59 protein-coding genes (2 of these 59 only partly in view) are annotated in these 54161 nt (G+C 69.7%); 21 read left to right on the top strand and 38 right to left on the bottom strand.

The window, feature by feature from the left end:
- From ACYQ1K_RS09510 to ACYQ1K_RS09370, 29 genes are all read right to left on the bottom strand, one after another.
- A protein-coding gene (locus tag ACYQ1K_RS09510; protein WP_459982603.1) for a hypothetical protein crosses the window boundary here: on the bottom strand, positions 1 to 523 show its 5' portion. It extends 518 nt beyond the left edge of the window; the window shows 523 of its 1041 coding nt (coding positions 1-523); the start codon lies at positions 521 to 523; the stop codon falls past the left edge of the window.
- Positions 520 to 2403, bottom strand: coding sequence for a hypothetical protein (locus tag ACYQ1K_RS09505; protein WP_459982602.1), 1884 nt, complete (start codon positions 2401 to 2403; stop codon positions 520 to 522). The genes ACYQ1K_RS09510 and ACYQ1K_RS09505 overlap by 4 nt, the downstream gene beginning before the upstream one ends.
- A 3-nt stretch (positions 2404 to 2406) precedes the next feature.
- Positions 2407 to 5532, bottom strand: coding sequence for a hypothetical protein (locus ACYQ1K_RS09500; RefSeq protein ID WP_459982601.1), 3126 nt, complete (start codon positions 5530 to 5532; stop codon positions 2407 to 2409).
- On the bottom strand, positions 5516 to 6304 hold the full coding sequence (locus ACYQ1K_RS09495) for an HNH endonuclease (protein WP_459982600.1): 789 nt from the start codon (positions 6302 to 6304) through the stop codon (positions 5516 to 5518). Before ACYQ1K_RS09495 ends, ACYQ1K_RS09500 begins: the two co-directional genes overlap by 17 nt.
- A 37-nt stretch (positions 6305 to 6341) precedes the next feature.
- Positions 6342 to 6809 (bottom strand): hypothetical protein, encoded by a 468-nt coding sequence (locus tag ACYQ1K_RS09490; protein WP_459982599.1) that lies wholly within the window; start codon positions 6807 to 6809, stop codon positions 6342 to 6344.
- Complete coding sequence (locus ACYQ1K_RS09485) at positions 6746 to 7399, bottom strand: hypothetical protein (RefSeq protein ID WP_459982598.1); 654 nt, start codon at positions 7397 to 7399, stop codon at positions 6746 to 6748. The genes ACYQ1K_RS09490 and ACYQ1K_RS09485 overlap by 64 nt, the downstream gene beginning before the upstream one ends.
- A gap of 88 nt (positions 7400 to 7487) precedes the next feature.
- Positions 7488 to 8030, bottom strand: coding sequence for a phage tail tube protein (locus ACYQ1K_RS09480; protein WP_459982597.1), 543 nt, complete (start codon positions 8028 to 8030; stop codon positions 7488 to 7490).
- A gap of 3 nt (positions 8031 to 8033) precedes the next feature.
- Positions 8034 to 8189, bottom strand: a complete 156-nt coding sequence (locus ACYQ1K_RS09475) for a hypothetical protein (RefSeq protein WP_459982596.1) — start codon at positions 8187 to 8189, stop codon at positions 8034 to 8036.
- An 8-nt stretch (positions 8190 to 8197) separates the two neighbouring features.
- Positions 8198 to 8608: a hypothetical protein gene (locus tag ACYQ1K_RS09470; protein WP_459982595.1), complete on the bottom strand. Its 411-nt coding sequence runs from the start codon at positions 8606 to 8608 to the stop codon at positions 8198 to 8200.
- Positions 8605 to 9021, bottom strand: coding sequence for a hypothetical protein (locus tag ACYQ1K_RS09465; RefSeq protein ID WP_459982594.1), 417 nt, complete (start codon positions 9019 to 9021; stop codon positions 8605 to 8607). Before ACYQ1K_RS09465 ends, ACYQ1K_RS09470 begins: the two co-directional genes overlap by 4 nt.
- The gene (locus ACYQ1K_RS09460) at positions 9021 to 9434 is read right to left on the bottom strand and encodes a DUF6093 family protein (protein WP_459982593.1); all 414 of its coding nucleotides are present in this window, start codon (positions 9432 to 9434) and stop codon (positions 9021 to 9023) included. Before ACYQ1K_RS09460 ends, ACYQ1K_RS09465 begins: the two co-directional genes overlap by 1 nt.
- Positions 9431 to 9973, bottom strand: a complete 543-nt coding sequence (locus ACYQ1K_RS09455) for a hypothetical protein (RefSeq protein ID WP_459982592.1) — start codon at positions 9971 to 9973, stop codon at positions 9431 to 9433. The genes ACYQ1K_RS09460 and ACYQ1K_RS09455 overlap by 4 nt, the downstream gene beginning before the upstream one ends.
- Before the next feature lie 18 nt (positions 9974 to 9991).
- Positions 9992 to 10195 (bottom strand): hypothetical protein, encoded by a 204-nt coding sequence (locus ACYQ1K_RS09450; protein WP_459982591.1) that lies wholly within the window; start codon positions 10193 to 10195, stop codon positions 9992 to 9994.
- An 11-nt stretch (positions 10196 to 10206) separates the two neighbouring features.
- Positions 10207 to 11223 carry a major capsid protein gene (locus ACYQ1K_RS09445; RefSeq protein ID WP_459982590.1) on the bottom strand — a complete coding sequence of 339 codons (1017 nt, stop codon included), beginning with the start codon at positions 11221 to 11223 and terminating at the stop codon, positions 10207 to 10209.
- 9 nt (positions 11224 to 11232) lie between these two features.
- Entirely contained in the window at positions 11233 to 11907 is a 675-nt protein-coding gene (locus ACYQ1K_RS09440) for a hypothetical protein (protein ID WP_459982589.1), read from the bottom strand.
- A gap of 51 nt (positions 11908 to 11958) precedes the next feature.
- Positions 11959 to 12732 carry a putative phage head morphogenesis protein gene (locus ACYQ1K_RS09435; RefSeq protein ID WP_459982588.1) on the bottom strand — a complete coding sequence of 258 codons (774 nt, stop codon included), beginning with the start codon at positions 12730 to 12732 and terminating at the stop codon, positions 11959 to 11961.
- Positions 12695 to 14194 carry a phage portal protein gene (locus tag ACYQ1K_RS09430; RefSeq protein ID WP_459982587.1) on the bottom strand — a complete coding sequence of 500 codons (1500 nt, stop codon included), beginning with the start codon at positions 14192 to 14194 and terminating at the stop codon, positions 12695 to 12697. Before ACYQ1K_RS09430 ends, ACYQ1K_RS09435 begins: the two co-directional genes overlap by 38 nt.
- Positions 14195 to 14215: 21 nt before the next feature.
- Complete coding sequence (locus ACYQ1K_RS09425; RefSeq protein WP_459982586.1) at positions 14216 to 15916, bottom strand: hypothetical protein; 1701 nt, start codon at positions 15914 to 15916, stop codon at positions 14216 to 14218.
- On the bottom strand, positions 15897 to 16451 hold the full coding sequence (locus ACYQ1K_RS09420; RefSeq protein WP_459982585.1) for a hypothetical protein: 555 nt from the start codon (positions 16449 to 16451) through the stop codon (positions 15897 to 15899). Before ACYQ1K_RS09420 ends, ACYQ1K_RS09425 begins: the two co-directional genes overlap by 20 nt.
- Positions 16452 to 17369: 918 nt before the next feature.
- Entirely contained in the window at positions 17370 to 17546 is a 177-nt protein-coding gene (locus tag ACYQ1K_RS09415) for a hypothetical protein (protein ID WP_459982584.1), read from the bottom strand.
- A 492-nt stretch (positions 17547 to 18038) separates the two neighbouring features.
- Positions 18039 to 18926, bottom strand: a complete 888-nt coding sequence (locus tag ACYQ1K_RS09410; protein WP_459982583.1) for a hypothetical protein — start codon at positions 18924 to 18926, stop codon at positions 18039 to 18041.
- Positions 18923 to 19141 (bottom strand): hypothetical protein, encoded by a 219-nt coding sequence (locus ACYQ1K_RS09405; RefSeq protein WP_459982582.1) that lies wholly within the window; start codon positions 19139 to 19141, stop codon positions 18923 to 18925. The genes ACYQ1K_RS09410 and ACYQ1K_RS09405 overlap by 4 nt, the downstream gene beginning before the upstream one ends.
- A gap of 205 nt (positions 19142 to 19346) precedes the next feature.
- Positions 19347 to 20693 (bottom strand): replicative DNA helicase, encoded by a 1347-nt coding sequence (locus ACYQ1K_RS09400; RefSeq protein WP_459982581.1) that lies wholly within the window; start codon positions 20691 to 20693, stop codon positions 19347 to 19349.
- A complete protein-coding gene (locus ACYQ1K_RS09395) occupies positions 20651 to 21652 on the bottom strand; it encodes a hypothetical protein (protein ID WP_459982580.1) in 1002 nt (333 codons plus the stop codon). The genes ACYQ1K_RS09400 and ACYQ1K_RS09395 overlap by 43 nt, the downstream gene beginning before the upstream one ends.
- The gene (locus ACYQ1K_RS09390; RefSeq protein ID WP_459982579.1) at positions 21653 to 22069 is read right to left on the bottom strand and encodes a hypothetical protein; all 417 of its coding nucleotides are present in this window, start codon (positions 22067 to 22069) and stop codon (positions 21653 to 21655) included.
- Positions 22066 to 22314, bottom strand: a complete 249-nt coding sequence (locus ACYQ1K_RS09385) for a hypothetical protein (RefSeq protein ID WP_459982578.1) — start codon at positions 22312 to 22314, stop codon at positions 22066 to 22068. Before ACYQ1K_RS09385 ends, ACYQ1K_RS09390 begins: the two co-directional genes overlap by 4 nt.
- Before the next feature lie 109 nt (positions 22315 to 22423).
- Positions 22424 to 22729 (bottom strand): hypothetical protein, encoded by a 306-nt coding sequence (locus tag ACYQ1K_RS09380; protein ID WP_459982577.1) that lies wholly within the window; start codon positions 22727 to 22729, stop codon positions 22424 to 22426.
- 64 nt (positions 22730 to 22793) lie between these two features.
- Entirely contained in the window at positions 22794 to 23264 is a 471-nt protein-coding gene (locus ACYQ1K_RS09375; RefSeq protein WP_459982576.1) for a hypothetical protein, read from the bottom strand.
- Positions 23261 to 24673: a recombinase family protein gene (locus ACYQ1K_RS09370; RefSeq protein ID WP_459982575.1), complete on the bottom strand. Its 1413-nt coding sequence runs from the start codon at positions 24671 to 24673 to the stop codon at positions 23261 to 23263. The genes ACYQ1K_RS09375 and ACYQ1K_RS09370 overlap by 4 nt, the downstream gene beginning before the upstream one ends.
- A 44-nt stretch (positions 24674 to 24717) precedes the next feature.
- Here ACYQ1K_RS09370 and ACYQ1K_RS09365 point away from each other — a divergent pair, with 44 nt between their 5' ends.
- The 3 genes from ACYQ1K_RS09365 to ACYQ1K_RS09355 are packed head-to-tail and all read left to right on the top strand — an operon-like array spanning position 24718 to position 28173.
- Positions 24718 to 26055, top strand: coding sequence for a YifB family Mg chelatase-like AAA ATPase (locus tag ACYQ1K_RS09365; RefSeq protein WP_459982574.1), 1338 nt, complete (start codon positions 24718 to 24720; stop codon positions 26053 to 26055).
- The gene (gene dprA, locus ACYQ1K_RS09360) at positions 26052 to 27203 is read left to right on the top strand and encodes a DNA-processing protein DprA (RefSeq protein WP_459982573.1); all 1152 of its coding nucleotides are present in this window, start codon (positions 26052 to 26054) and stop codon (positions 27201 to 27203) included. Before ACYQ1K_RS09365 ends, dprA begins: the two co-directional genes overlap by 4 nt.
- Positions 27204 to 27231: 28 nt before the next feature.
- A complete protein-coding gene (locus ACYQ1K_RS09355; RefSeq protein ID WP_459982572.1) occupies positions 27232 to 28173 on the top strand; it encodes a tyrosine recombinase XerC in 942 nt (313 codons plus the stop codon).
- A 44-nt stretch (positions 28174 to 28217) separates the two neighbouring features.
- Here ACYQ1K_RS09355 and ACYQ1K_RS09350 read toward each other — a convergent pair whose 3' ends face one another.
- Entirely contained in the window at positions 28218 to 28889 is a 672-nt protein-coding gene (locus ACYQ1K_RS09350; RefSeq protein WP_459982571.1) for a murein hydrolase activator EnvC family protein, read from the bottom strand.
- A 396-nt stretch (positions 28890 to 29285) separates the two neighbouring features.
- Between ACYQ1K_RS09350 and rpsB the strand changes: the two genes are divergently transcribed.
- From rpsB to ACYQ1K_RS09320, 6 genes are all read left to right on the top strand, one after another.
- On the top strand, positions 29286 to 30251 hold the full coding sequence (rpsB, locus tag ACYQ1K_RS09345) for a 30S ribosomal protein S2 (protein WP_459982570.1): 966 nt from the start codon (positions 29286 to 29288) through the stop codon (positions 30249 to 30251).
- A gap of 42 nt (positions 30252 to 30293) precedes the next feature.
- The gene (gene tsf / locus ACYQ1K_RS09340; protein ID WP_459982569.1) at positions 30294 to 31103 is read left to right on the top strand and encodes a translation elongation factor Ts; all 810 of its coding nucleotides are present in this window, start codon (positions 30294 to 30296) and stop codon (positions 31101 to 31103) included.
- A gap of 126 nt (positions 31104 to 31229) precedes the next feature.
- Positions 31230 to 31943, top strand: a complete 714-nt coding sequence (gene pyrH, locus ACYQ1K_RS09335; protein WP_459982568.1) for a UMP kinase — start codon at positions 31230 to 31232, stop codon at positions 31941 to 31943.
- A 42-nt stretch (positions 31944 to 31985) separates the two neighbouring features.
- Complete coding sequence (gene frr / locus ACYQ1K_RS09330; RefSeq protein ID WP_459982765.1) at positions 31986 to 32540, top strand: ribosome recycling factor; 555 nt, start codon at positions 31986 to 31988, stop codon at positions 32538 to 32540.
- Between the two features lie 22 nt (positions 32541 to 32562).
- On the top strand, positions 32563 to 33486 hold the full coding sequence (locus tag ACYQ1K_RS09325) for a phosphatidate cytidylyltransferase (protein ID WP_459982567.1): 924 nt from the start codon (positions 32563 to 32565) through the stop codon (positions 33484 to 33486).
- 91 nt (positions 33487 to 33577) lie between these two features.
- Complete coding sequence (locus tag ACYQ1K_RS09320) at positions 33578 to 33940, top strand: hypothetical protein (RefSeq protein ID WP_459982566.1); 363 nt, start codon at positions 33578 to 33580, stop codon at positions 33938 to 33940.
- Between the two features lie 7 nt (positions 33941 to 33947).
- On the opposite strand, the gene ACYQ1K_RS09315 is transcribed toward ACYQ1K_RS09320, so the two are convergent.
- Positions 33948 to 34640 (bottom strand): type 1 periplasmic-binding domain-containing protein, encoded by a 693-nt coding sequence (locus tag ACYQ1K_RS09315; RefSeq protein ID WP_459982565.1) that lies wholly within the window; start codon positions 34638 to 34640, stop codon positions 33948 to 33950.
- A gap of 175 nt (positions 34641 to 34815) precedes the next feature.
- Here ACYQ1K_RS09315 and ACYQ1K_RS09310 point away from each other — a divergent pair, with 175 nt between their 5' ends.
- The 3 genes from ACYQ1K_RS09310 to rlmN all read left to right on the top strand — a co-directional run bounded on the left by ACYQ1K_RS09310 (position 34816) and on the right by rlmN (position 38956).
- Positions 34816 to 36021 carry a HupE/UreJ family protein gene (locus ACYQ1K_RS09310; protein ID WP_459982564.1) on the top strand — a complete coding sequence of 402 codons (1206 nt, stop codon included), beginning with the start codon at positions 34816 to 34818 and terminating at the stop codon, positions 36019 to 36021.
- A gap of 193 nt (positions 36022 to 36214) precedes the next feature.
- Positions 36215 to 37744 carry a purple acid phosphatase family protein gene (locus ACYQ1K_RS09305; protein ID WP_459982563.1) on the top strand — a complete coding sequence of 510 codons (1530 nt, stop codon included), beginning with the start codon at positions 36215 to 36217 and terminating at the stop codon, positions 37742 to 37744.
- 87 nt (positions 37745 to 37831) lie between these two features.
- Positions 37832 to 38956, top strand: coding sequence for a dual-specificity RNA methyltransferase RlmN (gene rlmN / locus ACYQ1K_RS09300; protein ID WP_459982562.1), 1125 nt, complete (start codon positions 37832 to 37834; stop codon positions 38954 to 38956).
- Between the two features lie 120 nt (positions 38957 to 39076).
- On the opposite strand, the gene ACYQ1K_RS09295 is transcribed toward rlmN, so the two are convergent.
- A complete protein-coding gene (locus tag ACYQ1K_RS09295; protein ID WP_459982561.1) occupies positions 39077 to 39460 on the bottom strand; it encodes a hypothetical protein in 384 nt (127 codons plus the stop codon).
- Between the two features lie 12 nt (positions 39461 to 39472).
- Positions 39473 to 41653 (bottom strand): CDP-alcohol phosphatidyltransferase family protein, encoded by a 2181-nt coding sequence (locus tag ACYQ1K_RS09290; protein WP_459982560.1) that lies wholly within the window; start codon positions 41651 to 41653, stop codon positions 39473 to 39475.
- A 94-nt stretch (positions 41654 to 41747) separates the two neighbouring features.
- Between ACYQ1K_RS09290 and ACYQ1K_RS09285 the strand changes: the two genes are divergently transcribed.
- The 9 genes from ACYQ1K_RS09285 to ACYQ1K_RS09245 all read left to right on the top strand — a co-directional run bounded on the left by ACYQ1K_RS09285 (position 41748) and on the right by ACYQ1K_RS09245 (position 49073).
- Entirely contained in the window at positions 41748 to 42767 is a 1020-nt protein-coding gene (locus ACYQ1K_RS09285; RefSeq protein WP_459982559.1) for a zinc-dependent alcohol dehydrogenase, read from the top strand.
- Positions 42768 to 42797: 30 nt separating this feature from the next.
- Positions 42798 to 43178 carry a 6-pyruvoyl trahydropterin synthase family protein gene (locus ACYQ1K_RS09280; RefSeq protein ID WP_459982558.1) on the top strand — a complete coding sequence of 127 codons (381 nt, stop codon included), beginning with the start codon at positions 42798 to 42800 and terminating at the stop codon, positions 43176 to 43178.
- Complete coding sequence (locus ACYQ1K_RS09275; protein ID WP_459982557.1) at positions 43175 to 44197, top strand: glycosyltransferase family 4 protein; 1023 nt, start codon at positions 43175 to 43177, stop codon at positions 44195 to 44197. Before ACYQ1K_RS09280 ends, ACYQ1K_RS09275 begins: the two co-directional genes overlap by 4 nt.
- Complete coding sequence (locus ACYQ1K_RS09270; protein ID WP_459982556.1) at positions 44194 to 45120, top strand: lysylphosphatidylglycerol synthase transmembrane domain-containing protein; 927 nt, start codon at positions 44194 to 44196, stop codon at positions 45118 to 45120. The genes ACYQ1K_RS09275 and ACYQ1K_RS09270 overlap by 4 nt, the downstream gene beginning before the upstream one ends.
- On the top strand, positions 45113 to 45832 hold the full coding sequence (locus tag ACYQ1K_RS09265; protein WP_459982555.1) for a RibD family protein: 720 nt from the start codon (positions 45113 to 45115) through the stop codon (positions 45830 to 45832). Before ACYQ1K_RS09270 ends, ACYQ1K_RS09265 begins: the two co-directional genes overlap by 8 nt.
- Positions 45829 to 46437 (top strand): GTP cyclohydrolase II, encoded by a 609-nt coding sequence (gene ribA, locus ACYQ1K_RS09260; protein ID WP_459982554.1) that lies wholly within the window; start codon positions 45829 to 45831, stop codon positions 46435 to 46437. The genes ACYQ1K_RS09265 and ribA overlap by 4 nt, the downstream gene beginning before the upstream one ends.
- Positions 46438 to 46517: 80 nt before the next feature.
- The gene (locus tag ACYQ1K_RS09255; RefSeq protein ID WP_459982553.1) at positions 46518 to 47066 is read left to right on the top strand and encodes a hypothetical protein; all 549 of its coding nucleotides are present in this window, start codon (positions 46518 to 46520) and stop codon (positions 47064 to 47066) included.
- A 7-nt stretch (positions 47067 to 47073) separates the two neighbouring features.
- Entirely contained in the window at positions 47074 to 48429 is a 1356-nt protein-coding gene (locus ACYQ1K_RS09250; protein ID WP_459982552.1) for a sensor histidine kinase, read from the top strand.
- Positions 48426 to 49073, top strand: coding sequence for a response regulator (locus ACYQ1K_RS09245; RefSeq protein ID WP_459982551.1), 648 nt, complete (start codon positions 48426 to 48428; stop codon positions 49071 to 49073). Before ACYQ1K_RS09250 ends, ACYQ1K_RS09245 begins: the two co-directional genes overlap by 4 nt.
- Before the next feature lie 160 nt (positions 49074 to 49233).
- On the opposite strand, the gene ACYQ1K_RS09240 is transcribed toward ACYQ1K_RS09245, so the two are convergent.
- The 5 genes from ACYQ1K_RS09240 to ACYQ1K_RS09220 form a co-directional block, all read right to left on the bottom strand.
- The gene (locus tag ACYQ1K_RS09240; protein WP_459982550.1) at positions 49234 to 50415 is read right to left on the bottom strand and encodes a glycosyltransferase family 4 protein; all 1182 of its coding nucleotides are present in this window, start codon (positions 50413 to 50415) and stop codon (positions 49234 to 49236) included.
- A 96-nt stretch (positions 50416 to 50511) separates the two neighbouring features.
- A complete protein-coding gene (locus ACYQ1K_RS09235) occupies positions 50512 to 51423 on the bottom strand; it encodes an LOG family protein (protein ID WP_459982549.1) in 912 nt (303 codons plus the stop codon).
- Positions 51424 to 51479: 56 nt separating this feature from the next.
- Complete coding sequence (locus ACYQ1K_RS09230) at positions 51480 to 52397, bottom strand: serine protein kinase RIO (RefSeq protein ID WP_459982548.1); 918 nt, start codon at positions 52395 to 52397, stop codon at positions 51480 to 51482.
- Between the two features lie 212 nt (positions 52398 to 52609).
- Positions 52610 to 53989 carry an NAD(P)/FAD-dependent oxidoreductase gene (locus tag ACYQ1K_RS09225; RefSeq protein WP_459982547.1) on the bottom strand — a complete coding sequence of 460 codons (1380 nt, stop codon included), beginning with the start codon at positions 53987 to 53989 and terminating at the stop codon, positions 52610 to 52612.
- Positions 53986 to 54161, bottom strand: the 3' portion of a protein-coding gene (locus ACYQ1K_RS09220) for an Lrp/AsnC family transcriptional regulator (protein ID WP_459982546.1). Its footprint extends 298 nt past the window's final position; 176 of the gene's 474 nt are visible here — the last part of the coding sequence; its start codon lies off the right edge, out of view — the gene reads right to left on this strand; the stop codon is at positions 53986 to 53988. The genes ACYQ1K_RS09225 and ACYQ1K_RS09220 overlap by 4 nt, the downstream gene beginning before the upstream one ends.

Genomic DNA, 54161 nt, shown 5'->3' with positions numbered 1-54161 from the left:
TCGGGTCGACGCCGGCACGCACCGCAGACGAGGCATCGACATACCAGCGCTTGCCGTTGTCGTCGGCCCACAGGTCGAGCATCGCGGCGATGTAGTTGACGTCTGCCGTCACGTCGGCCGCGGCCATCGCCACGTTGGACAGTGATGCCGGCCGGGTCACGGGCCAGTCGCCTGCGCTGATCGCGGTGTCGATCATCGTGTCCGGGATCGTGGTCGTCACGCCGCCAGACGTGAACGCTGCGATCGTCTCCGCGTCGCGACACAGCCCGGCAACGGTGACCGCGCCCTCGTCCCAGTTGACCTCGCTGATCCGGCCGGGGAACACGACCCGGCCGCCGACCATCAGGTCACACAGCGCATCCTTGACCACGCACGACGGCTTCTGACCCGGCCGGAGCAGCATCTTGAAGTCGAGCTGGTAGGCGCCGAGCGGCCACCGTCCGTCTGGCTCGATGCCGCCGACCGGGACCAGCGTCGAGAGCCACACGCCGCCCGGGCCGCCGATGCGGACCTGCGGCGTCACGACGGCCTCGGCGCGACGTCGTGACCGTTGCGCGGGAAGTAGCGACCCGAGACCCGCGACGTCGAGCACCCGGGCGTCACGGTCGAGATTTGCAGCAGCCCCGGCTCGGCCATGTGCTGGTCAAACGCCTGGATCCGTGCGCCCGCAGCCATCATCGCCCCCGTCCCGTCCGTGGTGGCGACCCCGACCCACGCGGACGGCGCCGGGGCGTCGACCGTGGCCGCGTCGAGCCGGACCGCCGAGATCCCGGAGTCGTTGGTGTCGAGGAGCGTCACCTGGCCGGACTCGCGGTGAGCCAGCCAGATCTCATCGAGGTCGACCGCGGCGTCCGCTGCGATCTTCACGCTGATCGTCGCGTCGGGGTCCTCGATGTCTGCCGGCGGCAGCATCAACACACCGAGCGGGACGATCCGGTAGCCCGTCACCACTGCCACCTGCGCCGTGTACCAACCCGCGACTGGATCGGAGGCGTCGAGCGAGCCCGCGCCGTCGAGGGTGGCAGCGTAGGACAGAGTCCGGGTCGCGGCGGTGCCCTTCACGTTCACGAACACGTCGAACTCGCCCGGCAGCAGCGCCCCGACCGGGAACGTGAACACCGTCGGGGAAGCCGTCGTACTCAGCGTGTTCTTGGCGCCGGTTGTCGCGGCGGCGTCCGTAGTCCCCGTGAGGCCAGACGCAGCCCGGCAGCCGAGGAACTTCGCGCGCCCGTCCGTGCCCGCCGAAGCGGTGTGGACGAGCGTCTGCGGACCCAGTGCAACGGGGGTGTCGGTGTCGTCGAGGCCCAGCACCGCCAGTGAGACCTCGGTCCGCTGCGACCCGAAGATCTGGACCTGTCGGGACTGGACCTTGCCCGTGAAGACGCCATCGCCGCCAGCGGTCTGATCGATCGAGTCGATGGCGACCCACAGGGTCGACCGACCCGTCTGGAAGAACGTCGGCGTGTCCAGGCGGATCGTGAGCGAGGCAATGTCCGCGTCCTGCTGCACCAGTGCCGTGAAGACGCCGGTCGTCTGGTCGTGCGCGAGGTTGACGAGGGTGACAGCCGACCCGCCTGCGGGACTCGTGGCGCTGACCGTGATGGTTCCCGCGAAGCCGAAGTGGCCCGTGGCGTCGTTGCGGTAGCGAACCTTGCCCTCGATCCGCAGAAACGGCCGCGTCGTGTCGGCCACGATTGCCAGAGACCGAGTCGCGAAACTGAACGGGATCACGGGCGGGCCGTTGCGCACGCAGGCGGCATAGACGGTGCCCGCCAGGAACGGGTCAAACCCGCCCAGCCCGACCGTGTTGACCGTCCCCGTGTTGCCGCCACCAGACCAGCCGGTCGTCGAACTACCCGAGTCGATCGTCACATCGGCCGGGGGCGTGCTGCCAGGTGCCGGCGGGGCCTCGAACACGATCTCGTCAGTCGGACGCACGAACGGCCGAGCGTGCACGGTGACCTTGACGACCCGCATGCCGTCGAAGATCTCGACCTCGTCGTCGAACTCCTTCGACACCGTCGCTGACGTCATCTCCATCACCGACGTCTCCGCACCAGCCAGCGGGTCGACCCACGTCAGCGGCGCCCAACCCTTGAACCTCAGGGCGAGCTCGAGCGCCTGCTGCCCGAGAGCGATCGCTGCGCCCGGTTCATCCGGCCAGCCCTCCGCGGTGAACCCGATATAGAAGGTCGCCTCGCGGTTGCCGTAACGGTCGATGTTCTCCAGGTCGCCGTCGGCGAGTTGTGAGGCGATCGCCGTGATGACGACCTCGGGGTCACCGAAGTCGGTCCCGTCCGCCGAGGAGAAGGCGTAGGCACGCCACCCCTCGTCCGGATTGGGCTCGTTCATCATCGCGTCGAACCCGTTCAGGTTCAGCCCTGGGTCCTGTAGAACGACCACCAGTCACCGCCTCTTCTTCGCCGCCGAACCTGCGGCACTGTGGACTCCCTTGGCGGTCGCCGCAGCCGCCTGCTGACGGCTCTTGTGCGCCGCCGCTGCGCGCTTCTTCTGCTCTCGCTTGTCGCGGTTGAGCGCAGCGGTGATGACCTTCACGTCGCCACGGAGCTTTGAGATCTCGGACGTAATCCCGGTCGCATCGACTGCGCCGTTCGCCGCTGCGGCAACCGAGCGTGCTCGCTGGCCGTAGAGGCGCTGGTAGTTCCTCAGTTCCGTGTTCGATGCAGAGGCGAACGACCGCAGACCAGCGAGACCGCCCTTGGCGACGACCTCCTCTAGCGCGTCGCTCGTCAGGCCGCGACGACGGAGCAGCGCCTCTAGCCTGGTCTGCTCGTCAGCGTTGCGGATGTCCTGCGTCAGCGTCGCGTTGGCCGCACCGATCGATCCCGCGGCGTACTTCGACGAGAACACCGACCCGCCGTTGTTGGCGAACAGGTCACTGGTCAGGTTGCCCGTCACCGTGCTCACCAGCGACTCGCGCGCCGAGGTCTCCTTGTCGAGCGCCTTCTTCGCGTCGTCGAGCGCGATCGCGAACAGCCGGAGCCGTCGCTTGAGGCCGTCATCCTTGTCGATGTCGACACCGAGCGACGCGGCAGCCGAGCGAGCGCGAGCGCCGACGAGACCACCGTCTGCATACCCCGGCAGGTCCGCCATCCCCGGCAGATAGCCGTACCGTTGGCGGAGGAACGCCGCGTCCGAGCGGACGACCTCCTGTGGCAGTACGACCTCGCCGCGGTGGACCTCGCCGGCGGGCTCGTACTTGCCGCCCCGGCCGGTGTAGCCGCCGCCCCAGAACGGCGTAGACGGGTCGCCGTCGCGACCGCCGTTGCGCACGAGGTTCCCCTTGGCGTCATGCGTGTCCGCCCGCAGGTTGCCTGCGTTCACCATGTTCACGAAGGCGTTGATCCGGACCGTCTTGTCCCTGATCGCGGCGATCTCGTCCTTGATCGCCTGGATCCGGTCCTGCGCCGCCTTGGTGTCGGCGTCGACGTGGATCAGCTTCTTATCGGGGATCTCGAGGAGGCGTCTCGCGAGCCGCTTTGCCGCAGCTTCGGGGACGCCCATTGCCTCGGCGACCTGGATGAACTTCTTCCTCGCGGCGTCGTACTTCTTCTCGTTGTTCCGCACCGCGTCCGACTGGCTGTTCCACGCCGCCGCCAGTTGCGACAGCGCGGCCCGGTTCTCGCGGCCCGCCGCGGTGTTCGCGTCGATCCCGCGCTTGCCCTTCGCCGCCGCATCCTGGGCAGCCTTCAGCGCCGCCCCGTAGTTGGTGACAGCGTCGAACGAACTGAGAGCAGCGGACTTCTGCTGCTGCATGGCCGACGACAACTCGTTGATGTGCGACACGAAGGCGGGGACCTGCTTCGAGGCGCCATCTGTCGAGTTGCCCCAAACGTCCGTCGCGCTGGCAGCGTCGTTCACGGCAGCGACGTACTTCGGGAAGTGCCTGTACGCCTCCTGCACCGACATGTTCGCCGCGTCGGCGTACTTCTTCAGTTGCTTCGCCGCGTCGGCCGCCCGGCCGTCGCTGACCATCTGCGCGAGCCCAGTGTCCGCCTTCTCGGCCGGCCCCTTGTCGCCGTTGTGACTCGGGTGGAAGCCAGGGATCGGATGCGTGTACCACCCGCGGTCGCCGTTTCGGAGCGACTCTCCGACGGCGTAAGTATCGCCGCCGACCTTGTCGAAGCCTGCCTGGACCACGTGCCCGCCCGCGTATGTCGCGACGGCGGCGATGCCGGCCTTCGTGCCTACGGCGAGGCCGGCGCCTCCAAGCGTCGAGCCGAGACGCTGCCGTGCGGCAGCCATGCGCGCCGCCTCACGCTCGGTGGTCGCGCCTGCGGTCATCCAGGTCGCCGCCATGATGCCGAGTTCGCCCGTTATCCCCGACACGGCGGTGCGCGTCGCCGCGAGCCCGGTTGCCACCTTCGGGAGCCCGGCGCCACCGAAAAGGGCCGCCGCACGGTTGAAGGCAAGCAGGCCAGCAGCAGCGCCATACAGCGCCGGCCCGATCGGCGAACCGGCGATCGCGGCGAACACCTTCGCGACGTCGGTCAGGATCGGCAGGACGGCCGCGCCCCACGGCGCCGCGGCCTGCGCCAGTGCGACCAGCGCCTCGGCGATGGCCTTGAAGAATTGGGCAACCTGTGGCCCGTTCTCGCGGATGTAGTCGAGGAACGACTGGAAGCCCGCGTTGCTGTCGAGGTTCGCCGCCCACTCGCGGAACGAACGAGACATGTCGAGCATGCCGGACGTGAAGTCACGAGACAGCGGCTGGAAGGCAACCAGGATCGAGCCCAGGCCGGCGATCACGTTCCCTGTCGCACGCGCGAAAGCGTCCAGCGTCGGGGCCGCGTCAGTGCGGACGAACTCGATGAACTTCGCCCAGTCGCCGTCGTTCTTCAGGGCCGAACCCGCGTCGGTCGCGAGGCGACCCAGCTCCTTGGCGATGCTGGAGACGATGGAGTTGACCTCGGGCGCGAGGGTCGCGACCTGCTCCAGACCCTCGGTGAAGCCCGGGAACATGCCGGCCTGGGCCGTGTGCTGCAAGCGGCTGAGGACCGGCTCCAGGGAGTCGAGCTCGCGGACGAAGCTTTGTGCCGCGGGCGACATCTGCCCGAGCGTGTCGTGCAGCTTCCGCAGGTTCGCCTCGGTCGGCTCCAACTGGTAGGCGTCGAGCGCCTTGAGCGCGTCGCCGACGCCATGGAAGGCGAGCAGAGCGACGCCCGCGGCACCGGCCGCCGCTCCGAGCCCGCTGGCGAGAGCCGTGATCCCCGGAACGGCGACCGCGCCGATCGGCAGGAGTGCGGGCCCGAGGGTGATGCCGGCCGTCACCAGCGCGTTGAGGCGACCCGTGAACTGGTTCAGGTCACTGGAGCCCTTGCGGAACTTTGCGCCCGTCTTCTCGGCCTCGTCGCCGACCGTCTTGGTCGAGCGGCCCGCGCGGACGCTGGTCCCGTCGAGGTTCTTCAGTTCGCGGTTGAGCAGCGCCGTCTCGGCCGCCGCACGCGCCATACCGCTTGTAAAATCTCGGTCCTGCAGGGATAGCTCGACGCTCTCACGACGCACGCCCAAGCGACTCACCCCCTCGGTCAGCGTTGGTCGGGCGAGCGCCCTTCGAGATGTTGCAGAAGAGGTGAGCCCACTGGAGGTTGTCCTGCGTATGGGTGCCCCCGCGCGCGAGCGGGATGATGTGGTCTAGCGACTTGCTCAGCGGGTCCGGGAAGCGTGCCGTCTCGTCAATCTCCCCGCCGCATAGGCCACAGGACCCATCCCAGAGCGCTTTGAGGTCGACCGGCCCAACCGCGGTCTCAGCGATGCGTGCACGCCGCGCGTTCGCGCGTTCGGCGAACACCTCGGGGTTAGCCGCCCGGCGAGCGCGCCAATATGCGCGGAGCGCATCCCGGTTGGCGGCGCGCCACTCTCGCGCGTCGGCAGCGAACTTCTCGCGGTTCTCGGCATACCGAGCCCGCTCCATGGCCCGAATATGATCGCGGTTGCGTTCGCGCCACGTCCTAGCCAGTTCGGCGTCTCGCTCCGGGTTCCGTGCCCGCCAATCTCTGACTCGGGCGGCGTGCCGGCCCGACTCGATCTCGGCACGGCGCTTCTTCGCATACTTCTCCGGGTTGGCTGCGTAACGCTTCCGCTCCGCCTCTCGGACACGGTCCTTGTTTGCTGCGTTCCAAGCCCTGTTCTGCGCCAGCTTCTTCTCTCGATTGGCGGCATAGGCGGCTCGGCTCGCCGCGTTGCGACAATCCCTGCAGACAGTTCCGGCAGTCGGGAAGCTGGCGAGTTCCTTGGTCTCGCCGCATTTCGAGCATGTCTTCGACTCGCGGCGCACGCCCACGCGTTCCCTCCGATCGGGTAGGACGCGGGGTGTCGCGTCAGGTCTTCAGTTGGGCGATCTCGAACGGGTCGAGCAGTCGCAGCGAGGTAGTCCGCCCGTCACTGGCCCGCTTGTTGCTCACCGGGGCGTCCTTCTCGGCTTCGCTCTCCAGTCGGTTTCGCTCGCGGAGAGCGGCCTCCATGTCCGCGCACACGGGGCAGGTGCGGTCATCGAGTCGCCAGTGCGGGTCGGTCTGCGCGATCGAGTCGTGCAGCCCGCAACCGTCATGCACGTCGGCGTCATATTCAGCGAGCGCGAGATGCCGCGTCCGGGTCAGGTCGTCCCACTCGGCCTCGCGGGTGACGATGGTGACGCCCGTCAGCACGGGCTCGCCGTCGACGATGTCGTAGTGCTCGTGACGTTCCTGCGGCTCCCAGCCGAGGATGCGCCTCCCGCTGACACCTACTCGCTCGGCGAGTCGGAGGATGTCTCTCTCTCGAGGTAGGCCGACAAGGCGCTCCGCCATTTTGGGAGGTCATCACCGGTCTCGTACATGCCGACGACGATCTGTGCGATGGCCTTCTTGTCGGGCCGGAGCAGTTCGAGCGCGTCGTACCCGCCAGCGGGCAGCGGCTCGCCGTTCCATGCCACGACGTAGGTCCCGAGGTCGGCGAGCAGGTCGTCGAGGTTGCAGGCGAGGCCGGTCAGCGTGGCATCGTCGCGGAAGCCAGGGTGGTCCTCGTCGCGGGCAGGGTGGGCGATGCGCCACTGCTCCCACTCGCCATCGGTCTTCGTGGCCCGGATGGTGAGTTCGCCCTCGTACTCGCGCATGAGGTCAGCAAGCTCGGCAAGGCGAGCCCGAACGTCGGTCAGCCGCTCCCGGATCTTCCGAAGTTCCTCGGAACCCTTCGACCCGGCCTTCTGTGGACGCTGCGCCTCGGCCGCGAGTTCCTTGGCCTCGGCGATGACGAGGTTGTCCTGCTCGGCCGAGAGTTGCTGGGCCTCGACGACGTACTTCTGACCCTCGCCGACGGATGCGAGGTAGACGCGCTCGGGACGGACCGGCTCAGCGCGCTGGGCGCGCTCGGCGATCAGGTCTGCGATGGACTTGCTCATGATGTCTCCTGTGCCGACTGCCGATGTTTGCGACCCCTGCCCGGACATCGGCAAGCCGGGCAGGGGCCGTTCAGGGGGACGGTGCGGATCAGGTGAACTTGTGGTCCACCGCGATCGGCTCACCGCCGGCAACGACGAGCGCCGTCGTGAAGGCGAACTCGTCGAACTCGCCATCACCGGTCTCGCCCTTGCGGCGCGCCCCGATGTCCATCAGGAAGATGTCGGCCATGTCGTTCGCGACGAGCGCGGTCGTGGCCTCAGCGTCCTTGTCGTCGAGCACGAGGATGATCCGCTGCTCGCCCGGCACGAACGACTCATAGACCTCGTTGCCGGCCGCGCCCGTGGTGGCGAGCGCCTGCGGCAGGTACGAGGCCTGCGCGTCGATCGACGGGTACGTGATCCGGCCAAGCTTCGTCGGCGAGAACTTCGAACCCATCTTCTTCGGGCCCTCGCCCGTGTTCTGGGTGGGCACCGGGCGCAGGCTGCCGTAGAAGTGCAGCGACGCGAACAGGCCAGCGTTGGCCTCGGTCAGCGTCGGGATGCCGGAACCGGCGGCGACGTCGGCAGGGTCGAGGATGACGACAGTGCGCTGTCCGATGCTCGACGCAACGGGCGGATTGGTGAGTGGCATAACTCAGAACTCCTCATCAGAAGGCTGGTGGGTGTCGGACTGCTCGGCCGACTGCTCGGCCTCCTCCGCGGGCTCAACCGCGGGAGTCTCAATCGGGGGCGCCTCGTCTCGGCCCTTGTGCAGGTCGGCGAGCGCGCGCCTGAGGTGTCCGTTCGACATGGCTCCTCCTAGGTTGCAAACGTGTAGGTGACGGATCCGGAGAACCGGCCCTTGTCGGGCCCGACCGGCTGAGTCGTCTCATGAGTGAGCGGAGTCGACTCGACGCCGCCGATGCTCAGCCGCTTGCCATGGCCGATCGTCGACTCGAAAGCGACGCGGACCCAATAGCCGACGAGCCGCGCATTCGCGGTCGTCTTGTCGACGTAGCGGACCGTCGCTCGCCAGCCGGCACGGTCGGCGCCGTTCGCCTTGCTCGACGGGACCGGGCGGCGCTCGACGGAGAGGATCGCGTAGAAGTCGGGCAGACTGCCCGGGACGCCGGCCTCGCCAGGGACGGTGCCGTAGTCGAAGACCAAGCCCGACAACTCGCCGGCCTCCAGCAACGCCGCTAGCGCGTCCCAGATGTCCTGCTCGCTCACCTGCGTGCCCCCGGCCAGAAGAGGCCATCGAGCATCGCTTCGGCGTCACGCTGGAACCGCGGCCGGATCAAGTCCAGCGAGTTCGCGAGGTCGTGGTGCGGCTTCTGGTTCCGCGACCCTTCCTCGAACGACATGCCGCCCTGAGGGAGCGAGGAGTCTGGGCCATACTCGACCTTCATCGACCCGCCACCGAAGCCGGAGAAGCGGGACACCGAGCGGTCCCACGTGATCGCCTTCGGGTAATGCTTGCCGTGACGACCGGCCGTCCGCGTCGCGATCCGCCGCGCGGTCTGGCCGCCGTCCCTGGCGATCTCACGCAGGACCCGGCTGCCCTCCTTGACGAAGAGGACCGGGATCTCGCGCAGATCGGACTCAAGCGCCGGGAGACCGTGGTTGCGTACCTGGACTCGCATCACCACTCCTCGGGGCGCTCAGTCGCGACAGCAGGGACGCGCCGCGCGGTCGCTTGGTCCTGCCAGTCGGCCTCGATGATCTGGAAGACAGCGCCAGCGAGCTCGCCTGCGGTGATCTCGACGAGGTCGCCGTCGCGGAGGTCCGTGGTCGCAGCGGGGAAGTGCAGGACGCGGGACGACTCGGAGATCTCAGCGCCGCCCACATTCAGGTTCTTGTGCCGCGCTGGCGTCCTCGCTGCGGTCCCGGCGACGCGCGTCGGAAGGTCGGTATGGACGTCGCCCCACGCGGGCACCTTGCGGCCGTTGGTGGCCGTGGTCGTGGCGCCAGTCTTGCGACGGACGGTGGCGCGGGAGAGCATCCGAGCCTCGGCTTGCTTGCGGAGCCGGGGGAGCGCCGCGAGGGCGGCCCTCACAGGCCACCGCCGAAGCGGGCTCGCAGCCAGCGCCGTGTCGACTGCTGGATCTCGACGGGTGACACTAGAGCGGCCGCCTCGTCGGTGTAGGTCTCTGAGGCGTCGTCGATGCTGACCGACTTGACGCCGGCCAGCGACCCGCCGCCAGCCTCGAGGTGGTCGATGTAGGCGACCGCGAGTTGGGCGCACAGGTGCACGATGTCCTCGGGGACCGAGTGGCCGTGCGTGTAGGTCACGACGACCGGCACGGGCCGGTGACCCCAGCCGCAGTCGCGCCAGAGGCCCTCGGCCATGACGATGTAGTCAGTGACCGCCTGGCCGTCCATGACGACAGACGAGACGTCGCGGACGATCCCGGGCAGCCGCAGAAGCTGACCGTGGACCGCCGAGACGGTCACGGTGCTCTCGCCGGGGCTGATCGGCGCGCCAGCAGCGTCCCGGATCGCCGACGACGCCACCTGCAGGGCAGCGAGGGCAAGATCGTTGGACGCATAGGCCGCGGGGAGGTCCGCCGCGGTCGCGAGTGGACTCAGATCCACGACGGACCTCCCTTCGGGTCAGGACTTCTTGGCAGCGGCAGGGTCGGCCGGAGCCGGAGCCGGAGCCGGAGCCGGAGCCGGGGCCTCGTCCTCGACCGTGTAGCCGTGGCGCTTGAAGTAGGCGAGCATGTTGACGTCGTCGGTCTCGCCGATTCCGTCCACGAACGCCACGCTGCCGCGCTTGCCGGTGAACTCCGCCACCGGAGCGGTGATCTTCGCCATCTGTGCCTCTCTCACTGAACCTTGACGTTGCGCAGCACCGCGGCGGCGGTGGTGCGCTTGAGGACCGGGGCGACGACCGACTCGATCTCGCCCGTCTTGACCGCGCCGGCCAGCGAGAAGTCCGGCAGCCAGGTCTTCATCAGCGGGCCGACCTTGGAAACGCCGTGGAAGGCGTCGAGGCCGAACTTCACCGCGTAGAGGTCGGTGAGGCCGGTGATGTTGCCGCCAGCGCCCGCGCCGTCAGGGTCGCGGGTCTCGACCGGAACCACGTAGGTCTCGGTCGTGCTGGCCTCGGCGACCGTGGTCCCGGCGTCGACCAGCACGGAGGTGCCGACCATCTCGACGGGGTTGCCGAACGCGTCCTCGGAGCGCGTGTAGTAGCCCGCGCGACGGGCGATCGACCGGACACGGGTGATCGACTTCGTGTTGCCGATGATCGCGTCCGCGCCGCCGACGATGAGGGCGAGGAACTCGTCCAGCAGGTCGATGGCGTCGTTGGCCTTGTTCTGGTCGCTGACCGTGGTGTTGGTCCAGTTGACGTAGCCAGTCGTGCCCGAGTTCGGGATCATCTCGGTGCTGGTGCCGACGAGCATCGCGTCGAGGCCGTCGAAGCCGTTGGCGTTGACCGCGGTGTCACCGTTGACCAGCTGGTTGACGAAGCCGTTGATCGACCCGTCGATGAGCTGGTTCATCTGGAAGTTGACCTCGTTGGTCTGCGCCGAGCCGAGGTCGGCGATGACGCGGTCAACCTGGAACGAGCCACCGAGCGGAACGAGGTCGACGCTCGCCTTGGTGCGGGTCGCCTTGTTGGGCGTGTACTCGCTGTTGATGGCACGGAACGCGACCTGTCGCGCGTTGACCAGCCGCGTGTAGCTGTAGGTCAGCGTCGCGCCGCCCGTGCCGGGGCTCACGCAGTCGTCGAACGTGAGCTGGTCCAGCAGCCACGACTTGCGGCGGTACTGGTCGATGACGTTGAAGTCAACGTCGTCCTGGACGTTCTGCTGAGCGTCCGCGAGGGTGATGGCCATGAGAGCCTCCTAGCTCTTGGTGTAGTGGCGGGAGATGGCGTCTCCCAGAGACTTGGCGCGGGTCTTGGTGTCCTTGCGAGCACCGCCGTCCGCTCCGCCCTGGAACCGGCCGCCTTGCGCGAGCAGGTGGGGCTTCTTCTCACCGAGATCCTTGAGGGCGTCGGTGATGGCCTCGACGTCGATCTTGTTGTTCTCGTCGAGGAAGTCGTTGATGTCGTGCGATCGGAGGAGAACCGCGACGGCGTCCTCCGGGTCAGCGAAGGCGCGTGCCTTGGCCTCGATCTTGTCTTCGATACGGCCATGAAGCGCTTCGCGCTCAGCCTCGGCGCGAGCCTCGGCGCGGATCTTGTCGGGGTCAGGTGCGTCGCCCTTGTCGTCGTCACCCTTGCCGCCGCCGGCCGGCTTCTTGCCGGTCAGCGATGCGATGGTTGCGGCGTCCTTCTTGGTCTTCCGCTCGAGCGACTTGTTGATCCGCTGCTGGGCCTCGAACTTCGCCTTCCAGTCGGCGTCGTCCCCGTCATCGGCGCCGGAGTCGTCCTGGTCGTCGTCGGCGTCGCCCGTGTCGTCTTGGTCGTCGGCGTCATCCTCGGGGCCCATGAAGAATCCGCCGAACGCGGCACGGTTTCGGGCGAATGTCTCCTCGAGCCACGAGGCGTCGGCGGGAGACAGGGTGGTGCGCTTCATGTTCTCTCCTTGCGAGAGTTCGGCCGACGCCTCGCGCGCCGGGACGTTTCTTCAGCGGAGGTAGCCGTGCTGCGAGAGCAGGGCCGTGGCCTCCTCGCGGCTCGATGCCGCGCGGTAGATACCTGCGGGGGTGGGGCGGCCCGAGCGAGCAAGCACCGTCCCTGCCTCCGTGAGTCCGGCCTGGCTGCGCCGAACGTTGACGACCTGATTGAGGTCGGCGCCGTCGAGCACGGCCTTCCGGTCAGCCTTTGACAGGTCGGTAACCTGCCCGGACTGGACCATCTCCTGCGCGTCGACGACGAGTCGGGCGTCGCCCTCGCGGACGGGGACCATCGTGCAGTCGCAGCCTGGGTGCCGCTGGAAACCGTCCGACCACCGGTAGATCCGGCCCGCCAGCACCGCACACCGGGAACACGACGGCAAGGTCAGGTGCCGCACCCACCCGAGGTGATCCGGCTCGACTACGAGCGCCGCCTGCTGGGCTGCGCGCGCGGTCTCCTGGATGACGGACTCGATGAGCCGCTGCCGCTGCCAGTCGGCGTCGACCTTGGCCGCCATCGCCGCGAACTGGTCGGCCGGCGTTGTGAAGCCGACGACGTTGAGCCGTGCCTGCGGGGCAGAGGGGATGTGCTGGTCGGCCAAGACGAGCGGGACCGCCTTCTCGGCGAGCGTGGCCGCGATCATCTGATACCGGACCAGCGCTGCCGCGGCCTGCGCGAGGTTGCCCCACACCTTCAGCGCCTCACGCGCGGCCTGCAGCGCGACGAGCGCCGAGATAGCCTGATACCTACTGGCCGCCGGCGGCGGGGTTGCCGTTGCTGCCATTCCTCAGCTCTCCCACCAGCGCCTCTCCGACCGGGTCAGGTGGACGCTCAGCGGCGATCCGCTCCATCTCCCGGTCGATCTCCGGCTCCGTCATCCCGTAGCGCTTCTCGAGGATCGTGCGGAGCGACATGCCGATCGACTTGTCCTTCGTGGCAGCGTCGGCGACCTGGGCGAGCGAGTGCATCGCCGCGTCCCGCCACTGCACGAAGCGAATGGAGTCGGTGGCGCGGATCGCGTCCGCAATGCCTTGACGGCCACGCACGAGCGCGTTGAGTGCGGCGATCTCCTTGATCGAAGGGCCGGCGTGGATCTGAAACGTCCCGCACTTCGTCGCGAGCGGGACCTCAGCGGCCGTCAGCGCGTCGCCGTTGAGGTTCGCCATCGAGTCGTTCGTGTTCAGGTAGTGGCCCGGCGTGCGAGTCTGCGCGGAGATATGCGCGAGAGCCTGCTTGATGGTCGAGATGAAGTACTCGGCCTTCGCTGAGCTGTACTGGTCGACGCCGGTCGCGTTCGGCAGGAACAGCAGCCGCCCGTTAGCGAGGTCCTCCATGTTGGCAGGCTTCGAGCCGATCACCTGGCCGTTCTCGTCGAGGATCGGCACACTGGGCGGCTCGGCACCCAGCACGATCCGGGCCTCCATGGAGGCCTGGTCGGCGTTCGCGAACAGGTACGACCACATGGCGTTGATCGCATCCTGCATGGCGATGACGCCGTCGATCTCGCTGATCGGGTTCATGCCGATCCGTGGGCGGTTCATGATCTCCACGACCGGCACGACGCCGAGCGGGTTCGGCAACGGCCACGGCTCATCGGCGATCTCGCGCGGCTTCCAGCCGCCGCCCCAGCCCAACGTGCCGGGAATCTGGAACCCTTGGTCCATCAGGCGTTTGCGGGTGTCCTCGCCGATCGCTGTCGGGCGCTCCCACTTGAACAGCGCCTCAGGCGTGTAGAGGGTCGCGTACTCGGTGTTGTCCTCGGTCCACGCCTTGATGGCATGCCGACGGAAGCGGCCGGTCGGGTCGTAGTCGATTGCGACCTGGTCAGGCCGCTCCCACGTGTCAAGCGGAATGCCCTCATTCCGTCCGTCGTCCCAGACGATCACCGCTGAACGAGAGGCGGCGACGCTCGTAAGGAAGCCCTGCAGCGACTGGGCGGTCATCTCGTTGCGTGACCAGTCGCCCCAGATCTCCTTCTCGTCGGAGGTCGTGATGTCGCCCGCCTCGCCGAGCCGGATCCCCTCGACACGCAGCCGGTCCACGGGAGCCTGGGCGACCACGTCACACCAGTTGTCCCGGAAGCCCTTGTAGCGCTCCCCGTGGAACTTCTTCCACGAGTCCGACGCATAGACCAGCGGATGCTCGCCGTCGAGGTACTTGAAGCGCTTCTCGACGAGCTTCCGGCGGTCCACGAGCCGCTCGTAGAGTCGGGCGGTGATGCTGAGTGCCTGCTCTGCGGTGAGCACCGGCCACCACCCCCCTTTGGGTCAAACGAAGTAGACGAAGTTCGGCTTGTCGACCGGCCAAAGGTTCGCGGCGGTCACGTCGCCCGCGGCCTCATGCGCCAAGATGGACGGGATCGTCATGTCGATCTTGCGGCCATCGCCCGGCTTGGTCAGGACGTAGAGACCATTCGGCTTCGGGAGCCGGCGAGTGGCGCCGATGTGCGCCTCGGTGATCTCGCATCCGTCGCTCGTGAAGCCTGAGTCAGCCTTCCCGACATCAGTCAGCAGGCGCTCGGCGGCAGCGTGCATCGGACGTGGCCGTTGCGTGTACCAACGGATGATGACCTTCTCGCCGTATTCCTCGGCCCAGCCGTCGATCTCGGTCGTCCAGTACGGCGGATCGAAGTAGCCGCGCACGAGCACGAACGTCTTCACGATGAACGCGAGACCCTTCGAGACCTCGAGCCGTGGCACCTGGCCCCCGAACTCGGCCGGATCCCAGATCATCGGCGACCCGTCAGGGAACTTCGGAGTGAACTGGTGCCCCTCGCGTGTCTCGCACCGGAAGCCGGTCCAGTCGTCCTTGTCCGAGCCGTCGAAACCGAGCGTGAGCGGTGTCTTCGGCGCGACCTCGAGGTGCTTGTAGCGCTTCAGCCAGACGTTGAGGTCTGCGAGCCATGCGCCCGCACCGGCCTTCGTCATGTTGCCGTAGAACCGCTCAGCCTGGCCGGGGTCCTTCTCGCCGATCTCCAGCGCCTCGGCCTCGATCGCGTCGAGGTTGGCGTGCGTGATGCCCTGGTAGACGAACGCGAGGATCTTGCGACGCTCCCGGGCGTTCCAGAACGAGAACTGCTTCCCGTCCGGCCGCTTCAGTGACGGCTCAAGCTCGGGATTGAGCCAGAACCGGAACACGTCCGGCCGCTTGGTCTCCCAGGTGCGCTGCGCGACCGAGTCGTCAGCCGGGTCCCACGGGTTCGTGGTCTCGATCGACCGCCCGCCCATGCCGGCCGCGCCACGACGCTGCGTCTCGGCGACCTTGCGGAGCTTGTTCGTGTCGGTGAACGTCCCGGTCTCATCCTGGCCCGCGAAGATGATCGGGTTACCCAGTCGACCCAGCGCCGACGACGTGACGGTCTGGATCATGCCGTCACCCGGCAGGCGAGTGAACTCCTCGCCGACGTTGTACAGGTGCGCGTCGGGGCCGTACTTCAGCATGGCCTTCAGCGGCTCATAGACGTTGTCGACCTGGTCCTCGTTGGTCGCGAGCATCTGGATCAGCGGCTTGGCCCACCGCTGCCCCATCGGCTCGCCGGCCGAGTAGGTGTATTCCCAGCCGCAGTAGCAGTCGAAGTCCGAGCATCGGTAGACCTCGCCGCCCTCAGCCCAGCCAGCGAAGACGACCGGGCCGGCAGCCTGGCCCTTGATCTTCTTCGCCATCCACGGGCCCTTGCCGCACTTCTGCGGACCCACGTAGAGCACGCGGCGGTAGTGGAACGCGGTTGCGAGATTGCCGACCTTCGCCTCGGGGCGGATCCGGTACCAGTTCGCTGACACCCAGAGCTGCTGCGGGTACTCAATGAAGGGCAGCGGGTTGCCGTCCGCGTCGCGCTTGACGCCGACGAGCGGGTCAGAGACGACGCAGTGCCGCTCCTCCCAGTCAATCGCCACCCATAGGACCGGGAAGTCAACGATCCACGTGTCCTCGCCGCTGGTCGACCTGCCGTCAACGACCGCCGTCGCCATTGACGACCTTCATGCGGTCGCGCGACGACGTCTGAGGCTCCGGCGCGGCGGCCTTCTCCTCGCGCTTTTCCGCGACGACGTCGACGGCGACCTTCCAGCCCATCGCCGCGAGGCCGGCGTCAGTCATCCCGATCTGGTCCGCGAAGCGATGAAGGCTGCCCTTGTCGGCCGCCGTAGCGTCACCGGACTCGCATATGACGAAGGTCCGGCAGTAGAGCGCGACCGTGTGAAGGCGCCAACGCTGCGACGGCATCGACCAAGCACACGCCTGCGGAGTTGACCACAGCCATGCCCAAAGATCGGCCTCTCGCTCCTCGACGCGGTTCGTCTCAGAGGAATCGAAGACCTGGACCTGCTTGCCGGACTCGTCCCACTCCTTGCGGAACACGTCACGCCGGGGAAGCGGGAACTCGGGCACTGGCCCGTCGAACCCCTCTGCAGGAAGCGACGCCAGTGAGTAGCCGGCGAGCGTTGATCGCAGAGAGTTCGGGTCCTTCATGGGGCCGGACTTGTTCCGAGCGCCACCACTGGCCATGCTCATCTCCTTCATCGGCCTTGCGCCGAGTCGGACCGAGATAGCGCCTTGCGCGCTACCTCGCGAAGCGGGGGGTGCGAAATGTTTGAACCCGCGCGACCTTCCGGAACCCTTCCCCGCGGTCCTGTCGGATGGCGGCGAGGGGGACTACCCCCACTAGGTCGCTAGACTTAAGTGGGATGCAGTGTAGGTCGACTCGTCGGACCTCACGCTGTTGCACCAGCGGTGCGCGAGCCGGAGGTTCTCGGGCGAATGGTCGGGCTCAGAGGTCCACGACTGGCACACGATATGGTCGAGCGTCGGAGCCCATACGTTACTCGGGTCTAGCGTCATGAGGTCTCGATCGACTGGCTCGAAGCAGAGTTGGCATGTCCACTCGTCGCGCTCGTAGATGTCAACCCTGATGCGCATGGGGACAATGAAGCGGCCTCGACGTGCGCGGGCCGAGTTGTCCGCGCATCGCCTGGAGCAGAAGGTGGCCGCTGGCTGGTTGTCCACGAAGTTGGTCAGGCACCACGGGCAGGTTCCCGCGTACCACGTGCGAGGCGCCATGATCCGCTGGCGAGCCGGGTGACCATGGGGGAGTTCGCACTGATCGCGTTGGATTGGCCCAACGAGTTCGCGGGAGTGCTTGCGGTTCTCGGTGCGGTACGCGAGCCCCTTGCAGTAGTCCGAGCAGAACCGACCACTGGGCCTAGAGCTCAGGAAGTCGGCGTTACAGACGCTGCACGTCCGCGGGTATCTCGTCGGGGCGCCATGCGTCTGCTTCCAGTGCTTGGAGCAGAGACCGCGTGCCCGGTGAGCCTTGTCGCAACCATCGACGGAGCAGGTACGCTGAGCCACGTCGTTCCCCTTCCGCGGGAATGACCAAGGCCCCGGCGACTGCAATCGCGCGGGGCCTATCTCATTGGTTCTGATTCAGTTGCGATGGCTCGGGTGTGGGCAGCCTCCGCGTGTGTTCGCGAGGTTGCACTGCTCGAGGTGCTCGGCTCCATGGATCACGCTGCGGTCGTCGTCGCAGTGGCCGAGCGAGAGTTGGTGCGGGAAGACGACGTCGCCACAGCGCCAGCACGTGAAGACCTGGCCGTTGCTCATGGCCTGTGCGATGCGCTTGCGTTGACGATCGTAGTCCGCATCGTACCCACGTTGCTGGCGTGTGCCTCGTGCCCTGTCGCGCACGCGAGTGTGGTCCTCGCAGCGTGTGGTGTTGGTCAGCTCGTAGCAGCCGTGTTCGATGCAGACCTTCATGACCGCTTGAGCGCGAACGCCTTGCACCGCTCGCACTTGCTCTGCCCGACACTGCACGCGCGGTCACAGTGCGGGCAGAACACGATGCTGCCCTTGAGTGTCCGAGTCTCCTCGCCGCACGCGCAGGTCTCAGGTAGGTCGTTGCTCATGTTCCATCCCGTCCGACGACGGCCGCTGATCCCGGGGACGGTCGTCGGCGGCGGGTGGTCCCGACGTCACTCGTGCGAATGCCCGACGTCGGCAGGGTCCAATGCACAAAGCCCCCGCGAGTGCGAGGGCTTCGGCTGGATGTATCTGGGGACGCTTCCGCCACCAGATCTTGTGACAGGCTATCGCAACTCAGGACGCATCCGCCACTTCCTCATCGTCGGCGGGTCGCGTCGAACCCTCGGCCGTCAGTCGGTCCAGCACCTCGCCGAACCAGTAGCGCCGCGGCCCGACCTCGTCGCCATCCTCGTCGACTGCCCGGTGCACGACGAGCTTGCCCCGTTGGCCCCATTGCCGAATGCGAGCGTCGAGCCTAGGGACACTCTGCTCGGTGTCGACCAGGGCCACGATCGCCTCGGCCATCCGCTTCGATGGCGCCACCCATCCGCGTGCCTCGTCGAGCACCTTGTCGAGGTGGTCGCGCGCATACGTGGTCGCCCCGCATCCCTCGCACGTCACCCACCTCAGTCCCGGCACGACATGGGTTGGCTCCTCGCAGCGTCGGCAGGCACCCGCGTACCAACCCGGAGCCACGCGCCCGGTCAGCGCGAGCAGCCGCTCCTCGTGCTCAGCGATGCCGCGCACGAACTCGCCTGCCCACTCGGTCGTGGCTATCGAGGTCAGGTGGTCCGCGAGCGCCACGCACAGCCATGTGAGCACGAGAGGCTGACTCAGGTCCATCCCGTCGGGCAGGTCCCCGACGAGCACCGCATCGGCGAACGTGAGTGGCCTCGGGAAGCCGTCGCGGTCGTCGAGCAGCGCCCGAGCCCACGTCGTCACGGCGTTGTTCGCCTCGTCGAGCGCCCGGATCACCTTGTCCTCGCCGGCACCTGAGCCCAGAGCCCCGGCAGGCAGGCGAGATCCCGGCACGGGCCGACTCCCGGCGCGTCCCGGCTTCCATCGCGAGAGGTTGCGGAAGTAGACCGGCAGGAGGTCGAGGTTGATCGCCACGCCGCGCTGGCACAGGTCGCACAGCGCGAGTCCGTTGGTCGTCGTCGCTCCACAGTGCTGGCAGTTCATCGCTTCCTCCTGCGTGCTCGTCGGCGTCGGTCGTAGGCGGCGTGCATGGCGGAGATCTGCGGCACCTCTCGGCGGTGGTGGCGCAGTCGGTGACGCTGCTCGGCAGTCTGGAAGGCGAGGCTGAGGCGCTGGAGCGCTGCCGCCACCTTGCGCATGGCGTTCGTGAACGCCGTCGTATCAAGCTTCAGCGTGACGCTGACTCGTCGCTCGCTCACGCTTCCCCCTCGTCACTCGGTCGGGCATGGGGCTGATCGGATGGTGTGAGGCGGGCCAGGACGAACGACGGCGCGATCTGCGCGGGTGAGTGCATCTGCCACTCGCGGCACGAGCGGCAGCAGCACGTGCCCGTTTGGCGGGCCACCGACAGGCAGTCGGCATCCGGGGTGCCACAGTTCTGGCAAGGCAGCGGATCTGAGTCGGTCATGCCATCCCCCTCGTCGGGCTCCACTCGATGGATCGCAGTTGTGCGTAGCCGCCGGCCACCTGCAGCCGGGCCGGTCCGCGTGGCCCATGTCGGTTCTTCTCGACAAGCACCTCGACCTCAGGGGTGTCGTCGTCGGGTCGGTGCATGAGGAGCACCTGGTCTGCGTCAGCCTCGATCGCTCCCGACTCTCGGAGGTCAGTCAGGGCCGGCTTCTCACGCTTTGCTCCCTCGCGGTTGAGCTGAGCCATTGCGACGACGCATGCCCCAGTCTCACGAGCGAGCAGTTTGAGGCCCCGGCTGATCTCCGCGACCTCCTCGGCTCGGTTGGCGCGGCGTTCTGCCGGACGCACGAGCTGCAGGTAGTCGACGACGATCAGGGCGAGGTCGTCGCGGCGCCGCTGCATGTCGCGCGCGAGCGACCGGATCCCCGCGACGGTCAACCCTGGGGTGTCGTCGACGGCGATGGGCATCTCGTTGATCTCGGCGTACTTCTGGTTGATCTTGTCCCACTCAGATGGGGGCGTTTGGCCGGTCTGGATTCCGCGGAGGCCGACTGTTGCGTGGGCGGCGAGGAGGCGCTGTCCGACCTCACGCTCGGGCATCTCGAGCGAGGCAAGGACGACCGCGTGCTTGTGGTGGTGAGCCACGTGCAGGGCGAGGTTCGTCCCGGCCAGCGACTTGCCGACGCCGGGCCGTGCGCCGATGACGATGAGGCGACCGGGGCCGATGCCGCCGATGTAACGGTCAATGTCTGGCCACGGCGTGGAGATCGCCTCCTCTGTCCCGTTCTCCGCCACGTCGAGCACATCGGGGAGGAGGTCGGCCAGCATGCGCGCCTTGGAGACCTGCTTGCCAACGGTAGCGTCGTCGACCGACTGGCGAGCTGCCTCACGTGCTTCGGCGAGATTCATACCTGGGTCGCCGGCGATGTCCTGGACTCGGACGGCCGCGCGCTGGAGGTTGCGGCGCCCGGACGCGTCGATCACCAGTTCGGCGTAGTACGGCGCCGACGTCACCATCGGCGAGGCTCGAAGCCAGTGAGCCAGGTCGGCGCCGTCCACGCCGCGAATTTTCGCGTCGAGAACAGCCTTCGTGACGGCGACAAGATCCGGCGCGATGCCGGAGCGGTGAAGCCGACCGATGATGGACCAGACCTCTCCGCGCTGGGGGTGATAGAAGTCGTCCGGGTCGACGAGCTCAAGCAGGTCGTCGAGATCCGGGCATCCGAGCATCGCGGCGCCGAGGAGCGAGATCTCAGCCTCGTTAGCCGCGACTGGAAGCGGGATGACGTCAGCGCTCATCAGCTCGCCGCCCTTTGTGCCGCCACCTGCTCGCGGAACCATCGGTCGTACTCCTCAGGCGAGAGACCGGGCGGTGGGTCTGCGATCGGGTCAGCCGTGTAGGCACGCGACGAGCCTGTGTTCGGACGCTCGTCGCGCCAGTGCTCGCCATTGAGCCAGCGGCTCGGATCGAAGATGAATCGGCCACCCTGGTTGTTCTGGCGCTCCCAGGTGACGTATGCCGCGGCCGCAGAGATCAGTAGATCCTCAGTCACTCCCGGCTTCCGAAGCGCTCGCCGGTACTTGGTCTCAGCGTCCTTCCTCCCGACCTTCTTGCCATAGGCGTCCCAGAACTCTTCGAACCGAGAGGGCTTTGTTTCGTCCGACTCGTCGGACAAAACGCTTGTCTGGTGGTCGGTGGATGGGGGTAGGGGGATGGGGGTAGGGGGAAGGTGGAGCGCGCCCGCGCGCACATGGGGGGTATCGGAGTGGGTATCGGCTACCCCTTCGGATGGGCATTCGACGGCGTCGGCGAAGTCTCTCCGAAGGGCATCGACTACCCCCTCGACAGACTCTCGGGTTGACGGCTGGTCGCCGTTCGGGCCACCCGGTCGGCTGTTCAGTTCGTCGAGGGGCAGGCGGTCGAGCTCGGCCCGAAACGCACCGCGCAATCGGGGCGACTCGATCTGCTGAGCGTCCTCACGCATACGCAGCATGACCTTCGGCTGCTTGTAGACGCCATCGTTGCGGACGAACGTGCGGATCAGGACTTCCTCGGTGTCTTCGTCGGCGACAATGAAGCCGCGCGCGTCGAGGTAGGTCAGGTCATCACGGATGTTTGCCGGGTTGATGCCCTCGGCCTTCTTTGCCCAGCGGTTGACCCGCATCGGCACCAGGCCGGCGTGCGACAGGTCGGGTTGGGATAGCAGGAACATGAAGAGTCGCTGCGCGGTGGCCCGCATCGCGATGAAATCTCCGTCGTTCCAGATCGCGGCCATGATGCGGCCGTGAGAGCGCGCCACCTAGGCCTCCTGTGCGGGGACGGGCCAGACCTGCTCCCAGACGTGCCCATTCGGGCACGAGCAGCCCTGATGGCGCCTGCCGAGGTGGTCGTCGTAGGTCAGATCGTCACTCGTTGCCCCAGCTCGGCAGGTCGGACAGATGGGCCGGGCCCGTAGGCCAGGCAGCCCACGACCAAGGAAGGTGGACCAGCCGGTGTAATCTGCCGCCCTGTGTGCCTCCGTCAGGAGCATCGTCGCGAGGCGGGATGCATCCTCGGGCTCGAGTTCGAGAACAAGGCGGCCGTCATTGATGATCACAGCGACCGCGCATCGCTTGTAGTCGTCGTGGACGAACGTCCTGACAGCGACGGACCTTCCATTGAGGCTGTGAACGTCCGCCTCCAACTCCGCCGCGCTGACGGTGCGCTCGCCGATCATGCGGCGTCTCCGTCAGCGGCTTCGGTCGACGACGCGGTCGGCATGGTCGCCGGCCGCAGAAGCGAAGCTAGGCGATCACGCTGCTCGGCGGTCAACTCGGGCGCCTCGTCGACAACACGCTTGATGTACTCCTCAAGCCGGGCTGCGCGTAGGTTGCGCCGGGCATCGAGGAGCTCGGGGTCGTCAGGGGTGCGAGATCGAGTGAGCGAGGCGATGCGTGCTCGCTCGTGAGTCCAGGTGGACATGAAAAACGCCTCCGGGCATGGGAAGAACTCCCGCCCGCTGAGGCGCTGACTTGCCGGGATTAACCCAATCCCGGCTCGGGGTCGGCTCTCGCTCTGCCGTCCGACTGCTTCACAACATAGCAGCCAGGTCGAATAGACGAAATTCCGACACTCCGCACGCCCGCATCCGGTCAAGCAGGGGCGCCAGCGTCTCGAGGCGGACCGTTACCTCTGGGCGCCGACATTTGCGGCAGATCAGCTTCAGACGCATGCGCCCCTGGTTCTTGTCGGTGGGCGCACCGTCCGCGCCGATGATCTGAGTCGCCTGCGAAACTACAGCCTCAGTGCTGCCTCCCTGAACGCCCCAGTGGACTCCGAACGGTCGCAACTCGGCCGTGTCGTTTGCCAGAACATATTCGAAGCCAGCCACGAACACGCGCGCTGGATGCGCTTTCGCGTCGCAAAAGATGACCAAATCCAGCGAACCCTGGCGAGTCCCTCTAGCCATGCGGGTGTCGGCCCCGCATCTCCTGGACCAGACGAGAGAGCATCGAGATCGACATAGTCGCCTCGAGGGTAACGATGCCTTCCCCTGGGAGTGAGGCGTCGAAGTCAGACAAGCGCCACATCTCATGGACGTCCTCAAGGCGACGACTGAGTTCGTTCCATGTGTCGTCACGCATAGTCAGGGTGCTCCCACATGCGGCGCACGCTTCACGGATCCGCTCCCGATAAGGCTGCCCATTCTGAGCCTGCAACCGCTTGTAGACCGGCCTGCCGTCTTCCCAGTCCTCGATGTAGCGCACCGCCTCGCCGGCTTCAATTGGAACCGTCTGCGAGATCCAGAGTGCGCTGGACCGCTCGGCCGACTCCGGCGACCAGTTGGCGACCCATACCGCTCCCGGGACGTCCTCGAACGCGTTGCCGGGGTGCTCGCAGCAGGTAACTACGAATTGGAAGACCGTCGTCATGCCTGCCTCCACTCGATCCGAATCGACTCGGGGTCGAAGTATGGTTCGCCCGGCTTCCAGCCCCTCGGGCGTCCCTTCTTGCCCGGCAGGAACGTGACGGTCATCAACGCGCTCACAATAGCCCGCTGAGCGTCGAGATCCGCCGATAAGTATGTGGCCGCCGGATCTTGCGCGGTCAGGACCGCGGTCGTCGGCCCCGCCGTGGCAACGGCGACGTTGAGCAGGTCAAGCCTCCTAGCTGCCGTCGTCAACTCCGCCTCGAGGGCCGCGGACCGCTTGGCGAGCATTCGCTCTGACAGTGCGGTGTCAGTGGCCAGCGCGTCGAGGCGCGCCTCAAGTGCCGTGACCGTCCGACGGAGCTCGGCTGCTTCCTCAATCGAGTCAGGGTCGACGACCCAGAGGAGATCACTCAGATCAGCGCGTGTCAGACGCTCGACGACGACGCCAGTCACCAACTCGTCGGCGAGATCCTGGCGGCGCATCGTGCATGCACGACCCTTGCAGCGGTAAAACGGCCCGGCGTTCGTCTGGTTATGCCGCATGGTCTGTCCACAGACGCCGCAGACGGCGATGCCTGTCAGTAGCCAGCGCGGACGGCTAGACGTGAAGTTGGTGCGGCGCTTCGGGTCGTTAAGAACGGCGCAGACAGCCTCCCATTCGTCCCGGCTCACTAGTGCCGGCCAGACGGCCGGCGAGAGAGTGCCCTGATGATCGAGCAGGCCGGCATTCCGGGCGCGCTTGAGTATGCGCCCGACGTCGGCGGGCCGGATGGGATTCTGGCCACGTGTCGTGACGAGGCCAGCGGCGCGCCATTCGTCAGCGATGCGACCCAGAGACATGCCGTCAAGCACCTGGCGCGATGCTTTGCGGACCGCCTCAGCCTCAGCCTCCCTGATTGCCACGCCGTCCGCCTCATACCCGAACGGCCGTGGCCCACCGCGATAGGTGCCCTTCTCGGCGGACTGGCGCTTGGCTCGCTTGACGCGTTCGGCGGTACGTTCTGCCTCGGCGGCGTCGGCGACCGCCTTGAATCGGGCGACCATGCGGCCATCAGCGGTCGCCAGGTTGTCCTCACCGCTCACGACGGTCGCCACTCGGACACCCGTCGCCCTGTGCAGCTCGAGCACGTCCTCCAGTTCAAGCGGTCGTCTCGTGAGCCGGGAGTTGGAGTAGGCGAGCACGGCCGTGATGCCACCCGCCCGCACCCGCTCAACCATGGCGGCGTACTTCGGGCGCGCCTTCGACGAGTTGGTTGACGCGCTGACGTCGTTCTCGATGTAGACCGCGGCGACGTCAAAGTCGAGACGGGCGGCGAGCGCTCGACAGTCGTCCTCTTGGCGCTCGACACCAATCGCCCGCCCCTCAGGGTCGGCGCTGATGCGGCAGTAGATCAAGGCCTGTCCGTTCACGGATGAAACCGTAGCAGTTAAATGCGTCGCTTCGTACTCTCGACGTGGCCATCGCCGTCGCGGTGCTCGCTGCCACCGATGTGGTGCCTCGCGCGGCGCTCGAGTCCACCGCCCTGATCGGCGAGCTCAGCCTGGACGGTGGGCTGCGTCCCGTGCCCGGGGTGTTGCCCATGGTGCTGGCCGCCTCACGGCGCGGGGTCCGCTGCGTCATCGTGCCGGAGCCACAGGCGCGCGAGGCGGCGATGGTGCCGGGCGTCGCTGTGCTCGGACTCCGCTCGCTCGCGCAGGTCGTCGCCGAGCTCCGTGACGAGGAGGTCCCCGCCGCCCCGCCGGTGCCGGAGCCGACCTCGCGCTCCTACCTCGGGTGGCGCGGACAGGCACGGCTCGACGAGCTCGACATGGCCGACCTCGTCGGCCTCCGCGAGGCGAAGTTCGCCGTGGAGGTCGCGGCCGCCGGCGGTCACCACCTGCTGCTCACCGGACCGAAGGGCTGCGGCAAGACCTCGCTCGCCGAGAGGATCCCGGGGGTGCTGCCGGACCTCGACCCCGAGGAGTCGGTCGAGCTGACGGCGATCCGCTCGCTCGCGGGCAGTCTCGACCCGACGGCCGGCCTGGCGAGGCGGCCGCCGTACTCCGCACCTCACCACGACGCCACCAAGGCGAGCCTGGTCGGGGGTGGCACCGGCCGGGTGCAGCCCGGTCTCATCAGCCAGGCCCACGGCGGAGTGCTCTTCCTGGACGAGTTCCCTCTGTTCCGCACCGACGTCATCGACGCCCTGCGTGAGCCGCTGGAGAACGGCGACATCACGATCGCGCGCGGAGAGGAGTCGGTCACGCTGCCCGCCCGGACCCTCGTCGTGCTCGCGTCGAACCCGTGTCCGTGCGGCAACAACGTCACCACGACGGGTCACCTGTGCACCTGCCGGCCGAGCGAGGTCCGGGAGTACAACCGGCGCGTGCGGGGCCCCATCGTGGACAGGATCGACATCACCCGTCCTCTGCAGCCGCCGGTGTCAGGTGACGGCGGCCCGCTCGAGCGCCGGGACTCCAGCGAGACCATCAGGTCGCGGGTCGCCGATGCGCGGGCGCGCCAGCTGGAGCGGTTCCGAGGAGAGGGCTGGCGGCTCAACGGGCAGGCTCCGAGTGCGGCCCTCCGCGAGCGCTGGCCGCTGACAGCGCAGGCCGAGGAGACACTGACCAGCGCCTTGGTCAACGGCAGTCTGACGCGGCGCGGCGCCGTTCGCGTCCATCGGCTGGCCTGGACGGTCGCAGATCTGACAGGCGTCGAGCGGCCAGGCCGCGCCGAGCTCATGAGCGCGTTGGCGCTTCGGTGCGGCGACCCGCTGCGCGATGACGTCGTCTCGGGGGTGCGGGCGGGATGACGGCCCCGATGAGCGACGAGCGCTACGACGAGCGTCTTGCACGCCTGACGCTGAGCCTGATCTTCGAGCCCGGCGACGACAGGGTGGTCAAGCTCTGTGCCGAGCTCGGTGCCCGTGAGCTCGTGGACCGGCTGCGGTCCGATCGAGCTGCGGCGGAGATCACCACCGACGCCGGCATCCGCCTGCCCTCGGTGCAGCCCGAGCGCGAGCTCGAGCGGGGCGCCCTCATCGGCCTCCGGTTCGTGATCCCCGGCGACCCCGAGTGGCCGCCGCAGCTCGACGACCTCGTCAACGCGCCGCCCCTGGTCCGACGCGGTGGACCTCCCTTCGGCCTGTGGGTCCGGGGCACGCGTCGCCTGGGCGACCTCGACCATGCCCTCGCCATCGTGGGCAGTCGCGCGGCGACGACGTATGGCACCGACACGACCGCACGCATCGCCGGCAGCGTCGGTGCCGCAGGATGGGCCGTGATCTCGGGAGGCGCCTACGGCGTCGACCAGGCCGCCCACCGCGGCGCGATGGGCGTCGGTGCCACCACCGTGGCGGTGATGGCGCACGGGCTCGACCGCACCTACCCGGTCGGCCACGTCGCACTGGTCGACGCCATCGCGGAGGCGGGACTCGTCGTCTCGGAGCTGGCCCCCGGGGCCGCCCCCTCGAGGATCCGCTTCCTCGCCCGCAACCGCCTGATCGCGGCGCTGGGTCGCGGGACCGTGGTCGTCGAGGCGCAGGTCAGGAGCGGGGCGCTGAACACCGCCAACTGGACCGGCCGGCTGCAGCGGCCGCTGATGGGCGTCCCAGGACCTGTGACCAGTGCCTTCTCGGCCGGCATCCACGAGCTCATCCGCGCCGGCGCCGCCACCCTGGTCACCTCCGGGGACGACGTGCTCGAGATCGTCGGCCGGATCGGGGAGCATCTGATGCCGGTGAAGCGCGCGCCGGAGCGGCCCCGCGACCGGCTGACCTTGCGTCTGCAGCAGATCCTCGATGCCGTGCCCCTCGGGCAGCCGGCCTCGACCGAGTCCGTCGCCCGGACGGCCGGAGTGGGCATCGTCGAGGCGCGAGGGGGTCTCGACCAGCTCGAGCGTCGAGGGCTGGTGGCCTACGAGCTCGGCTGGAGGCTCACCGAGGCCGCGATGACCAGTTAGCCGAGGGGCACGCGACTAGAGTGCTGCTGTGACTGCTGGGGCTGATGAGGGCGAGGGTCTTCCCGAGCCGCTGGCCCGCCTGCTCGGCGACTACGAGCGCCACCTGCGGTCGGAGCGCGACCTCACCGAGCACTCCGTGCGGGCCTATGTCGGCGACATCGCCAGCCTCCTCGACCACGCGCGCCGGCTCGGGCTCGACTCGGTCGGCGAGCTTGACCTTCGCACGCTGCGCAGCTGGCTGGCCAAGCAACAGACGACGGGCCATGCGCGCACGACGATCGCGCGTCGCGCCACGGCCGCCCGCGTCTTCACAGCGTGGTTGGCACGGACCGGGCGCATCGCCGTCGACGTGGGGTCCGCCCTCCGTGCCCCGCGGGCCCACCGGACGTTGCCGCCCGTGCTGCGGACCGACGAGGCCGAGGACCTCATCCGCTCGGCCACGGCGCTTGCCGATGACGGCAGCCCTGTCGGCCTGCGTGACGTCGCGATGCTGGAGGTGCTGTATGCCACCGGCATCCGCGTCGGCGAGCTCGTCGGCCTCGACGTGGACGACCTGGATCGCGACCGGCACCTCGTGCGCGTGCTGGGCAAGGGCCGCAAGGAGCGCACGGTGCCGTACGGCGCCCCCGCCGCTGACGCCCTCGACGCCTGGCTCGTCCGCGGTCGTCCGGCGCTCGCCGGCAGCGACGCCCGGGGGGCCCTCTTCGTCGGCACCCGGGGCGCTCGCATCGACCAGCGCGCCGTGCGCACGCTCGTGCACCGGCGGATCGCCGACGTGCCCGGAGCCCCCGACATCGGACCCCACGGGCTTCGCCACAGCGCGGCCACCCACCTGCTCGAGGGCGGGGCGGACCTGCGCTCGGTCCAGGAGATGCTCGGCCATGCCTCCTTGGCCACGACGCAGCTCTACACCCACGTCAGCACGGACCGGCTGCGACGGGCCTACCAGCAGGCGCACCCCCGGGCATAGGTCACGTTTCGGCTCTCGTCCGGTGCTCGCCCGGTGCTCGTCCGTCACCCGAAGGTCAGAACCAGCCGCAGCAGCGGCGGCCGCCAGGCGGCGTACGGCCCCTGCAACGGCGTGGGAGCCCGGCCCGCGGACGAGGGCCCGGCGGAGGACCGGGGCGGGGAGCCGCCTGCGCCAGCCGGATCGTCGCGCCACAGCGGCAGCAGCCGGACCGGGAGGACCCCGACGAGGCGCAGCGGATCGAGATAGGTGTCGTCGAGGTCGCGGATCCAGCCCCAGTGCAGGCATGCCCGCGGCAGGCAGTGGGAGCCGCCTGCGGTCAGCGTGCCCAGCACGTCACCGGTCGCGAGGGTGTCGCCGAGTGCGACGCTCGGCGAGACGGGCTCGTAGGTGGTGCGCGTCTCGCCGTGCTCGACGACGACGACGCCGCGTCCGGCCAGCGCTCCTGCGAAGACGACCTTCCCCGGCAGCGCGGTTCGCACACGCTGTCCCGCTCTGCCGAGGAGGTCGACGCCGCGATGTCCGGACGCCCAGCGCGTCGCCGGTGGGTCGAACCGCCTGACGACCTGAGGAGTGGGGGAGAGGGGCCACGCGCCGACCGGATCCGACGCCCCGGCAGCGCTGGCGCGCGGCGCGCCGAGGAGCAACCACGCGGCCAGCAGGACGACGACGAGCATGCCGCCGGGGAGCCGGGTCGGGACGGCGGTGGGAGACCTCATGCGGGTGACGATGCCCCGACTGCGGCCCTCGTGCGGAGCGCTGTGGGAGGCTTCGTGGAGAACGTGGGGCCGGCGCCGGGCTGTGGACACCGATCGGCCCATCGGCCGGATTCGCCCGTGGCGGGCTGTGGAGACTATTCTTGAGCGTGCAACCCGCATGGGTTGACTTCGCACGTCCGCAGACCGCGACACCACTCGCCTCCTGAGCGGTGACCGCCCGTGGGCGCGTCCCTCAGTCCCGAGCGATCGGGTCGGGGCGCGCGTGGACGTCAGGGCCCGGCTGAGCCTGAACCGGGCGGCAACTGAAAACCCGACCGGAGCCGACTCCGGCTCGTCCTCGATCATGCAAGGACGGGCATCACGGAGCGCGGCCCCACCACAAGGAGAAGAACCACCATGGCAGTCGTGACCATGCGCCAGCTCCTCGAGAGCGGCGTCCACTTCGGACACCAGACCCGTCGCTGGAACCCGAAGATGAAGCGCTTCATCATGACCGAGCGCAACGGCATCTACATCATCGACCTGCAGCAGTCGCTGGCCTACATCGACCGGTCCTACGCCTTCATCAAGGAGACCGTCGCCAAGGGCGGCGTCATCCTCTTCGTCGGCACCAAGAAGCAGGCGCAGGAGGCGATCCAGGAGCAGGCGACCCGCGTCGGCATGCCCTTCGTCAACCAGCGCTGGCTCGGCGGCATGCTGACCAACTTCTCGACGGTGCACCAGCGGATCAACCGTCTCAAGGAGCTCGAGGAGCTCAACTTCGACGACGTCGCCGGCTCGGGCCGCACCAAGAAGGAGCTGCTCGGCCTCAAGCGCGAGAAGGACAAGCTGGAGAAGACCCTCGGTGGTCTGCGCGACCTCGGTCGCACCCCCAGCGCCGTCTGGATCGTCGACACGAAGAAGGAGCACCTCGCCGTCGAGGAGGCTCGCAAGCTCCGGATCCCCGTCATCGGCATCCTGGACACCAACTGCGACCCCGACGAGGTCGACTTCCCGATCCCGGGCAACGACGACGCCATCCGCGCCGTGGGTCTGCTGACCCGCGTGGTCGCCGACGCCGTCGCCGAGGGCCTCATCGCCCGCTCCGGCGCGAAGACCGCCGAGGGCACCGAGCAGGCCGAGCCGCTCGCCGAGTGGGAGCGCGAGCTCCTGGCGGGTGCCGAGGGCAACGAGGCCGCCACGGAGGCTCCGGTCGAGACCAGCGCCGAGACCACCGCCGCTGCCGCCGACCAGGCCATCGCCGAGGAGACCGCCACCGAGGCGACCGAGGAGACCGCCACCGAGGCGACCGAGGAGACCGCCGCCGAGGCGACCGAGGAGACCGGCGCCGAGGCGACCACCGAGGCCCCGGCCGAGGCCTGAGCGACTCCCGTCCACCGACGTTAGACCCGAAGAGGAAGACACATGGCTTACACCGCAGCCGACGTCAAGAAGCTCCGTGAGCTGACGCAGGCCGGCATGATGGACTGCAAGAAGGCGCTCGACGAGACCGACGGCGACTTCGACAAGGCCGTGGAGCTGCTCCGCGTCAAGGGTGCCGCCAAGGCCGCCGCCCGTGCCGCCGAGCGCGAGGCCTCCGCCGGCCTCGTGGCCGCCTCCGGCAGCGCCCTGATCAGCCTGAAGGCCGAGACGGACTTCGTCGCCAAGAACGAGGCCTTCGTCAGCGCCGCTCAGGCGATCGCCGACGCCGCCAACGCGAACAAGGTCGGCGACGCCGAGGCGCTCAAGGCCGTCTCGCTGGGCGACAAGACGGTCGGCGAGACCGTCGAGGAGCTCGCTCGCACCATCGGCGAGAAGATCGAGCTCGGCGAGGTCGCCTACTTCGACGGCAACACGACCGTCTACCTGCACAAGAAGGCCTCCGACCTGCCCCCGACCCTCGGCGTGCTCGTCGAGTTCGAGGGTGACGAGGCCGCCGCGAAGCAGGCCGCTCAGCAGGCTGCTGCGCTCCGGGCGCAGTACCTCACCAGCGACCAGGTCCCGGCCGACGTCGTCGCCGCCGAGAAGGACGTGCTGACCAAGAAGACGCTCGAGGAGGGCAAGCCCGAGGCTGCCGTCGCCAAGATCGTCGAGGGTCGCATCGGCGCCTTCTTCAAGGAGATCGTGCTCCTCGACCAGGAGTCGGTCTTCGAGGCGAAGAAGTCGGTCAAGCAGGTGCTCGACGCGGCGAACACGAGCGTCTCCCGCTTCGCCCGCTTCGAGGTCGGCGCCTGATCCGCAGCGATCAGATAGGTTTCACCTGACGTACGACGAGGAGGCCGGTCCGATGGCACATCAGCTGTTCATCGGGCCGGCCTTCTCGCGCGTCCACCCCCACTCCGACCACGGAAAGGTCACCGCGTGACGGCGTACAAGCGTGTTCTCCTCAAGCTCTCCGGCGAGGTCTTCGGCGGCGGGCACGTCGGCGTCGATCCCGACGTCGTGCAGACCGTCGCCAAGGAGATCGTGGCGGTGGTCGAGGCGGGCGTGCAGGTCGCGGTCGTGACGGGCGGTGGCAACTTCTTCCGGGGCGCCGAGCTGCAGAACCGCGGCATGGACCGGGCCCGTGCGGACTACATGGGCATGCTCGGCATCGTCATGAACTGTCTGGCGCTGCAGGACTTCCTCGAGAAGCTCGGCGTCGACACCCGCGTCCAGACCGCGATCACGATGGGCCAGGTCGCCGAGCCCTACATCCCCCGGCGCGCGATCCGGCACCTCGAGAAGGGCCGCGTCGTCATCTTCGGTGCCGGCATGGGGCTCCCGTTCTTCTCCACCGACACCGTCGCGGTCCAGCGCGCGCTGGAGAGCAAGTGCGACGTCGTGCTGGTCGCAAAGAACGGGGTCGACGGCGTCTACTCGGCCGACCCGAAGAAGGATCCGACCGCCGTCAAGTACGACCAGCTCACCTACGCCGAGGCCATCGCCCAGGGTCTGCGCATCATGGACCAGACGGCGTTCGCGCTCTGCGGGGAGAACAAGCTGCCCATGGTCGTGTTCGGCATGGAGCCCGAGGGCAACATCCTGCGCGTCGTGCAGGGTGAGAAGATTGGCACCCTGGTCAGCGCCGGCTGACGCCCCGCGACCAGCAAGAACTCTGACGAAGGAGCACCGGTGATCAACGACACCCTCAACGAGGCCGACGACAAGATGAACAAGTCGGTCGACGCGACGCGTGAGGACTTCGCTACCCTTCGCGCCGGCCGGATCACGCCCACGGTCTTCAACAAGCTGACCGTGGAGTACTACGGCACGCCCACCCCGATCCAGCAGCTGGCCACCTTCACCAGCCCGGAGCCGCGCGTCATCGTCATCGCCCCCTTCGACAACACGGCCATGCCGAACATCGAGAAGGCCATCCGCGACAGCGACCTCGGCGTCAACCCCTCGAACGACGGCCGCGTCCTCCGCGCCGTGTTCCCCGAGCTCACCGAGGAGCGTCGCAAGGAGTACATCAAGCAGGCCCGCGAGAAGGCCGAGGGCGGCCGCGTCGCCGTCCGTCAGGTGCGCCAGAAGGCGAAGCACACGCTGGAGAAGCTCGAGAAGGACGGCGAGATCGGCAAGGACGACCTCACCGGTGCCGAGAAGCGGCTCGACGCGATGACGAAGAAGCACACCGACGCCATCGACGACCTCCTCAAGCAGAAGGAGGCCGAGCTGCTCGAGGTCTGACCTCGAGCACCGGCTCCCCTCGATGACCGACACGCCAGCGCCGGCACCCGCACCCGACCACCCGGGCGACGGCGCGCCCGCCAACGCGCCGACCCAGACCGCTGCGAAGGATCACGGCCGCGCCGGCCGCGACCTCAAGGCCGCCATCATCTCGGCGGTCGTGCTGCTGTCCGCGATCGCCCTCTCGCTCTTCATCTGGAAGACGCTCTTCATCCTGATCGTCGCGGCCGCCGTCGTGGTGGCCGTCTGGGAGATGCGCAAGGGCCTGCTCGCCAAGGACATCGACCTGCCCGAGCAGCCCTTGATGGTCGGCGGCGTGGTGATGGTCGTCGTCGCCTACTTCTGGGGGACCAACGCGCTGGTCACCGCCACCGCCGTCGCGGCGCTCGCGCTCATGCTCTGGCTGCTCCACCGCGGCGTCGAGGGATATGTCAAGACCGCCACCGCGTCCGTCTTCACGTTGATCTACGTCCCGTTCCTCGGTTCCTTCGTCGCGCTGATGCTCGCCGAGGGAGGCACCTGGCGCGAGACGGGCATCGACGACGGAGTGAAGGGCATCATCACGTTCGTCCTGGTGACGATCGCCTCCGACATCGGGGGGTACGTCGCCGGCGTTCTCTTCGGCCGGCACCCGATGGCGCCGGTCATCTCACCGAAGAAGTCCTGGGAGGGCTTCGCCGGCTCGGCCCTGTTCACCATCGTCGCCGGCGTGCTGCTGGTCGTCCTCCTCCTCGACGGCGACTGGTGGGTCGGTGTGGCCCTCGGCGTCATCGCCGTGGTGATGGCGACCCTCGGCGATTTGTGCGAATCCGTCATCAAGCGCGACCTCGGCGTCAAGGACATGAGCCACGTGATCCCCGGCCACGGCGGCCTCATGGACCGGCTCGACTCACTCCTGGCCACGATCGCCCCGATCTGGCTGCTGCTGCACTACGCCGTCTTCTAGCTCCTGGCGTCCACGCACTGGATGTCCCGGATCGACAGGGGCACCGGCGCTATGGTCGAGGAGAACGTCCTCGACCGGGTGAGGAGCGCCGATGATCCAGCTGCGACACCAGTCCGCCGGCCACGAGGTCGCCATGACCGGGGAGCGCGGACCCGACTGGTGGCACCGGGACCACCCGGTCTTCACGCCGCTGTGCGGGTTCTTCTCCGGTCTGGCCTTCATGCTGGTGGTGCCCAGCCTGTTCGCGGGGTTGCTCGAGACGTTCTTCGCGCAGCACACCGTCTCCGACCTCTTCCCACTGGTGCTCGTCGCGCTCCTCGTGCCGGTCGTGCTGGTCGCGCGCGGGAGGAGTCGCCGCTTCGGGCTCTACTTCGTCCTGGGCATGGTCGCCACCGCCGTGGTGGTCCTCGGCGTCGCGGCTCTGGTCGTCTGGATGATGACCGCGACCGCGTGACGCCGGCTCAATCGACCCAGACGACGTACCCGCTGTAGCCGGCGACGACCGCGGCAACACCCGCGCGGACCGCCCGCGCGCCGCGCTCGGGGGTGAACGACGCCGCGTCGTACGTCGACGCCGTCCCCAGCCCCTCGCCGCGGTAGGAGGCGCCCTTCCAGTCCGCCGCCGTCACGTTGGCGGTCGGCTCGGCGAGCTCGGCGCCCAGGACGAGGAAGCGCTGGTCCAGCCAGCTTGCGCTCACCAGCGCCAACGGGTCGACCAGGCCGTTCCCGACGGTGACGATGAGGTCGCGGTCGAGGTGGAGGGCGCTCTGGATCGAGGCGACGTACCTCATCGGATTGTCGGCGACGACGCGCACCAGGTCGACATGGGCCTCGCGCGCCCAGTCGACGACCGCAGTGCTGAGCGTGCGTGCCGTCCTGTCCTCCTCGGTGGTCAGGAGCACGACCCGGTAGCCCTTCGGTGGGCTCGCGGCGACCCAGGACCCAGGGCTCGGCGTCATCGTGCCGCCCGGGGGCGGGGGAGCCGATGGCGTGACGAACCCGGGGCCCAGCGTGCCGGCCCCCGCAAGCGGTGAGACGGGCGCACCGTCGGCCCCGATGCCTGTGCCGGCGGCCGCCGCGCCCGTGTTCGGCGAGGCGGCACATCCGGTGACTGTGGCGATGACCCCGGCGACGATCGCAGCGGTGAAAGCCACGGCGGCGAGGCCGTGTGACGAGCGGACGGGCACGTGAGCCTCTCAGAGAGCGAAGATTGCGGGCCCTGTCTACCTCACCATGACGGCAGGGGACCAACCCCGCGCGCGACGTTTCCGTGGGTGTTCGCGGGCCGTATCCCGATCGTTCATCAGGCTCCGAGAGCGTTCGGCGGTCATGCTGAAGCTTCGCGCCCTCGGGCTCCTCGTCCTGGCCGTCCTGATGCTCGTCCTCGGGACGGGCGCCACCCCCGCACAGGCCCACGGCTTCACCTCGGTCGTCTATGTCAGCGCCACGCAGCCCGAGCGCGGGCACGTGCGCGTCGACCTCGGCCTCGAGTACGACCTGCTGATGGTCTCGGTCGCCGACACCGAGCACGACGACGCGCTCTTCAAGGAGGGCGACCCCGCCTGGCAGGACGGCGACCTGGCCGGCCAGGCGACGGCACTCGACCACCACCTCCCCGCCCTGATGAGGTACGTCGACCGCCACTTCCGTGTCGAGGCTGGGAAGGCGGTCTGCCTCCCGACCGTCCAGGGGGCGACGCGCGTCGAGCTGCGTGACGTGCCCTATGCCCACGTGGTCGTGGATTACGCGTGTCCGACCGGCGCGCTCGCGCACCGGATCACCAGCACGCTCTTCCCTGACGACGAGGGCTACGTCCGCGGGACCAAGACGATCGTCACCTACGACCTCGACCTCCGGCGCGGGTCCGCGGCCCTCGAGGCCGGCCACACCTCGTTCTCCACCGACCAGTCGACTCCGGAGCGGTTCTGGGAGTTCTTCCGGCTGGGCTGCGAGCACCTGCTGACGGGCATCGACCATCTCCTGTTCCTGCTGGCGCTCATCGCAGGGTCGCGACGGCTGCGCGAGGTGGTGCTGGCGGCGACGACCTTCACGCTGGCCCACTCGGTCACGCTGCTGCTGGCGGCACTCGGCCTCGTGGCGGTGCCGCCGGCGATTGTCGAGCCGATCATCGCCCTCTCGATCGCGGTCGTCGCCGGCTGGCACCTGTGGCGACTGTGGCGCAACGGTCCGCGCGCCACGGACCTCGTCACGGCGGGGACGAGCCACTTCGCGTTGGACCGGGCGGGCTGGGCTCGCCTCGCGGTCGTGTTCTGCTTCGGTCTGGTCCACGGTCTCGGGTTCGCGGGCGCGCTGGGCATCCAGCAGGCGTGGTCCTGGACCTTGCTCTGGTCGCTGGTGGTCTTCAACCTCGGCATCGAGTCGGTCCAGCTCGGCCTGATCGCCCTCGTCTTCCCGGTGCTCGCCCTGCTGCGGCACCGCGTGCCGCGTTACGGACTCGCTCTGACCGGTCTCATCGCGCTCGTCGTCACCGTGTTCGGGACCGTCTGGTTCGTCGAGCGTGTGGCCGGGAGATGACCGGTGCGCCCGCCCTCACACCGGCCCACCACCGGCGATGAGCGTGGAGGAGAACCGGACTCCTGAGTAAAGAGTCGAATTCTTTCAGGAAAGGCTCAGGCATGCCCTGCTGTTCACGCGGCGTACATCGGTCCCCAGTCGGATGAGCGCGTCCGAACCACTCCTTCACCCTCTCCGAAAGGGAGAACGCCCCATGAAGCTCAGCCTCTCGACGCTCCCGAGGCGTCGACTCGCTGTCGGTGCGGCCGCCGTCTCACTGAGCGCGGCCGCCATCACCGGCGGCGCGATCGCGCTTTCGGCGACCGCTGCGGACCCCGCCACCTACAGCGGCGTCGTCCTCACCGTCGGCCAGACCGAGCAGTCGCGCGCCCTCGGCTGGTACACCACCGGCACCGCCGACGAGCAGGTCCAGCTCTCCACCGACCGCTCCTTCGCGGACGCCTCCGAGGTCGTCAAGGTCCCCGCGACGATCACGGCCAACACGACGACCGAGGGCAAGGCCGTCGCAGCCGGCAACGGCAAGGCCTACCTCGACGACCTGGACGCCAACACGACGTACTACTACCGCGTCAACGAGACCGGCACGGGCAACAGCTCGTCGGTCTACTCGTTCCGGACCGGCAACTTCGGCAACAACGACTTCGACTTCCTGTTCTTCGGCGACCCGCAGATCGGCTCGTCGGGTGACCCCGTCCGCGACGGCGACGGCTGGGTCGCAACGCTGGACACCGCGAAGGCGCTGTCCCCGAAGGCCGAGCTGCTCGTCTCGGGTGGTGACCAGGTCAACACGGCCAACAACGAGACCGAGTGGGCGAACTTCCTTCGTCCCGACGAGCTGCGCCAGATCCCGTGGGCCGCGACCATCGGCAACCACGACGTGGGTGGTGCCGGCTACGAGCAGCACTTCGCGCTGCCGAACACGATCGACCGCTCCGACGCGCTGTACGCCGACAAGACCAAGAAGTCGACGACCTCCGGTGGGGACTACTGGTTCACCTACAAGGGCGTGCTGTTCATCGACCTGAACTCCAACGCCTACAAGGCCGCCAACGACTCCGACCCGGCCCACGTCGCCTTCGTCAAGCAGGCCATCGCCGAGCACAGCGCCGGCACCAAGTACACCGTGCTGGTCTATCACCACGCGATCTACTCGCCGGCCGACCACGCCAACGACACCGACAACATCCAGCGACGTGTCGACTTCACGACCGAGTTCTCCAAGCTGGGCGTCGACCTGGTCCTCCAGGGTCACGACCACAGCTACTCACGCAGCTACGCGATCAGGAACGGCGTGAAGGCCAACCCCGACGAGCAGCCCGGCGCGACGTCGGTCGTGACGGGTCCCGGCGGCGTCATCTACGTGACGGCGAACTCGGCCTCGGGGTCGAAGTACTACGACCTCACGCAGCCTGACGCCACCAAGGGCGGCTACGGCCCCGACACGCTGACCGGCGGCGACGAGACGCCGGGCCACACGCGGCACTGGGCAAACTCGGTCGAGAACCAGGAGCACGTCCGGACCTACATCCAGGTCGAGGTCCGCAAGGACAAGCTCGTGGTCGAGAACGTCCGCGCCGGTGACTGCTCGGGCCCGAACGCTGCCGTCGAGCGTGGCAACGTCACGTGGTGCGGCCCGGACAACGGCACGAAGCCGGCCGAGCCGGTGGGCTCGGTCGAGGACCACGTCGACATCCGCCGCGTGGCTCCGAAGCGGGCCAAGTGACCTAGCGAGCCAGCAGCGACCCCGGAACTCTCCGGGGTCGCTGTCGTTTCGGCGCACCCGTGGGTGCGGTGGGAGACTGGGACCCTGATGTCAGAGCCGAAGCCCCTTCCCCTCGTCTTCGATGCGCCGCGCGGCCGTGCGAAGCCCCCGCGCCACCTGGCCGACCTCGACCTGGCCGAGCGTCAGGAGGCAGCCAAGGCGGCGGGCCTGCCCGGCTTCCGCGCGAAGCAGCTGTCGGTGCACTACTTCGAGCGACTCGTGCACGACCCGGCGGAGATGACCGACCTCCCCGCCGCTGCGCGCGAGGAGCTCGTCAGCACGTTCCTGCCGGAGCTGATGACGCCGATCCGCACGCTGGAGGCAGACGCCGGCACCACCCGCAAGACTCTATGGCGGCTCTTCGACGGGGCACTCGTGGAGTCGGTGCTGATGCGCTACACCGACCGCGCCACCATCTGCATCTCCTCGCAGGCCGGCTGCGGCATGGCCTGCCCGTTCTGCGCGACGGGGCAGGGCGGCCTGCAGCGGAACATGTCGACCGCCGAGATCGTCCACCAGGTCGTCGTCGGCGCCCGCGCGATGGCCTCGGGAGAGGTCGCCGGCGGTCCCGGTCGCCTCTCGAACGTCGTCTTCATGGGCATGGGTGAGCCACTGGCCAACTACAAGGCGGTCATCGGCGCCGTACGACGCCTGACCGACCCCGCGCCCGCCGGGCTCGGTCTCAGTGCGCGCCACGTGACCGTCTCGACGGTGGGCCTCGTGCCGCGGATCAAGCAGCTCGCGACCGAGGGCATCCCCGTGACCCTCGCGCTGAGCCTCCACGCTCCCGACGACGAGCTGCGCAACGAGCTCGTGCCGATCAACACCCGCTTCAGCGTCTCCGAGACGGTCGAGGCGGCATGGGACTACGCCCGCACGACGAAGCGCCGGGTCTCCATCGAGTACGCGATGATGCGCGGCATCAACGACCAGGGCTGGCGGGCCGACCTGCTGGCCGACGTGCTGAGCTCCTACGGCGACTGGGGCTGGGTGCACGTCAACCTGATCCCGCTCAACCCCACTCCCGGCTCGAAGTGGACCGCCTCCGACCCCGCCGACGAGCGTGAGTTCGTCCGTCGGCTGGAGGCCAAGGGCATCCCCACCACCGTCCGGGACACCCGCGGCCGCGAGATCGACGGTGCCTGCGGGCAGCTGGCGGCCGTCGAGGGCTGAGTCCCGCCGGTGTCGGGCGGCCCTTCAGTGCGCTGGATCAGCGCGACACGCCGTGCGGATCGGCGTGTCGCGCTCGGCGGGCGCAGCTGGGGGCCGCGGCCCGCGCCTGCCTGACGGCCGTCAGTGGTGCAGCGCGGCCGTGCGGGCGGATCCCAGATACCCCTCGCGCGCCAACCCCGTCACCGCGGCGGCGATCGCGACCGCCTCGGCGATGAAGGCCGTCCACACGTAGGGGCCGCGCCAGTGCTCGTGGACGCCGTACAGCCCGACGGTGACCGAGATGAGGAACGCCCCCATCGTCGACGCGCCGAACCCCAGCGCGAGGAACAGCGGCTCCCAGTCCCGCCAGACCAGCAGCAGGATGGCGATCACCACCCCGGCGACGGCGTTCACCATGAACGCGGGCCCGACGACGTGCTGGTCCTTGACGCCGTCGATCCACAGACGCAGGTGCACGAACGCGGAGACGAGCACGGCGAGTGCTGTGACGACTCGGATCATCATGGTTCTGTCCTTTCAGTGGTGCGTTGAGTGGTGCGTGGAGTGGGGTGTTTCGGCGCTGACGCGGGTCGCCCCGCCGCTGTAGGCGGCCAGGAAGCGGTCGCGGAACGCGTCCATCCGCCAGACGGGCGCGTCGGGTGAGGGATGCAGCCCGGCCTGCCAGCGCCAGCCGTCGATGGACGCGATCACCGCCGGGTCATGGGCGATCACGCTGACCGGCACGTCGTGGCCGGGGTTGCTGCCGCTCACCAGGCTGTGGGGCTGGTGGTCGCCGAGGACGACCAGCACGAGGTTCGGGTCGGGGCGCTGCACGAGCCAGGAGATGAGCGACTGCCAGGTGTACTCGATCGACTGCCCGTAGGCGGCCTGCACCAAGCTGGCGTCGCGGAGCATCGCGTCCGGGGAGGCGCCCTGGGCGGGCATCGGGTCGAAGACCGAACCGTCGCCGACGGCCGACCAGTCGACCAGGCGGGGTAGCGGCGCCCACGGTGTGTGGCTGGACACCAGGTCGATCTCGGCCATCACCGGTCGGCGTACGCCATGGGCGAGACCAGGGGTGAGCTCGTTGCGCTGGAGCGCCGCGAGCGTGAACTGGTCGGGCATGGTCGCATAGCTGAACCGCGGCCCCCGATAGCCGACGTTGCCGGCGTCGTAGAGCTTGTCGAAGCCGTAGAAACGCTGCCCGGCCGCCCAGCCGTTCGTCACCGACGGGATGTCGAAGACGGTGCGCCACCCCGCCTCCTCGAACGCGGAGGTCAGGGTGTCGTGGTCGCTGGCGAGGAGCTGGTCGTAGCGCTGCTGGCTGTCCACCCAGAGTCCGGACTCCAGCGTGGAGTGGGCGAGCCAGCTGATCCCTCCGAAGGTCGGCGAGGTGAGGAAGGCGCTGCGCGCCTGATATCCGGCCGCACGAAGCTGGCTCGTGCCGTGGTCCAGCACGGCGTCGACACCGGGGGAGTACGACGTCCCTTGCACCGCGACCCGTCCATAGCTCTCCACGAACACGAGCAGGACGTCCTTCCCGCGCAGACGCGTGAGCAGCCCGGCTGGCAGCTGCGGGTCAGTCGCGACCTCTCGGGCGAAGGCATGGCGGTCGGCGAGATCCGTGCCCACGGTGCGCACCTGGTCGACCGCCAGCGCGGACGTCTGCATCGAGGCCAGGCCCGCCCTCGTCACGACCGAGAGCGCGCAGACGACCGCGAGGACGGAGACGGCCGGGATGCTCATCCCCGGGTGACGGGCTGTCGCCGAGGCGACCCTCGCCACGGCGGCGCTGACCAGCACCGACAGCAGGACCAGCACCAGGAGCGCGGCCACGACGGCTCCGATGGCGACGACTGGCCCGCTGGTGTCACGCACGACGCCGAGGGCCGGGCCGAGATAGGTGACGTCGCTGAGGGGGTCGAAGCGCCGGTCGAGCACCGCGCCGAAGCCGATGTCGAGCGCTCGCACGAGGATCAGCAGGGTGAGGAGGACGCCGACGCCGATGCTCACCGGCCAACGCAGCGCCTGTGGCAGCACCACGGCGAGCACGAGGAGAGCGATCAGCTCCACGGGGAGGCGGAGCAGGGCGTTAGGAGAGAGGTCGCTGGCCCGGTCCGGCGCCACCAGGGCCAGCCACACGAGGGCGAAGGCCACCAGGGTGACGACGGCCGACGTCCGCGGCACCCCCGCAGGGCGCGCCCGCCAGAGCTGTCGGATCTGGTGTGCGAAGGACTCGACCAGAAGGAGGAGGGCGACGCCGAGCGCCACCGGGGCGACCGAGCGCGGCAGGACCCCGGCCACGAGCACGGTGAGGACGATGCCCTGGATGGCCGCGACGACCTTGGCCCAGAAGCGCGGCGGCGTCTCGCCCCGCAGCCACGGCCAGCACCAGCCGGCGACGAGGAGCAGGTAGCGCGCCAGGCCGATGAGGAGCGCCCACCAGGCGATAGTCGTGGCGACCAGCACGCTGAGCACCAGGACGAGGAACGCGTCGACCTCCATGTCGTAGCGCGCCCCGAAGCGCGTGCAGCGGGTCCTGCGGGCGACCTGACCGTCGACGGCGTCGAGGATCAGCGCCACCGTGGACAGCGTCACGATGAGGGCGGTCTCAGTGGGCGCGACGAGGGAGCGCGCGACGAGTGCGGCCACGACACACGCCAGCACCAGGCGGACGGTCGTCACCGCGTCGGCCGGTCGAAGATGAACCCTCGGCATGTCGCCTCCGTGTTGTGGGGTACGACAGGGGTACGACGCCCGCAGCGCTCTGGTTCAGCAGGCCGGTCGAGAAGGCCGGGAAGGACGGTTCGGTATGGCGGCGACGGCTCGAGCATTCGTGGTCGTGCGGCCGGGCGTGGGCGAGATCCGTGACGTCGCGGTGCGTGAGCCAGGTCCGGGCGAGGTGCGCGTGCGCACCCTGCACAGCGGCATCAGCCGCGGCACGGAGACACTCGTGTTCCGCGGGGAGGTGCCAGAGGATCAGCGTGACCGGATGCGGGCGCCGTTCCAGAGCGGCGATGTGCCGGGCCCGGTGGTCTACGGCTACCTCAACGTCGGGGTGGTCGAGGCCGGTCCGCCCGCCCTGCGAGGGCGGACCGTCTTCTGCCTGCACCCCCACCAGACGGCGTACGTCGTCCCCGCCGACGCCGTGGTCCCCGTCCCCGACGGCGTGCCCGCCCGACGGGCCGTCCTCGCGGGCACGGTCGAGACGGCGGTCAACGCCCTGTGGGACGCCGCCCCGCTCCTCGGAGACCGTGTCGCGGTGGTGGGCGCCGGGATGGTGGGCTGCTGCGTCGCGCGGCTCCTGGCGCGCTTCCCGGGGGTCGAGGTGACTCTCGTGGACGTCGACAAGCGTCGAGCGGAGGCCGCGGAGGCCCTCGGTGTGGGCTTCGCGACGCCGGACGAGGCCCCCCAGGTGGCGGCGGGGTGCGACCTCGTCGTGCACGCCAGTGCCACCGGCGAGGGACTGCAGCTCGCGGTCGACCTGCTGGCCGACGAGGGCACCGTCCTCGAGATGAGCTGGTACGGCGAGCGGCCGGTCAGCCTTGCGCTGGGCGGGGCCTTCCACTCCCGGAGACTGCGGATCGTCGCCAGCCAGGTCGGTGTGGTGGCGCCGGCTCGCCGCTCGCGCCGCAGTGGCCTCGACCGGCTCGCGCTGGCGCTCGCGATGCTGCGCGACGACGCGTTCGAGGTGCTGCTCACCGGCAGCTCACCGTTCGAGGAGCTGCCGCGGGTCATGGCGGATCTCGCCGCCGGCATGCCCGCCCTGTGCCACACGATCGACTACCCGGACCACCAGCACGACTGTGCCGACCACGACCCGGAGGGCTGACCCATCGCACGCGACAACTGCCGCTACACCGTGACCGTCCGCGACCGGATCATGGTCGCCCACAGCCTGACCGGTGCCGAGTTCGGTCCGGCCCAGCGGCTGCACGGGGCGACGTACGTCGTCGAGGCGGCCTTCCGCGGCGACGAGCTCGACGGCTCCGGAGTGCTCGTCGACATCGGCAGGGCCGCCGACGAGCTGCGCGCCGTGCTCGCGGACCTGGACTACCGCAACCTCGACGACGTCCCCGCCTTCGAGGGTCGCAACAGCACGACGGAGGTGATCGCCCAGGTGATCGGCGACGCGCTGGTCGACCGGGTCAGGGCCGGTGTGCTCGGGGCCGGCGTGGCAGGAGTAGCGATCACCTTGCGGGAGTCCGACATCGCGTGGGTCTGCTACGAGGCCGCGCCATGACGTGCCTGCACCTCGTGCTTCCCGACGGCGTCGACGACCCGGACCGGCCCAGCGGCGGCAATGTCTACGACCGGCGCGTCGCGGACGGCCTGGCCGCTCACGGGTGGCGCGTCATCGAGCACGCCGTGCCGGGCCCGTGGCCGGAGCCGGACGCCGACGCTCTGACGCGCCTCGCGGGCGTCCTCGGGGCCCTCGGGGATGACGAGCTGGTGCTGGTCGACGGACTGATCGGCTCGGCCTCACCCACGGCCATGGTGCCGGCGGGTGAGCGCCTGCGCCTCGCCATGCTGGTCCACCTGCCGCTGGGGGTGGCCTCGCTCGTCGCACGGTCTGCGGAGCGCGAGGCGCTGCTCGCCTGCCGCACCGTCGTCGCGACCAGTGCGTGGACACAGGCATGGCTCGGGCGTCATTACGGCCTCGAGGACGTGAGGACGGCGCCTCCCGGTGTCGACCCCGCACCCCTTGCGGCCGGCTCTGGCACGGGTGCTGCCCTGCTCTGCGTCGGACGTGCCTGCGTCGCCAAGGGGTACGACGTCCTCACCGCGGCCCTCGAGACCCTCACCGATCTTGCCTGGACATGTGAGTGGGCGGGCCCGGTCGATGACGTCGCCCCGGGGCCGATCACACTTCTCGGGCCGCTGTCTGCGACCGAGTTGGCCGGGCGCTACGCCGCCGCCGACCTGGTCGTGCTGCCGTCGCGACGGGAGACCTACGGCATGGTGCTCACCGAGGCGCTGGCCCGCGGTGTGCCGGTGCTCGCCTCCGACGTCGGGGGCGTCCGCGAGGCGGTCGGGGTCACGCCCGACGGCCGTGTGCCCGCCCTGCTGGTCCCTCCGGCCGACCCGGACGCGCTGGCCGCGTCGCTGCGGCGGTGGCTCACCGACCCGCGACTGCGGGCCGATCTCCGCTCCGCCGCACGCGCCCGCCGAGCGAGGTTGAGCGGTTGGGACGACACGGCGGCACGGGTCTCGGAGGCCCTGCCGAGATCCGCGCGCAGACACGTCGGAGCCCGTCGATGAGCGCGCGCCCGTGGATCCGGCCCGCGGTCGGCGCGCTGATCGCCGTCCTACTCCTGGTGCGCTTCGGAGCGGCCCCCGTCGTGCGGGGGCTGCAGGCAGCCGACCTCGGTCTCGTCGTCATCGCGGTCCTGCTCACCGCTGTCGCGACGGCGTGCTGCGCGTGGCGCTGGCGAGCAGTGGCGGGCGCGCTGGAGGCCCGGATCGACCTGCTGCCGGCGTACCTCTCCTGCTATGCCTCCCAGTTCCTCAACGCCACGTTGCCTGCGGGCGTGCTCGGCGACGTCCACCGTGCGGTCGAGCACGGCCGGCGTGCCACCAGCGCTGGCCGCGGAGCGCGCAGTGTCCTGTGGGAGCGCACCCTGGGCTTCGCCGTGCAGGTCGTCGTCACGGTCCTCGTCGTCGCCCTGGTCGTGCCCGCACTGCGGCCCATCGCCCTCATCGGCGGAGCACTCGCGCTGGTGGTGGGCTGCCTCGCGCTCGGCGTGGCGCGTCCGGTTCGGGCGGAGCTGGGGAAGATCTTGCGTCGCCCTGGGGCCGCTCTTGTCGTGGTGGCCACCTCCCTGGGCGTGACGGCCTGTCACGCCGCCGTGTTCGTCTTCGCGATGCGCGCCGCCGACGTGAGCCTGCCCGCCCCGCAGCTGGTCGCTCTCGCACTCGCGGTGCTGCTCGGGTCGGCCGTGCCGACCAGTGTCGCCGGATGGGGGCCGCGGGAGGGCGTGGCGGCCTGGGCGTTCGCGATGGTCGGGCTGCCGGCCTCGGTCGGCCTCGCCGTCTCGGTGGCGTACGGCGTCGTCGCGCTCCTCGCCACCCTGCCGGGCGCCCTGGCGCTGTTGATGGCGCGCACCGGAGCCGCACCATCCGCGGACGCCCCGGCGCGGCCCGAGGCGCTGAGCTCCGCGCGAACGGGGGCCCGCGTTGGCTGACCTGCCCTACATCGTGCTCAGTTGCTGCGTCTCGCTCGACGGCTGCCTCGACGACGCCTCCGAGCGGCGCCTGGTGCTCTCCAACGACCTCGACCTCGACCGCGTCGACGCCGTGCGGGCCGGCTGTGACGCGATCCTGGTGGGGGCAGGGACGGTCCGCAGCGACGACCCGCGGCTGCGGGTGCGGTCCGCTGGCCGCCGCGAGGAGCGACGACGCGGTGGCCTCCCCGAGGACCCGTGGAAGGTGACCGTCACCGCGCACGCCAAGCTCGACCCCGAGGCGAAGTTCTTCACCGCAGGGGATGGGCACAAGGTCGTCTACTGCACCTCGGCGGCCGCCGCCGAGATGCGGAGGACCGTGGGGGAGCGGGCGTGCGTCGTGGACGCAGGCCCGTGCCTCGAGATGCGAGCGGTTGCGGCGGATCTGGGACGCCGCGGCGTCCGGCGGCTGCTGGTGGAAGGCGGCGCCGGCGTCCTGCGACAGTTCCTCGACGACCACGTCGCCGACGAGCTGCAGCTCGCTGTGGCACCACTGATGGTGGGCGATCCGCAGGCACCGCGGCTGCTCGGGCCGCCGCACCACTTCACGTCCTCGGGGACCGGGGGCAGACCGGAGCGGGCCCGTCTGGCCGACGTGCGCCAGGTGGGCGACGTCGTCGTCCTCACGTATGCCCTCTCGGAGCGGTTCGACGGGGGAGTCGAGGACAGATGACCGTGCGTCGCGCGACGGTGAGGAACGAGGTCCGGCTGCCGGTCACGCTGCCCGACGGCCGGGTCGCCGCGGGGCGGCTCGTCAGCTTCGACGGTCTCGAGGACGGACGCGAGCACGTCGCGCTGCGGTTCGAGTCCATTACGGCGTCTGAGGACGCCGTACCGCTCGTCCGGCTGCACAGCGAGTGCCTCACCGGGGATGTGCTCGGCAGCAGGCGGTGCGACTGCGGCCCGCAGCTCGAGGACTCCCTCGACCTGCTCGCGACCGCCGGCGGCTCCCTGCTCTACCTGCGCCAGGAGGGCCGCGGCATCGGGCTCTACGCCAAGATCGACGCCTACCGGTTGCAGGACACCGGCCTCGACACGTTCGACGCCAACCTCGCACTCGGCTACCCGGAGGATGCCCGCGACTACACGGTGGCGGCCCAGATGCTGCGCGCTCTGGGGGTCGACGAGATCCGGCTGCTGACCAACAACCCCGACAAGGTCGCCCAGCTGACCCGCCTGGGCATCCGCGTCGCCGAGCGGGTGCCGATGACAGCCCATGTCACGCCATCCAACCGTGGCTACCTCGCTGCCAAGGCCCGTCGTTCCCACGAGTACTAGTACCAAGGTCCGATGGTGGCCCGCCCGTCCTCGACGGGAGGGTGGAGGTGTCAGCTCAACCCGCACCTCAAGGAGCCCCGATGATCATCAAGGCAGCACTCGCCGCCCTGGCGCTCGTGGTCGCGGGCGTGCCGGCGGCCTTCGGTCTGCTCGGCAACGCCTCGTTCACCCACCAGGTCCCCGTCGAGGACCCGACGACGCCGGCGGCTGCGCCATCGGCAAGCCTCACGCCGACCGACACACCCAGCCCCCGTCGTGTCCCGATGGCATCCCGCACCCCCGAGGTCGGCGACGACAACGGGGGGCTGCGCGACCGCGACGACCGGGTCGAGCCTGGTAACGACCACGGCGGTCGTGAAGCGGAGCCGGGTGACGACCATGGTGCCCATGAGGCCGAGCCGGGCGACGACCGCGGAGGTCGCGAACGCGAGCCGGGCGACGACCGTGGGCGCGATGGTGGCACGTCGGACCACTCCGGCCCCGGCCGCACCGGCGGCTCCGACGACGCCAGCCACTCCGACGACGCCAGCCACTCCGACGACTCCGGGCACTCCGGCGGCTCGGATGACTCCGGCCACTCGGGCGGCTCGGACGATTCGGGCCATGGAGGATCCGACGACGGACGATGATGGCGCCGTGACGACCGACGTGGGTGCCCCCTGGCTGCTGCTGTCGCGGCCGCGGGGCACCGCCGCACACGCGGACGGCGGGCCGGTGAGAGTCCTCCTCCCGGTGCTGGCCGCCGGCTTGGCGGTGCTCGTGGTGGTCGCCTTCGTCGGCACGTTCGCCGCCAGGAGGCTCGCCGAGCGTGAGGCGGTGAACGACGCGGCGAACACCACCGACCTCCTCGCCCGAGCGGTCGTCCAGCCGGCCCTCACCGACGGCATCGCGACCCGCGACCCCTCATCGCAGGCGGCGATCGCCGACGCGCTGCACCCGTACCTTCCGACCTCCGCCGTGATCCGTGTGAAGGTCTGGTCGCGTGACGGCGAGATCCTGTGGTCCGACGAGCCTCGGCTCATCGGCGACGTCTTCTCGCTCGGCCCGGAGGAGCAGGAGGTCATCGAGCACCCCGCGACCCGAGCCGACGTCAGCGATCTAGACGAGCCGGAGAACCGCTACGAGCGCGGCAACGGCAAGCTCCTGGAGGTCTACCGGCCGGTGTGGACCCCCGACGGGACGCCGTTGCTGTTCGAGACCTATGCCCGCTACGACACGGTCGTCGCTCGCTCCGGGCAGCTGTGGCGTGGCTTCGCCGGGGTGACCCTCAGCTGCCTCCTCCTCTTCGCCGTCCTGCTCACGCCGTTGCTGTGGCGACTGCTTCGCAGGCTTCGGCGAGCACAGGAGCAGCGAGAGGCGCTGCTCGAGCAGGCGGTCGACGCCTCCCAGGAGGAGCGCCGCCGCATCGCCGGCACTCTGCACGACGGCCCGGTCCAGGAGCTCGCAGCGACGTCGTACGCCGTCAGCGGCGCAGCCGCTCGCCTCTCGGCCGCCGGCGACACGACGACCGCCGCCGAGCTCGACCGAGCAGCCGCCACCCTGCGCAGCAGCATCGGCAGCCTGCGCTCGCTCCTCGTCGACCTGCATCCGCCCGGGCTGGAGTCAGCGGGGCTGCGGGCGGCGCTCGGCGACCTGGCCGCCGGGCTTCGGCCGCGTGGAATCGTCGTCGACGTCGCCGTCGACGACGATCTCGACCTGACGCCGGAGGAGCAGCGGCTCGTCTATCGGGTCGCGCGCGAGTGCCTGCACAACGTACGGCGCCATGCCGCCGCCTCCCGGGTCGGAGTCACCCTGCAGCGCACCTCCGACGGCGTCGTCCTCGAGATCGCCGACAACGGCGTCGGCTTCGACCCGGTCACGGTGATGGCCAACCCGCCGCAGGGCCACCTCGGCCTCCGGGTCCTCGCGGACGTCGCCTCCGATGCGGGCGCCGAGCTCGCCGTCGCCTCCTCGCCCGGGGTGGGCTGCGTGTGGCGGCTGAGGCTGCCATGAGCGCGACCCAGGAGAGAATCCGCGTCGTCCTCGTCGACGACCATCCGCTCGTGCGCACCGGCATCCGCGCCCTCGTCGAGACGACGGGCGACATCACCGTCGTCGCAGAGGCGGCCGACGGCCAGGCCGCCGTCGACGTCGTGGCGACCCTGCCCGAGCAGCCGGACGTGGTCCTGATGGACCTCTCGATGCCGGGAGTGGACGGGGTGACGGCGACCCGGCGCCTGGTGGACGGCGGGACGACCGCGTCGGTGGTCGTGCTCACCTCCTTCGCCGACCAGGTGCGCGTCGCCGAGGCGCTGGAGGCGGGCGCCGTCGGCTATCTGCTCAAGGACAGCGAGCCCGCGGCCCTCCTGTCGGGCATCCGGGCAGCGGCGGCCGGGCACGCCCCACTCGACCCGCGCGTGACCCGGGCCCTGCTGCCGGCGCGGTCCACGGTTGCCGCCGAGCCGCCGCCGGCCACTCTCAGCGGTCGTGAGCGCGAGGTGCTCGGCCTCGTCGCGCAAGGCCTGGCGAACAAGCAGATCGCGCTCCGGCTCGGCATCTCCGAGAGAACGGTCAAGGTCCACCTCGGCAACGTCTTCCGCCGCATCGGCGTCGCCGACCGGACGAGCGCCGCTCTCTGGGCTCGCGAGAACCTCTGACGGCCCACCCATGCGCCGGCGAGGGGCCGGCCGCTCAGTGCGGCTTCCGAGCGCGACACGCCGCCGGCCCCGGCGTGTCGGGCGAGTCTGACGCAGCGAGCGGCCAAGCTCGCCACACGGCGGCCCTGATCTCAACCCGGCGGGCGAGCGACGCCTTGCGTCAGGCGGCGTCGCGACGGGCGACGACGCGCGCGCCGATGACGTCGCGGTAGTGCTCGATGAGCCGCTCGTTCACGGTCTGCCACGAGCGGGGGAGAACGGCGTCGCGACCGGCGCGACCCATCCGGCGGCGCAGGCGGGGGTCGTCGTGCAACCGGCCGACGTACGCCGCGAGCTCGCCCCCGTCGCCCGGTGTGTAGAGGAAGCCGGTCACGCCGTCGTCGACGACGTCGATCGGACCGCCCGACGCAGGAGCGACGACCGGAACTCCGGAGGAGAGTGCCTCCTGCGCCGACTGGCAGAAGGTCTCGTGTCGGCCGGTGTGGACGAAGACGTCGAGGGAGGCGTAGGCGGCGCCGAGCTCGTCGCCGTGCAGGACGCCGAGGAAGTGCGCCCCCGGGAGGAGGCCTCGCAGCCGCTCCTCCTCCGGACCGCCCCCGACGACGACCAGTGCATAGCGGTCGTCGCGGGCCAGGTGGGCCAGCAGGCCGAGCTCCTTCTCGGGGGCGAGCCGTCCGACATACCCGACGATCGTCTGACCGTTCGGAGCCAGCCGCGAGCGCCAGCCGTAGTCGACCCGGTCCGGCCGGAACGCCGCCAGGTCGACGCCGCGGGGCCAGAGGGCGATGCGCTCGATGCCGAGGCGGTGGAGCTGGTCGAGGCTGGCCGTCGAGGGAGCGAGCGTGCGGTCGACGCGGTGGTGGATCTTGCGCGTGAGCGCCGCCGCGGCGATCGAGCAGCCGGTGCGGTGCAGCATCGGGTAGCGCTCGGCGAACCCCACGAGGTCGGTCTGGTAGATCGCCACGCTCGGGATCCCGAGCTCGTCGGCCACCTTGACGGCCTGGTGGCCGAGCATGGCCGGGCTCGCGACGTGCAACACGTCGGGTCCGAAGCGCTGCATGATCGCCCGGAGACGTCGCCGCGTCTCCAGGCCGACGCGGAAGTCGCGGTAGAACGGCAGGTTCGCGCCGCGCACCCGCAGCACGGGGAAGCCGGCATACTCCGCTGGTCCGGTCGGGGCGACGAGAGCGGCCTCATGCCCCTCGGAGGCGAGGTGATCGAGCACCCGGCGGACGGAGTTCGTGACGCCGTTGACCTGCGGCAGGAAGGACTCGGCCACCACGAGGACGCGCAGGCGCTCGGTGGATCGGCTCCCTGCTCCGAGCTCGATGACGTTCGTCATGACACCGACGGTGTCGGCCGGGCGTCAACGGGGCGTCATGGTCGGTTGACGTGTCGGTGAATGTCGTGTGAGCAACGTGTCCGGGCGCCCGCGGTGTCAGTGCGTCCGGCTCGCGACGATCGCGGCGGCCTCCTCCACGGTGTCCACGAGGGCAATGCGGTCTTGCATGAAGCGGTCTCGGGCCAACGCCTGCAGGAGCGGCCACAGGGGCAGCTCCTCGGTCCAGTAGCGCTCGTCGACGAGCACCATCGGCGCGACCATGGACGGCTCGGCGTAGTAGTTCTCGCACGCGTCCTGGAAGACCTCCTGCACCGTGCCGGCCGCGCCCGGCAGGAACACGATCCCACCCTCGCAGATCTGGACGAGGATGGCCTCGCGGGTGGCGTTGCGGAAGTACTTGGCGATCGCGTCGCAGAAGACGTTGGGCGGCTCGTGCCCGTAGAACCAGGTCGGGATGCCCAACGAGGTCGGCTCGCCGCGGCCGTCCCCCTCGGCACGCACGGCGAGCGCCACGTCGGCCCAGTCCTGGATCGAGGGTCTGAAGCTGGGCACGGCGGCAAGCCGGGCGACCGCCGCGTCCACCTCGGTCAGCTCTCGCCCTGCCAGCCAGGCGCCGAGGTTCGCAGCCTCCATCGCGCCGGGCCCACCGCCGGTTGCGACGACGTCGCGCTGGGCGAGCGCGTGGCCGAGTCGGGCCGCTCCGGCGTACGCCGCCTCCCCTCGGGCGATGTCGTGCCCTCCCATCACCCCGACGATGTGGCGCCCGGCGATCCAGGCGTCGAGCGCCTGGTCGATGGCGAAGTCGTGCATCGCCTGGATGCGGGCCGCCTGCCGGTTGTGCCACTGCCGCGACCAGGCATACGCGCGGGCATCGAGGGAGTCGGCGTAGGACGACGTGTCGTAGAGCTCCTCGGCGGTGTAGAGCCCCACTCGCTCGGGGTCGACCGGGGCGTGCTCCACCGGAGCGGCGAGCGGTGCGGGCCGGCGGCGGACATGTCGACGCGTCACGCGAGGTGACACTAGGCCTTGTGACGTTCAGCGTGACCCAGGGGTCACGCTGGACGTCACAACAGGCGTCCGATCAGCTCGCCGAAGAGTGCGTGCTCGTCGACGTCGAGCCCGCGGGCGACGAACCAGCGGCACAGGTTCGTGCAGTCGCGCAACAGGAAGTCCGCTCCCGCGGGGTTGGCGACGAGGTCGACCATCTGCGGCAGGTCGATGACCACGAGCCGCTCGCCGGCAGCGAGCACGTTGTAGGGCGACAGGTCTCCGTGCACCAGGCCGTGCTCGGCCAGGGAGAGCAGCACCTCGCGCATCTGGTCGAAGTACGACGCCAGCAGGTCCGCTTCGGGACGGGTCTGCGCGAGCCGTGGCGCCGTGGCCGGCCCGTCGGGACCGTCGAGGGTGATCCACTCCATGAGGATCTCGGTGCCGTCGATCTGGACCGGGTAGGGGACCGGCAGACCGAGCCCGTGGCAGCGCACGAGCGCCTCCCACTCGGCTCGCGCCCACTGGCCGGCGGCGACCGACCGGCCGTAGGCGGTCTTGCTGGCCATGGCCCTCATGTCCCGGGTGTTCCGGGTCCGGCGTCCCTCGGTGTAGGCGGTCGAGCGGTGGAAGCTGCGGTGCTCTTCGCCGCGGTAGCGCTTGGCGACCATGATGCAGGCCTCGCCGATCCCGCCCGGATCGGACGTAGACGCATCCGGAACCGCCCGCTCCAGCAGGTAGGCGTCGGCCTCCTTGCCGCTCTTGAGGATCCCGAGGTCGGTGTCGATGGCGGCCTGGGAGGTCACGACCCAGTCGGGCCTCGGCTGCGGGCCGCGGCAGAGCGGCTCGACGCTGAGCCAGGTCGACCAGCGCGTGCCGGTGCCGAGGTCGGTGTCGTCAGGGTCGAGCGCGACGAAGTCGAACGTGAAGCGAGGGTCAGGCTCGTGATCGAGCTCGGTGTTCACCGCATGGTTGAACGAGTGCTGGGAGGACAAGGTTGCTCCGGTGAGGGTGAGAGGGACGGCGGCTGGGCATGCCGACAACGACAGTCGTCACGGGTCCTCGCCTCCTCTCGGTCGTCACTGGTGCGGTGAACGGTCGCAGATGCCCACGCCCGCCCGCAACGGGTTTTGTTCGCGGGGTCGGGCCGCGGGCATCTGCGACCGTTCGCGGGTCAGGCCGCAGGCATCTGGGCCTGCTGGGCGTGTCAATGGCCCCCGAGCAGCGGCGCCATGGCACGGGCGGCGAGGCTGCGCCGGCCGGTGAGCCGCTCCTCCGCATCGGCGAGCGTCATGGCCCGCAGGCCTGCGTTGATGCCGAGCCAGCGCAGCGGCTCCGGCTCCCACCGCGGCGACTGGTGGCCGACCCACGGCAGCGACGTCAGCGGCGTGCTCTGCTCGAGGACCAGGTCGCGCAGCGTCCGACCCGCCAGGTTCGTGGTCGTCACGCCGTCGCCGACGTAGCCGCCGGCCCACGCCAACCCCGTGGCCGGGTCGAGCCCGACTGAGGCGCACCAGTCGCGCGGGATGCCGAGTGCGCCACCCCAGGCGTGCGTGACCTTGGTGCCGGCGAGGACGGGGAACAGCTCGAGCAGAGTGGCGTACAGGCTCGCGAAGACCCGCTGGTCGCGGTCGTAGGCGGGGGCGATGCGGGACCCGAAGTGATACGGCGCCCCGCGTCCGCCGAACACGAGGCGGTCGTCGGCGGTGCGCTGTCCGTAGACGATGAGGTTGCGGTGGTCGCTGAAGGTCTCGCGCCGGCGCAGGCCGATCGCCTCCCACACGGCCGCCGGCAGGGGAGCGGTCGCGATGACGAGCGAGTAGACGGGGACGACGGCGCGCTCGAAGCCGCGGATGCCCGGCGTGTAGCCCTCGGTGGCGCGCACCACGATGTCCGCGCTCACCGTGCCGAGGGGCGTCAGCACCCGGTGTGGCTCCATCGAGCTCACCGGCGTCTGCTCGTAGACCTTCACTTCTCGCGCCTCCACGGCGCGCGCCAGACCGCGCACCAGCTTGGCCGGATGGAGGGCGGCGCAGTCGGGGGTGTACGTCGCACCGAGCGTGCCCTCGACATTCAGGATCGATCGCGCTTCGGCCTCGTCCAGCAGCCGCACGTCGTCCTCGCCGCGACCCCATGACCGCGCCTCGTCCACCTCGGATCGTGCGCGCTCCAGCTGCGGCTGCGTGCGGGCGAGCACGATCGTGCCGCCCTTCGCGATGTTCGCGTCGATGCCCTCTGCCCCTGCGGCGCTGACGACCTCGTCGACACTGGCCCGCATCGCTTGGTGCTGGGCGAGCGCGCTCTCGCGTGAGCTCATGCGGGCGAGCGCGGGGATGGACGCGGGGAAGAGGGCCGACGCCCAGCCGCCGTTGCGCCCCGAGGCGCCGAAGCCCGCGGTCTCCTTCTCGATGACGACGACGCGGAGGTCGGGCCGTGCCGCCGCCAGGTAGTAGGCCGTCCACAGCCCGGTGAACCCCGCCCCGACGATGGCCACATCGGCCGTCAGATCGCCGGGCAGCGCTGCCCGTGGCTCCAACGGGTCGCCGGCCGTCGCGTGCCACAGGGACAGGTCGGCGTACGACCTCACCGCACGCCCCAGGAGTAGGTCTGCTTGCTCAGGCGCAGGTACATGAAGGTCTCGGTGGCGACGACACCCGGGATGGTGCGGATGCTGTCGGAGATGAGTGAGAGCAGGTGCTCATCGCTCTCGGCGACGACCTCCGCCAGGAGATCGAAGGACCCGGCCGTGATGACGACGT

It is taken from the genome of Nocardioides sp. AN3 (assembly GCF_054653495.1).
This window is presented reverse-complemented; position numbering and strand designations above follow the sequence as displayed.

Excerpts from the sequence above, each read along its gene's own strand:
- ACYQ1K_RS09295 (WP_459982561.1), bottom strand. The coding sequence starts at position 39,460 with ATGATGATCCGAGTCGTCACAGCACTCGCCGTGCTCGTCTCCGCGTTC.
- ribA (WP_459982554.1), top strand. The coding sequence starts at position 45,829 with ATGACCGTGCGTCGCGCGACGGTGAGGAACGAGGTCCGGCTGCCGGTC.
- ACYQ1K_RS09270 (WP_459982556.1), top strand. The coding sequence starts at position 44,194 with ATGAGCGCGCGCCCGTGGATCCGGCCCGCGGTCGGCGCGCTGATCGCC.
- ACYQ1K_RS09325 (WP_459982567.1), top strand. The coding sequence starts at position 32,563 with ATGACCGACACGCCAGCGCCGGCACCCGCACCCGACCACCCGGGCGAC.
- ACYQ1K_RS09375 (WP_459982576.1), bottom strand. The coding sequence starts at position 23,264 with ATGACGACGGTCTTCCAATTCGTAGTTACCTGCTGCGAGCACCCCGGC.
- ACYQ1K_RS09240 (WP_459982550.1), bottom strand. The coding sequence starts at position 50,415 with ATGACGAACGTCATCGAGCTCGGAGCAGGGAGCCGATCCACCGAGCGC.
- ACYQ1K_RS09320 (WP_459982566.1), top strand. The coding sequence starts at position 33,578 with ATGATCCAGCTGCGACACCAGTCCGCCGGCCACGAGGTCGCCATGACC.
- rpsB (WP_459982570.1), top strand. The coding sequence starts at position 29,286 with ATGGCAGTCGTGACCATGCGCCAGCTCCTCGAGAGCGGCGTCCACTTC.
- ACYQ1K_RS09465 (WP_459982594.1), bottom strand. The coding sequence starts at position 9,021 with ATGCGAGTCCAGGTACGCAACCACGGTCTCCCGGCGCTTGAGTCCGAT.
- tsf (WP_459982569.1), top strand. The coding sequence starts at position 30,294 with ATGGCTTACACCGCAGCCGACGTCAAGAAGCTCCGTGAGCTGACGCAG.
- ACYQ1K_RS09390 (WP_459982579.1), bottom strand. The coding sequence starts at position 22,069 with ATGATCGGCGAGCGCACCGTCAGCGCGGCGGAGTTGGAGGCGGACGTT.
- ACYQ1K_RS09435 (WP_459982588.1), bottom strand. The coding sequence starts at position 12,732 with ATGGCAGCAACGGCAACCCCGCCGCCGGCGGCCAGTAGGTATCAGGCT.
- ACYQ1K_RS09285 (WP_459982559.1), top strand. The coding sequence starts at position 41,748 with ATGGCGGCGACGGCTCGAGCATTCGTGGTCGTGCGGCCGGGCGTGGGC.
- ACYQ1K_RS09485 (WP_459982598.1), bottom strand. The coding sequence starts at position 7,399 with ATGAGCAAGTCCATCGCAGACCTGATCGCCGAGCGCGCCCAGCGCGCT.
- ACYQ1K_RS09425 (WP_459982586.1), bottom strand. The coding sequence starts at position 15,916 with ATGGCGACGGCGGTCGTTGACGGCAGGTCGACCAGCGGCGAGGACACG.
- rlmN (WP_459982562.1), top strand. The coding sequence starts at position 37,832 with ATGTCAGAGCCGAAGCCCCTTCCCCTCGTCTTCGATGCGCCGCGCGGC.
- ACYQ1K_RS09440 (WP_459982589.1), bottom strand. The coding sequence starts at position 11,907 with ATGAAGCGCACCACCCTGTCTCCCGCCGACGCCTCGTGGCTCGAGGAG.
- dprA (WP_459982573.1), top strand. The coding sequence starts at position 26,052 with ATGACGGCCCCGATGAGCGACGAGCGCTACGACGAGCGTCTTGCACGC.
- ACYQ1K_RS09480 (WP_459982597.1), bottom strand. The coding sequence starts at position 8,030 with ATGCCACTCACCAATCCGCCCGTTGCGTCGAGCATCGGACAGCGCACT.
- ACYQ1K_RS09305 (WP_459982563.1), top strand. The coding sequence starts at position 36,215 with ATGAAGCTCAGCCTCTCGACGCTCCCGAGGCGTCGACTCGCTGTCGGT.
- ACYQ1K_RS09445 (WP_459982590.1), bottom strand. The coding sequence starts at position 11,223 with ATGGCCATCACCCTCGCGGACGCTCAGCAGAACGTCCAGGACGACGTT.
- ACYQ1K_RS09290 (WP_459982560.1), bottom strand. The coding sequence starts at position 41,653 with ATGCCGAGGGTTCATCTTCGACCGGCCGACGCGGTGACGACCGTCCGC.
- ACYQ1K_RS09350 (WP_459982571.1), bottom strand. The coding sequence starts at position 28,889 with ATGAGGTCTCCCACCGCCGTCCCGACCCGGCTCCCCGGCGGCATGCTC.
- ACYQ1K_RS09450 (WP_459982591.1), bottom strand. The coding sequence starts at position 10,195 with ATGGCGAAGATCACCGCTCCGGTGGCGGAGTTCACCGGCAAGCGCGGC.
- ACYQ1K_RS09310 (WP_459982564.1), top strand. The coding sequence starts at position 34,816 with ATGCTGAAGCTTCGCGCCCTCGGGCTCCTCGTCCTGGCCGTCCTGATG.
- ACYQ1K_RS09420 (WP_459982585.1), bottom strand. The coding sequence starts at position 16,451 with ATGGCCAGTGGTGGCGCTCGGAACAAGTCCGGCCCCATGAAGGACCCG.
- ACYQ1K_RS09400 (WP_459982581.1), bottom strand. The coding sequence starts at position 20,693 with ATGGTTCCGCGAGCAGGTGGCGGCACAAAGGGCGGCGAGCTGATGAGC.
- ACYQ1K_RS09410 (WP_459982583.1), bottom strand. The coding sequence starts at position 18,926 with ATGAACTGCCAGCACTGTGGAGCGACGACGACCAACGGACTCGCGCTG.
- ACYQ1K_RS09490 (WP_459982599.1), bottom strand. The coding sequence starts at position 6,809 with ATGGCGGAGCGCCTTGTCGGCCTACCTCGAGAGAGAGACATCCTCCGA.
- ACYQ1K_RS09415 (WP_459982584.1), bottom strand. The coding sequence starts at position 17,546 with ATGAGCAACGGCCAGGTCTTCACGTGCTGGCGCTGTGGCGACGTCGTC.
- ACYQ1K_RS09255 (WP_459982553.1), top strand. The coding sequence starts at position 46,518 with ATGATCATCAAGGCAGCACTCGCCGCCCTGGCGCTCGTGGTCGCGGGC.
- ACYQ1K_RS09385 (WP_459982578.1), bottom strand. The coding sequence starts at position 22,314 with ATGTCCACCTGGACTCACGAGCGAGCACGCATCGCCTCGCTCACTCGA.
- ACYQ1K_RS09475 (WP_459982596.1), bottom strand. The coding sequence starts at position 8,189 with ATGTCGAACGGACACCTCAGGCGCGCGCTCGCCGACCTGCACAAGGGC.
- ACYQ1K_RS09275 (WP_459982557.1), top strand. The coding sequence starts at position 43,175 with ATGACGTGCCTGCACCTCGTGCTTCCCGACGGCGTCGACGACCCGGAC.
- ACYQ1K_RS09245 (WP_459982551.1), top strand. The coding sequence starts at position 48,426 with ATGAGCGCGACCCAGGAGAGAATCCGCGTCGTCCTCGTCGACGACCAT.